The sequence below is a fragment of the Moritella sp. genome, assembly GCF_013215705.1.
In the GTDB taxonomy this organism is placed as follows: domain Bacteria; phylum Pseudomonadota; class Gammaproteobacteria; order Enterobacterales; family Moritellaceae; genus Moritella.
In genome coordinates this window covers 1-57,671 of sequence record NZ_JABSQR010000020.1, presented here as the reverse complement: position 1 = coordinate 57,671, position 57,671 = coordinate 1, and the positions used below count along the sequence as shown (strand labels likewise).

38 protein-coding genes and 1 tRNA gene (1 of these 39 running past the window's edge) are annotated in these 57,671 nt (G+C 41.7%); 20 read left to right on the top strand and 19 right to left on the bottom strand.

From position 1 onward, the window contains the following. The 10 genes from rtxA to nudF all read right to left on the bottom strand — a co-directional run. Nucleotides 1–2,162, bottom strand: the 5' portion of a protein-coding gene (gene rtxA / locus HRT96_RS14130) for an MARTX multifunctional-autoprocessing repeats-in-toxin holotoxin RtxA (RefSeq protein WP_293157896.1). 9,817 nt of this gene lie to the left of the window's left edge; only the first 2,162 of its 11,979 coding nucleotides appear in the window; its start codon is at nt 2,160–2,162; the stop codon falls past the left edge of the window. 23 nt (nt 2,163–2,185) lie between these two features. Beyond that, the gene (gene rtxC / locus HRT96_RS14125; protein ID WP_293157893.1) at nt 2,186–2,647 is read right to left on the bottom strand and encodes an RTX toxin-activating lysine-acyltransferase RtxC; all 462 of its coding nucleotides are present in this window, start codon (nt 2,645–2,647) and stop codon (nt 2,186–2,188) included. A 17-nt stretch (nt 2,648–2,664) separates the two neighbouring features. Then, nucleotides 2,665–3,009 carry a peptide chain release factor 1 gene (locus HRT96_RS14120; protein ID WP_293157890.1) on the bottom strand — a complete coding sequence of 115 codons (345 nt, stop codon included), beginning with the start codon at nt 3,007–3,009 and terminating at the stop codon, nt 2,665–2,667. Nucleotides 3,010–3,094: 85 nt separating this feature from the next. Then, nucleotides 3,095–5,248 carry a type I secretion system permease/ATPase gene (locus HRT96_RS14115; RefSeq protein ID WP_293157887.1) on the bottom strand — a complete coding sequence of 718 codons (2,154 nt, stop codon included), beginning with the start codon at nt 5,246–5,248 and terminating at the stop codon, nt 3,095–3,097. Beyond that, nucleotides 5,248–6,633 (bottom strand): HlyD family type I secretion periplasmic adaptor subunit, encoded by a 1,386-nt coding sequence (locus tag HRT96_RS14110; RefSeq protein WP_293157884.1) that lies wholly within the window; start codon nt 6,631–6,633, stop codon nt 5,248–5,250. The genes HRT96_RS14115 and HRT96_RS14110 overlap by 1 nt, the downstream gene beginning before the upstream one ends. After that, a complete protein-coding gene (locus tag HRT96_RS14105; protein WP_293157881.1) occupies nt 6,633–8,768 on the bottom strand; it encodes a type I secretion system permease/ATPase in 2,136 nt (711 codons plus the stop codon). The genes HRT96_RS14110 and HRT96_RS14105 overlap by 1 nt, the downstream gene beginning before the upstream one ends. Before the next feature lie 462 nt (nt 8,769–9,230). After that, nucleotides 9,231–11,120 carry a DNA topoisomerase IV subunit B gene (parE, locus tag HRT96_RS14100; RefSeq protein ID WP_293157878.1) on the bottom strand — a complete coding sequence of 630 codons (1,890 nt, stop codon included), beginning with the start codon at nt 11,118–11,120 and terminating at the stop codon, nt 9,231–9,233. 27 nt (nt 11,121–11,147) lie between these two features. Beyond that, a complete protein-coding gene (gene yqiA, locus HRT96_RS14095) occupies nt 11,148–11,729 on the bottom strand; it encodes an esterase YqiA (protein WP_293157875.1) in 582 nt (193 codons plus the stop codon). Nucleotides 11,730–11,819: 90 nt separating this feature from the next. Then, on the bottom strand, nt 11,820–12,644 hold the full coding sequence (gene cpdA, locus HRT96_RS14090) for a 3',5'-cyclic-AMP phosphodiesterase (RefSeq protein WP_293157872.1): 825 nt from the start codon (nt 12,642–12,644) through the stop codon (nt 11,820–11,822). Between the two features lie 201 nt (nt 12,645–12,845). Further along, the gene (gene nudF / locus HRT96_RS14085) at nt 12,846–13,481 is read right to left on the bottom strand and encodes an ADP-ribose diphosphatase (RefSeq protein WP_293157869.1); all 636 of its coding nucleotides are present in this window, start codon (nt 13,479–13,481) and stop codon (nt 12,846–12,848) included. Between the two features lie 280 nt (nt 13,482–13,761). Here nudF and HRT96_RS14080 point away from each other — a divergent pair, with 280 nt between their 5' ends. Both HRT96_RS14080 and lpxL read left to right on the top strand, forming a co-directional pair. Beyond that, entirely contained in the window at nt 13,762–15,105 is a 1,344-nt protein-coding gene (locus tag HRT96_RS14080; RefSeq protein ID WP_293157866.1) for a TolC family outer membrane protein, read from the top strand. 154 nt (nt 15,106–15,259) lie between these two features. Next, nucleotides 15,260–16,216: an LpxL/LpxP family Kdo(2)-lipid IV(A) lauroyl/palmitoleoyl acyltransferase gene (gene lpxL, locus HRT96_RS14075; RefSeq protein WP_293157863.1), complete on the top strand. Its 957-nt coding sequence runs from the start codon at nt 15,260–15,262 to the stop codon at nt 16,214–16,216. Nucleotides 16,217–16,301: 85 nt separating this feature from the next. Here the strand turns inward: lpxL and glnE are convergent, their stop codons facing one another. Continuing rightward, nucleotides 16,302–19,166 carry a bifunctional [glutamate--ammonia ligase]-adenylyl-L-tyrosine phosphorylase/[glutamate--ammonia-ligase] adenylyltransferase gene (glnE, locus tag HRT96_RS14070; protein WP_293157860.1) on the bottom strand — a complete coding sequence of 955 codons (2,865 nt, stop codon included), beginning with the start codon at nt 19,164–19,166 and terminating at the stop codon, nt 16,302–16,304. Between the two features lie 178 nt (nt 19,167–19,344). Here glnE and HRT96_RS14065 point away from each other — a divergent pair, with 178 nt between their 5' ends. The 5 genes from HRT96_RS14065 (at nt 19,345) to HRT96_RS14045 (ending at nt 22,685) form a co-directional block, all read left to right on the top strand. Further along, the gene (locus tag HRT96_RS14065) at nt 19,345–20,241 is read left to right on the top strand and encodes a DUF350 domain-containing protein (protein WP_293157857.1); all 897 of its coding nucleotides are present in this window, start codon (nt 19,345–19,347) and stop codon (nt 20,239–20,241) included. A 193-nt stretch (nt 20,242–20,434) separates the two neighbouring features. After that, a complete protein-coding gene (locus HRT96_RS14060; protein WP_293157855.1) occupies nt 20,435–20,848 on the top strand; it encodes a DUF2170 family protein in 414 nt (137 codons plus the stop codon). A 23-nt stretch (nt 20,849–20,871) separates the two neighbouring features. Continuing rightward, entirely contained in the window at nt 20,872–21,564 is a 693-nt protein-coding gene (locus HRT96_RS14055) for a PspA/IM30 family protein (protein WP_006030200.1), read from the top strand. Nucleotides 21,565–21,699: 135 nt separating this feature from the next. Beyond that, nucleotides 21,700–22,341 (top strand): hypothetical protein, encoded by a 642-nt coding sequence (locus tag HRT96_RS14050; protein WP_293157852.1) that lies wholly within the window; start codon nt 21,700–21,702, stop codon nt 22,339–22,341. A 23-nt stretch (nt 22,342–22,364) separates the two neighbouring features. Then, complete coding sequence (locus HRT96_RS14045) at nt 22,365–22,685, top strand: hypothetical protein (protein WP_006030202.1); 321 nt, start codon at nt 22,365–22,367, stop codon at nt 22,683–22,685. A gap of 120 nt (nt 22,686–22,805) precedes the next feature. Here the strand turns inward: HRT96_RS14045 and HRT96_RS14040 are convergent, their stop codons facing one another. Further along, a complete protein-coding gene (locus HRT96_RS14040; RefSeq protein ID WP_293157849.1) occupies nt 22,806–24,299 on the bottom strand; it encodes a CYTH and CHAD domain-containing protein in 1,494 nt (497 codons plus the stop codon). Nucleotides 24,300–24,576: 277 nt separating this feature from the next. Between HRT96_RS14040 and HRT96_RS14035 the strand changes: the two genes are divergently transcribed. The 3 genes from HRT96_RS14035 to HRT96_RS14025 all read left to right on the top strand — a co-directional run bounded on the left by HRT96_RS14035 (nt 24,577) and on the right by HRT96_RS14025 (nt 27,363). Next, nucleotides 24,577–25,257: a TIGR00153 family protein gene (locus HRT96_RS14035; RefSeq protein ID WP_293157846.1), complete on the top strand. Its 681-nt coding sequence runs from the start codon at nt 24,577–24,579 to the stop codon at nt 25,255–25,257. Nucleotides 25,258–25,279: 22 nt separating this feature from the next. Beyond that, the gene (locus HRT96_RS14030; RefSeq protein WP_293157843.1) at nt 25,280–26,554 is read left to right on the top strand and encodes an inorganic phosphate transporter; all 1,275 of its coding nucleotides are present in this window, start codon (nt 25,280–25,282) and stop codon (nt 26,552–26,554) included. Nucleotides 26,555–26,715: 161 nt separating this feature from the next. Then, complete coding sequence (locus HRT96_RS14025) at nt 26,716–27,363, top strand: TIGR04211 family SH3 domain-containing protein (protein ID WP_293157840.1); 648 nt, start codon at nt 26,716–26,718, stop codon at nt 27,361–27,363. Between the two features lie 347 nt (nt 27,364–27,710). On the opposite strand, the gene HRT96_RS14020 is transcribed toward HRT96_RS14025, so the two are convergent. The 4 genes from HRT96_RS14020 to HRT96_RS14005 form a co-directional block, all read right to left on the bottom strand. After that, nucleotides 27,711–44,435 carry a LamG-like jellyroll fold domain-containing protein gene (locus HRT96_RS14020; protein ID WP_293157837.1) on the bottom strand — a complete coding sequence of 5,575 codons (16,725 nt, stop codon included), beginning with the start codon at nt 44,433–44,435 and terminating at the stop codon, nt 27,711–27,713. A gap of 366 nt (nt 44,436–44,801) precedes the next feature. Beyond that, nucleotides 44,802–45,578, bottom strand: coding sequence for a peroxide stress protein YaaA (yaaA, locus tag HRT96_RS14015; protein ID WP_293157834.1), 777 nt, complete (start codon nt 45,576–45,578; stop codon nt 44,802–44,804). A 36-nt stretch (nt 45,579–45,614) separates the two neighbouring features. After that, nucleotides 45,615–46,730, bottom strand: a complete 1,116-nt coding sequence (locus HRT96_RS14010) for a PilT/PilU family type 4a pilus ATPase (RefSeq protein ID WP_293157831.1) — start codon at nt 46,728–46,730, stop codon at nt 45,615–45,617. 11 nt (nt 46,731–46,741) lie between these two features. Then, nucleotides 46,742–47,776 (bottom strand): type IV pilus twitching motility protein PilT, encoded by a 1,035-nt coding sequence (locus HRT96_RS14005; RefSeq protein ID WP_293157828.1) that lies wholly within the window; start codon nt 47,774–47,776, stop codon nt 46,742–46,744. A gap of 31 nt (nt 47,777–47,807) precedes the next feature. Between HRT96_RS14005 and HRT96_RS14000 the strand changes: the two genes are divergently transcribed. The 6 genes from HRT96_RS14000 (at nt 47,808) to hemW (ending at nt 52,448) form a co-directional block, all read left to right on the top strand. After that, nucleotides 47,808–48,503: a YggS family pyridoxal phosphate-dependent enzyme gene (locus tag HRT96_RS14000; RefSeq protein ID WP_293157825.1), complete on the top strand. Its 696-nt coding sequence runs from the start codon at nt 47,808–47,810 to the stop codon at nt 48,501–48,503. A 56-nt stretch (nt 48,504–48,559) separates the two neighbouring features. After that, nucleotides 48,560–49,387, top strand: a complete 828-nt coding sequence (gene proC / locus HRT96_RS13995; protein ID WP_293157822.1) for a pyrroline-5-carboxylate reductase — start codon at nt 48,560–48,562, stop codon at nt 49,385–49,387. Between the two features lie 52 nt (nt 49,388–49,439). Then, nucleotides 49,440–49,985 (top strand): YggT family protein, encoded by a 546-nt coding sequence (locus tag HRT96_RS13990; RefSeq protein WP_293157819.1) that lies wholly within the window; start codon nt 49,440–49,442, stop codon nt 49,983–49,985. 119 nt (nt 49,986–50,104) lie between these two features. After that, a complete protein-coding gene (locus HRT96_RS13985) occupies nt 50,105–50,533 on the top strand; it encodes a DUF4426 domain-containing protein (protein WP_293157816.1) in 429 nt (142 codons plus the stop codon). A gap of 98 nt (nt 50,534–50,631) precedes the next feature. Next, entirely contained in the window at nt 50,632–51,246 is a 615-nt protein-coding gene (locus tag HRT96_RS13980; protein WP_293157813.1) for an XTP/dITP diphosphatase, read from the top strand. A 65-nt stretch (nt 51,247–51,311) separates the two neighbouring features. After that, complete coding sequence (gene hemW, locus HRT96_RS13975; protein ID WP_293129419.1) at nt 51,312–52,448, top strand: radical SAM family heme chaperone HemW; 1,137 nt, start codon at nt 51,312–51,314, stop codon at nt 52,446–52,448. 152 nt (nt 52,449–52,600) lie between these two features. On the opposite strand, the gene glsB is transcribed toward hemW, so the two are convergent. From glsB to trmB, 3 genes are all read right to left on the bottom strand, one after another. Beyond that, nucleotides 52,601–53,518 (bottom strand): glutaminase B, encoded by a 918-nt coding sequence (glsB, locus tag HRT96_RS13970; RefSeq protein ID WP_293157810.1) that lies wholly within the window; start codon nt 53,516–53,518, stop codon nt 52,601–52,603. A 159-nt stretch (nt 53,519–53,677) separates the two neighbouring features. Further along, entirely contained in the window at nt 53,678–54,016 is a 339-nt protein-coding gene (locus HRT96_RS13965; protein ID WP_293147435.1) for a 50S ribosome-binding protein YggL, read from the bottom strand. Between the two features lie 12 nt (nt 54,017–54,028). Continuing rightward, complete coding sequence (trmB, locus tag HRT96_RS13960; protein ID WP_293147433.1) at nt 54,029–54,754, bottom strand: tRNA (guanosine(46)-N7)-methyltransferase TrmB; 726 nt, start codon at nt 54,752–54,754, stop codon at nt 54,029–54,031. 151 nt (nt 54,755–54,905) lie between these two features. Between trmB and mutY the strand changes: the two genes are divergently transcribed. The 4 genes from mutY (at nt 54,906) to HRT96_RS13940 (ending at nt 57,669) form a co-directional block, all read left to right on the top strand. Further along, nucleotides 54,906–55,979 carry an A/G-specific adenine glycosylase gene (mutY, locus tag HRT96_RS13955; protein WP_293157807.1) on the top strand — a complete coding sequence of 358 codons (1,074 nt, stop codon included), beginning with the start codon at nt 54,906–54,908 and terminating at the stop codon, nt 55,977–55,979. A 1-nt stretch (nt 55,980) separates the two neighbouring features. Then, nucleotides 55,981–56,250: an oxidative damage protection protein gene (locus HRT96_RS13950; protein WP_293129415.1), complete on the top strand. Its 270-nt coding sequence runs from the start codon at nt 55,981–55,983 to the stop codon at nt 56,248–56,250. 123 nt (nt 56,251–56,373) lie between these two features. Further along, nucleotides 56,374–57,471, top strand: coding sequence for a murein transglycosylase domain-containing protein (locus tag HRT96_RS13945; protein WP_293157804.1), 1,098 nt, complete (start codon nt 56,374–56,376; stop codon nt 57,469–57,471). A gap of 125 nt (nt 57,472–57,596) precedes the next feature. Continuing rightward, a tRNA-Phe gene (locus HRT96_RS13940) sits at nt 57,597–57,669 on the top strand. The last annotated feature ends 2 nt before the right edge of the window (nt 57,670–57,671 follow it).

The following is a 57,671-nucleotide window of genomic DNA, read 5'->3' as shown; positions in this document are numbered from 1 at the left end:
ACATTAAAACCACCAGCAGCAACCCAGGTCCCGTTACCGTTACCGATTTGCGTATGCGTATTATAACCGCCAAACATAACGACTCGGCTTGCACCGTTGCCCTTATGTACTGATATATTCCCGTACGCTAATAGATGCGCCAAATACTGGCCATCACCAATGCGTACTAATACGTTGACGGCACCACCGGCGTAAACATCCATTTTACCTTGCTTACTTTGGTGAACGAGTACGTTAGCAAGACCTACGCCACGGAACGTTAAATCCCCTTCCAAACCACTTTTAACAATTACGTTCGCTGCACCAGCACCATTAAATTCGGTATTACCGAACTTAGAGCTGTGCAAAATTACGTTGCCAATGCCAACGCCGTTGAAGTACACATTACCGTGCGTCACATTGGACTTAATTACATTACCGCCACCAACGCCATTAAAACGCACATCACCCGAACTTTCGCCAAAGTTAGTAAAAGGTTTAATAAGTGCTTGTTCACTGTATTCATCGAGATCAGCAACCTGATCAGAGCTAATACGTACAGAATCAACACTGTAATGCAGATCGCTAAGCGAATAGCCGGCATGCCGGTAGCCATTACCAGCAGAGATATCTTCGTTCGCAAGATTAGTTCTATAATCGCCTGTTTTATACCAAGGTGTTGCTCGGTATTTCAGCTCTCCGCTTTTCGGGTCATTAGCGAGCTCTACCACCACGATCTTGGTGTATTTCCCCTGTAATGAAGCATAAATATAAGTGTTCGGTTTGCTGTTGGACTTAACAGCCTGTACATCGATCATTGTACCGATAGTCGAAATAGAGGGGCCGCCCATTTTAGCATCTGACAGACTAACATCACTGGCATCAATGTTAGTACCGTCCCCATAGGTAATCCATTCGTACTCTGTCAGGTTTTCTTCGACTGCGTGAATCGTTACTGGTTGCTGATGTTCGATCTTCAGCTTAGAAAGCGTATAAGCACCGTCTCTATTAATATTAACAAAACCGTTCTCAGATAAAATCTGTTGTTCAGCTAAATTTGCTAGGTGGTTTCCTTCTTTATACCAAGACGTAGCGTAGTAACCCAACTTGCCGGTAACCGGATCGTTATACAATCGAACTTTACTGATTTTGGTATACGTTTGATCCGCAAAAGCAAAAAGATAGGTATTAGCTTCTGTCGTTGATTTTACTCCACTTACAGCTTGGCTTTCTTGAATCCAGCTACCGCCAAGGCTTGCACTCGTTAGTACAATTTCGTCAGCATTAGCATTTTCTAGGCCTTCTCCTGCAAAATCATTATCAGCTCCCTTACGAGTGATCTTATTATAAGCACCACCTCCTGAGAAATTGATATTACCGTGCGCAACATCAGAATAGATACTGTTGTAACCACCGATCCCTTCGAACCGGATATCACCTCGTGTTTCACTGTAGATATCTTCAGCCTGACGGATACGCTCGATACGGTTCGAGGCACCTGCACCCTGAAAAGTAATATTACCTTCCTTGCCCTTACGGACAATATGGTTATCAACACCAGCACCTTTAAAGGAAATATTACCAGTTTCGACCCGAGAGCTAATGCTATTTGCAGCTCCGACGCCATCAAATGTTACGTCACCGCGAGATCCCTGGTAGCGGTTGAACCATGTGCGATCTAGCTTGTTACCAGCTCCGGCGCCAGCAAAATAAAGATTACCTTGATTCGTTTCATGCCAGATACGGTTATACCCTCCGGCGCCCTTAAATGTCACATTACCAGTCAGGCCTTTACGAATTAAGTTATTAGAAACAGCAGCCCCAGCATACTTCACATCACCGTGATTACCCGAATGGTCAATCGTCACCCCTCCAGCGAGGCCAGCGAATGAAACATTTCCATCTTCACGTTTGTTTATCTCAGCGTAGCCTGCGGCGCCTTTTACACTTAAATTACCACTGGTATCCTCGATTTTCAGATAAGCAGCGCCCCCTTGTACCGTGTCGTTTCCACTACCGGTATACACGATGGCCCCGATGGAACCTACAGTGATATTATCATCGCCACCTTTGGCATGTATTTCTCCGCCAAACCCAATGGCAACAATGTTATTATTACCATCATCGGCATCATAATTTCCGGTAAAGAAGTACTCTACACTTCTCCAAAATGGTTTACCCATAAAGTAACCCTCTTAATATTAATTTAAATCGAAAACCACTGCACACTTCGAATACATTGGTTAGTTTGTGTATTTAACTTGCCGCGGACAGTACACACTTTTTGTCCTTTCCATGGCAAGAACACCCGACGACGAAGATCGTTGACAATCTGACGCCCATGCCCAAACGGGGCAATCATTTCGGGGATATAGATATGCTCGCCAGAACGCCAATCGGAGGGCAAAAGCTCTCTTGTTCCAGAAAGTAGCTCATCTCTATTTTGCTCAGATAAAAACGCCCAATTACAAAAAGCAATTGGGCGGCCTTGATCATCTTCGTAATAGCAAAACTGATTCAACTCAAAAGCAGGCATAATACGTTGTTGCCATTCAGCAACAACATAATGCCGATGCAGAGGAGAGTGCTGGCTAAGCAGCATAACCCCACCAATCATTGCTTGTACTTTTGAATCATCAAGCTTTTCTGGTTGATAGTTAATCTTCATATATCAACCTCTTAATGTTATTTTTTGCTGCGCGGAGTCTTCTTTTTCGGTGCTGCAGACACAATTTCAGGCTCAGCTCCAGATTCTTCCTGTGCAGGATCTGTTGGTAAAAAACCAGCCGCAACTAACTTGTCAAATTCTGCAGCCATACGCGGATCTTCTAGCATGTTTTTAACCATAGAAACCATATGCATAAACCCAGAAGCTGGCATATGTACAACTTGCTTCAATTCCAGATCAGCATCATTTTCAGCCATCACACCATTAGACATATTTTGTTGATTTTGGCCAACAAAATACAATGAAAAAATGCCTTTATTATAGTTAACACTTGATACTGTCTGTACAAAATTCTCAGTCATAAATTTACTCTCTTTTTAAAGTTAAAAATTACCCTCGACTACTTTTTCAAGTCAGTCGTAGGGCATACTTGCAGCCTATAAAAGGCTACGATGCTACCTGCAACCTCCACAAGTTAGCGTAGATTCCGTCCAGCTCCAGCAGCTGCTGGTGCGTTCCTTGTTCCACTATCTCTCCCTTATCGAGTACAAGTATTCGATCCGCATAGCGCAGGGTATTAAGACGGTGGGCAATACTGATCACTGTACGTCCCTGAGAAATCGTATCCATATTCGCCATCACGGCCGCTTCAGACTCGTAATCCAAGGCACTGGTCGCTTCATCAAGCAGTAAAATTCTCGGGTTAGTAATCAGTGCTCTAGCCAGCGCAATCCGCTGGCGTTGGCCCCCTGATAAGCGCCCGCCCTTTTCGCCGACCTGCGCGTTATAACCTTCCGCCTGCTCGCGGATAAACTCATCGGCACCTGCGAGTGATGCAGCCTGCATGACTTCTGCATCACTCGCCAGTGGACTGCAAAGACGGATATTTTCGGCAATCGTCCCAGAAAAAAGTAGACTTTCTTGCAGTACAACACTCATATTCCGGCGCAGAGCCACGGGATCGGCAATAGCTAAATCAATACCATCAACCAACACCTGCCCATGCTGAGGAATATAGAGACGCTGTAGCAGTCGTGTCAGCGTAGACTTACCAGAGCCCGACGGTCCGGTAATCCCGATAAATTCGCCGGGTTTAATATCAATATTAAGGTTACGCAGAACTTCTTGACCATCGGAATGGTAACGAAACCGCACACCGCTAAAGCTCACCCCACCAGCCAGTTTAGGCACTGATGCCAAACCGCCACTGCCCTGCTCCGTATCTTCATCGAGAATATCGCCGATGCGACGCAGTGAAATCAAGGTATGCTGAAAGTCCTGCCAGATCTGCGCAAGACGCAGAATAGGCTGTGTAACATTGCCCGCCAACATATTGAATGCTACTAGCTCTCCCGGAGTTAATAAGCCCTCAATCACTAAAGTAACGCCCCACCACAGCACTAATGCAGAGGTCAATTTTTGAATCAATCCGATCCCTTGCCCGGCCAGTATGCCGACCACTTTGGCGCGAAAAGAAGCCCGCACAAAACTGGCCAACTGGCGCTCCCATTGGCGTAAAAAAGAGAGCTCAGTCGCAGTGGTTTTAATCGTTTCAATACCAGTAATCGATTCAATCAAAAAGGCAGTATTATCAGCCCCTAACTCATATTCTCTTGTAACCCTCGCGCGAAGAGCTGGCCCGACCAACAACCAAAAAATAAAGTACAGCACCAAAGACCCGATCACGAGTAAAGTGAGCTTGGCGGCATAAGTGAACATGACAGCCAAAAACAATCCAACAAAGGCGAGATCCAACACCATGCTCAACGCAGAACCAGTTAAAAACTGACGAATTTGGCTCATTTCCCGCACCCGCGCAATAATTTCACCAGTCTGACGTTGCTGAAAATAAGTGAGCGGTAGAGTAATCAGATGCTGATAAAGGCGGCTGGATAACTCAGAATTCGTTTTGCTGGCAAGATTGGCAAACAGCCAAGAACGAAGAAAACCGTAAATAGGCTCAAATACAGCCAGCGCAAGCATCGCAATACCGAGAACCTGCAAACTAGAAAGGCTACGGCTGACCAGCACTTTATCGATAACATTTTGAAACAGTAGTGGCGTAACCAATGCAATTAATTGCAGCATTAAAGACACTAGCAGCACATAACGGAACTGCGAGGCATGCTTACGAATTGACGGCACAAACCAAGCCAAACCAAATTTTGTTTTTTTAGGAATATCTAACGCTTCAGCAAGCAGTATTAACTCTCCCTGCCAGAACTCACTGAACTCCTGCCGCGAATACTCGCAGCTGTCAGCTTGATCCGGCATAAATACAGTCAGCCTGTCACCGTCAACCTTTTCTAATACCATCCAGCCCTGCGCTGTCAGCATTAATGCAGGTAAAGGTAACGCTGATAGTCTGTCTATGGTGCTGTAGTTTTGGCGGGCCCGTAGTCCAATCCAAAGTGCACAACGACATAAATCTATACTGTCAGCGAGCCCTTTGCTGCGTCCGAGCTGATGAGCTAATTGCCCGACATCCACTGATAATTTAAATTGTGCAGCGGCTCTACTAAGAGCAACCAGACCGGGATCTTCAGCAGAGCCATTAGCGGGCATATTTTGTTCTGATGTCAATGTTTCGATAGCAGCCATTAGCGCTCCTTCATCGCTTCAGACTGATACTGCTGCAAAGGGCTGAGCAGGTAATCGATCACTCGCCGATCACCAGTGCGGATCTCGACATTGACACTCATACCAGCCTGCAGCGGCACCTCTTTATCTTCAACCAGAATAGTGCGCTGCGCTATCCTCACGCGAGCGAGGAAAACTAAGCCGAGTCTCTCATCCTCAACTGAATCTCTAGACACATAAGCCACCTTGCCAGGGATCGTTCCGTAACGTGTATAAGGAAAAGAATCGATCTTAATTTCAACATCCTGACCGCTATGTACAAAACCAACATCCTTATTGAGGATCTTTACTTCAATTTCTAATACTGCATCGTCAGGTACAATAATCATCAGCGGCTTAGCAGCTTCTACAGCCCCACCAAGGGTGTGCACATCCAGTTGCTGTACAACACCACTGACTGGTGCGCGCAGACTCTGCAGGCGGTATTTTTCCAGTAATTTAATCAGCTGCTGTTCCATTACCGCAATTGAAGCCTGCACTTCGTTAAGCTTGTCATAATATTCACGGCGGACTTTTGCCAAATAGCCGCGGCGCTGTTCCTGCTTACTTTTATATTCAGCCTGTAGCACATCAATCCTTGTGTATTGCTGTGATAAGGATCTGTCCATTTCTAATTTTTCTCTTTCCTGTTCCAGCAATACCATCCGCGGGATCAGATTATTTTTTGCTAAGGTACGCTGTGCATCTAGCCGGTTCTTAATATTCGCCGCCAGTTCACCTAGGCCTGTAATTTCCTTTCTACGCGCTTGCTGATTAGCTAAATTAACGCCCATTTCGCCGTTAATACTCTCTATATTAGCCTTAACTTCAGACCATTCACTACGCAGGTGGGCGCGTGCAATTTTAACCTGTAATGGGCTCACTCCTGTAGGGACAATAAAACTGCTTAGCGGCTCATCACTCAACAGTGCCTGCAAACGGGCTAGCTCTAATTTTTTAAAATTTAACCGCTCCTGTATCTCCTGAATCTCCGCTTTAATACCAATAGGATTGAGTTCAATCAGCACATCCCCTTTTTTTACCCACTGGCCATCGCGGACATTAATAGCAGCCACTTCACCGGATTCAATTGACTGAATTACTTTAGAATTGCTGGAGACTAATAAACGCCCGGCGGCACTAGCATGGATATCCAGCCTGCCAATCACCGACCAGAGCAGTGTCAGCAAAAGTAGCAGTGTCAATGCCAATGCCGTACGTCGTGTCCAAGGCGCAGGTGGACGCTCTACAATTTCTAAGTAGCCAGGTTGAAACTCATATTCATCACGAGAACGCTTAATATCAGCAGGCTCGTTGCGTTGCGATTTTAGCGCCTGACGAATGACTCTTAAGTATTTGATAGACATTAGTCTGTTTCCTTACGTAATTCCTGCTGCATTTGCCATAAACGGGCGTAACATCCCTTCAGCGCTAATAATTGTTGATGACTGCCAGACTCAGTAATATGGCCTTTTTCTAAGGTTATAATACGGTCGCAATGACGTACTGTAGATAACCGATGAGCAACAATAATAACGGTACGACAGCGGGATATTTCTTGCATATTCTTCTGAATAATCGCCTGCGATTCATCATCAAGTGCACTTGTTGCCTCATCGAAAATAAGAATTTTAGGCTTGGCCATTAGCGCTCGAGCAATAGCGACCCGTTGCCGCTGCCCACCTGATAATGAGCTGCCCGCTTCCGCTAAAATAGTGTCGTAACCAAGCGGAAGTTGTAAAATAAAATCATGCGCCCCTGCTAACTTAGCCATCGCTACCACATCTTCTAAACAGGCACTGGGATCTTTTATCGCAATGTTGTTACGAACACTGCGGTTGAATAAGTAGTTATCCTGTAACACTACGCCTATCTGGCTTCGCAGGTAATCAGGAGCTAAGCTATGCAGCGGTATACCATCGATTAAAATACTGCCGCTTTGCGGGGTATAAAGCTTCTGCAACAGGCGCGTCAGCGTCGACTTGCCAGAGCCAGAGGGACCAACAATACCCAGACTTTCACCAGCCTTGATATGTAAATTGATATCACACAGTACGGGGGCTAGATTAGGTTGATATTGAAAGGACACGTTCTGCATCCGTAATTCTCCGCAAAGTACAGAAGTAGGAACTTCATTTCCCTGATCTTGCTCCATCGGCAGGTTCAGCATTTCCCCCAGTTTATCGACAGCAACGCGGGTCTGTATAAATTGCTGCCAAAGCTCAACAAGCTTGGCAATCGGTTGACTAACATGTGAGGTCATCATATTAAATGCGATCAACTGACCGATCGTTAGTTCTAATGACATCACCAGGTTCGCTCCGACCCATATAACAGCCACCCCGGTTACTTTCTGCAGCAGTGTTACTACATGGCTGATCACGCCATTTAATGTCTGCGTCTGAAAACCAGCTTCCACCATTTCCTGAGTCTGCGATTCCCAGCGTCTCTGCATGCTCGGTTCTACCGCTAAGCTCTTAATGGTTTCAACACCACTCACCGACTCATTCAAAAATGAAGTATTCATCGCCGAGGTCTGAAACTGACGTTCAATACGCTCCTGCAGAGGACGAGTGCTAAGCCAGGCCAACACAAAGTAAAAAGGCAGACTTGCTAATACAATGCAGGTCAACAGCGGCGACAACCAGGCCATCACACCGAAAAAAACAAAAGTAAACATAACATCAACGCAAAGGGTGAGCATCGAGCCAGTCAGGAAGTCTCGAATACTATCAAGTTCCTGAACACGGGTAATGATCGCTCCGACTTGACGCTCTTTGAAATAAAGGAGCGGCAGACCCAGCAAATGATGAAACAGTTTAATGCCAAGTTCGATATCAATACGGTTGGAGGTATGCGCAAACAGGTATTCTCGCATCCCTTTTAACACCACTTCAAAAATACCAATAATGACCAGTATCATCACTAACACATCAAGGGTAGACAAAGCGTTATGAACCAAAACCTTATCCATAACTACTTGAAAGAAAAGCGGGGTGGCTAAAGCGAGCAACTGTAACATCAATGAAAATAGCAGCACTTCAGCAAATAATTTACGGTGGCGAACAAACTCAGGAATAAACCAGGATATATCGAAACGCAGAGCGGCACCTTGCAAAAGTATCACTTGTCCTCCCCACTGTGTTTGCAACTCATCGATACTCAGCAGCGTCGGACCTGAAGCCTCAGGAGACTGGATCAAAGCCTGATCTGAAGATATTTTAGCCAACACAACAAACAAACCTGCACGGTTTTTAAAGGATAGCGGTAAGATTTCAGGAGAAATTTTGGTCAGAGTTAATTTAGAAAGCACTAAGTTAACACTGTTGGTTCTAGCAAACTGCTTAATAGCCTTTTTAAGAGATAAGCTGTCATCGAATTTTTCGCAGGGCTTTTCCTTAGTTCCCGATAACTTCAAAAGTAATGCTGAGCATGCCAATGCTGAAGATATGCTCTTGTATTCTGAAGACAAATTGGAGTCGCTGTAGGTAAAACTTTTCATAACGTAAATAATCTTCGCCTAATAAATTACTGCAAGCCACAAAATGTAACTAAGAATTATTACTACTACCATTACTATTTATGACAAGGTTACTGTGACAACAAGTCATATCTAATGAATATACCTTCATATTTAGTAACGTACTGTAACAAATCGTTACATATAGTAAGGCCCGGGTTACACCTGCGTATTACAGCTTCAAATATAACAAGTGGTCACATTTATAATGGGCATCACATTAAAATTTATAAATAGTTCAAATAGCGTTCAAAAATGAAACTCTATTTTTTAATTACTTTTAATTAGGTTTTTCAATTGATAGAGGCACTTAATATTAGGTAGGTCAAGACGTCGATATATCGTAAAAGAAGATTGTTTAAACTTATTTTGGTGGGAATATGATCCTCAGGACTAAGTTGCAGTTCTGAGGATCATAAGTGTTAACTTATACTTTATTCAACACTAGCTATCGCTGAGCATGTTACCTTTATCTTCTAACCAAGCTCGGCGATCTGCAGAGCGTTTTTTGGCAAGTAGCATATCCATCATGGCGAATGTTTCGTCTGCATCATCAATCGTTAAACGGACTAAACGGCGGGTATTAGGATCCATGGTGGTTTCCCGCAATTGTAACGGATTCATTTCACCCAGTCCTTTAAAACGTTGCACGTTGATCTTACCGCGTTTTTTCTCGGACTCGATACGATCGATAATGCCATTTTTCTCGGCTTCATCTAGTGCATAAAAGACCTCTTTACCAATATCGATACGATATAACGGCGGCATTGCGACAAACGCATGCCCGGCTTCAACCATGGCTCTAAAATGTTTATAAAATAATGCACATAGCAAGGTCGCAATATGCAGACCGTCGGAATCGGCATCCGCTAAAATACAGATTTTGCCATAACGTAACCCGGAAATATCATCCGAGTCAGGGTCAATACCCAGCGCCACAGAAATATTATGAACTTCTTCTGAAGCCAGTACTTGGGCAGAGTCAACTTCCCAGGTATTTAAGATCTTACCGCGCAATGGCATGACCGCTTGAAACTCACGATCACGGGCTTGTTTCGCCGAACCACCAGCAGAGTCACCTTCCACCAAGAACAGTTCTGAACGCATTGGGTCTTGACCCGAACAATCGGTTAATTTACCCGGCAATGCAGGGCCACTAGTCACCCGCTTACGCGCCACTTTCTTACTGGCTTTTAAGCGTTTCTGGGCGTTGTTAATACACACTTCAGCCAGCAGTTCAGCCAGATCGGTATTGGAATTTAACCATAATGAAAACGAATCTTTAACCACACCAGAAACAAACGCAGCACACTGACGTGATGACAAACGTTCTTTGGTTTGTCCGGCAAATTGTGGATCTTGCATTTTAACCGACAAGATATAAGAGCAACGATCCCAAATATCATCCGGCGTTAACTTCACGCCACGTGGCAATAAGCTACGGAATTCACAGAACTCACGCATGGCATCGAGCAGCCCTTGACGTAAACCATTAACATGGGTACCACCGAGCACTGTCGGGATCAAGTTAACATAACTTTCCGTCACCGACTCACCGCCTTCAGGCAACCAGATCACCGCCCAATCAGCCGCTTCATTGTTGGCTGAAAAACTGCCCACAAACGGCGTTTCAGGTATTGTCGGCCACTTATCTAGTGACTCCATCAAATAATCTTCTAGGCCTTTTTCAAAGCACCAGGCATGTTTTTCTTTATTAACTTTGTCGTCAAACTTAATGTTTAAACCAGGACACAATACCGCTTTAGCGCGTAAGTTATGCACCAAGCGTTTAGCGGAGAAGTTACCCGAATCAAAATAGCTCGGATCCGGCCAGAAATGGACCTTGGTACCCGTGGTACGAATGCCAATGGTACCAATCACTTCTAATTCAGACACCTTTTCGCCATGTTCAAAGGCGATTTGATAGATTTGGCCACCTCGGCGAATGGTGATTTCAACTCGTTTAGATAATGCGTTTACAACCGAAATACCTACCCCGTGTAGACCACCGGAGAATTGATAACTATCGTTCGAGAATTTACCACCCGCATGTAACTTAGATAAAATCAGCTCAACACCACTCACCCCTTCCACAGGATGAATATCCACCGGCATACCACGACCATCATCGCTCACTTCTAGCGATTGGTCTGCATGTAAGGTAACGGTAATGCTCTGAGCATGACCAGCTAACGCTTCATCGACACTGTTATCGATAACTTCTTGGCCAAGGTGATTAGGGCGTACTGTGTCGGTATACATACCGGGTCTACGACGTACTGGTTCGAGACCATTTAGGACTTCAATCGAGCCCGCGTTATATTCTTGAGTCATGAGTTTCTTTTATGCTGTTCGTTACATCTACTTGAATGCAAGAAAGGTTAAAATATCGCTAAGATAACGTTCAAATCCGATAAAAGCATGATCACCGCCCTGCTCTACCGTTAATTTTGCCGCATTATATTTTGCTGTTGCTTGGCTATAGTCTAACACTTCATCATCGGTCTGTAATAGTGCCCAAATCGTTTCAGGGTGAACTAATACCGGACAATCCAATGCACGTAGTTCATCTATGTGCTGTTCGGTAAGGATAAATACGTTGTCAGTATACTGATTGGTGTTCTCACCTAAATAATCCACCAGCAACTCGTAAGGTTTGACTGCCGGATTAACAATGACCGCAGGACGATTAAATACCTGATTCACTTTCGTCGCATAATAACCGCCGAGTGAACTGCCCACCACGCCTAACTGATAACCAGGATAACGGGCCACAATCGCTTCTATCTGTAACCACGCTTGTTGCGGATAAGGCGATAGATTCGGAATTTCAATGGTTATCTCTGGGTGGTATAAGCCAAGATAATCGGCCATTTGTTGTGCTTTAATCGACTTTGGCGAACTATTAAAACCGTGTAAATAGAGCAGAAGCATGGGAGCCATGTATTCATTTACCTCAGCGTAATGGGTGAGTATCGAGGCGTGTCATTACCTCGATAACGTTGTTAGATCAGGACAAGGCTAGCCAGAATATTAGTAACCTGTGGACTCTAGGTCGGGATTAAAATCGTTGTTCGACAAACGCCAAACTTGACTGTTAATCGAACCATCACTGTGCAGCTGCAAATAACGCCAACCCGGCGCACGGGCATCAAGCGTAAATTCATCACAATGCGGTTTAAATTGGAAGCACGTCGATGGTGATGCCATAAAGTGAATACCAGCATAGGTTTTATCCAATTGCTGATGAACATGGCCAAATAACACATGATTGGCTTGCGAGTGTTTCGCAAGTATCGCTAAGAATGCATCCGCATTACGTAAGAGATGTTGGTCTAGCCATTTACACCCGACAGGATAAACATTGTGATGTAATACCACTAATGCGTATTTATCTGGGTGCGCGCTAAGTTGTTCGTCAAGCAGAAGCAGTTGTTCGGGCGCAAGATAACCAGCTGGAGAGCCCGTTAACTGTGAATCGAGTAAAATAATCTGCCAGTCACCCACAATTTTATATTTATCCGCCAGAACCCCTTCGGCTCTTAAAGCATCGGCCATCAATGGAATATTGTCGTGATTACCCGGCAACCAATAACACGGCTTATTTAGACGTTTAATATGTTGAGCAAAGTATTGATAAGACGCAGGCGTATTGTCTTGAGAAATGTCACCCGTAGCAAGCACAGCATCAAACGGTTGTTGATTCTGGAGAATGGCATCAATGACATGGCGATAACTCGATTGCGTTTGCACCCCGAGCAGATCTTTCTCAGCGGTGGCAAACAAATGAGTATCTGTCACTTGTAATAAATTAATCACATTATGCTTTACAGTTAACTTAGAAATGTCCGCACCCACAATAATCTTTAACCCTTATCCTTATATGTTGTCTAATAATGACGAATACTGCCAATCGACACACTGATTACAAGATTACTTAGCTATTAGCATACCCTAATACAGGCTAATAAATCTGTTGTCCAGCACACATTTCCACAATTCTAATCATCATAGATTCAAATGACTTAGCGACAGATAAGCCGATTCACCATTGTAGCGCTACAGCCAAGACTTTTGCAATGTTTGAAAATTCAATTGTAACCACTGGATACCAATAATAGTCGAGGCGTTATTTATTCGCCCTGTTTGTACCATATTATAAGCAGTTTCGCGACTCACCACATGTACGCGTATATCTTCACCTTCACTTGCTAAACCATGAACGCCTTCCGCGGTGCTGCTATCGACCTCACCCACGTATAAATCGATAACTTCACTGCTGCCACCGGGACTAACAAGAAACTGCATAATGAAATCACAACGGCCAATCGTCACACCGGCTTCTTCTAATGCTTCACGTTTCACGACTTCGGCAGAATCTTCACCTTGTTTATCTATCATGCCTGCCACTAATTCCAGTAACCAAGGTTGTGAGCTTGATTCTATAGCCGGAATTCTTATCTGCTCTATCAGAACCACTTCATCACGACCCGCATCATAAGGGATCACTGCCGCCGCATTACCACGTTCAAATACTTCTCGGCTTATTTCACCACTCCAACCACCAGCAAACAGCCTATGTTTAAAGGTATAAGTGTTAATCTTAAAGAAACCATTAAAAACCTGTTGTTTGTTTATGATCTCAATATCAGCAATATCATACTCAGATTGTATTTCTAACTTTCGACTTTTCATTTACATCTCCTAAAATATACTGATAATAAAGGGTTGCGGTGAATACCATGTGGACAGCTAGCGGTTAAGGATTATTCCTAGTAGATATACTAATAATTCCATATCGACATTAATTCAACGTTTAAAACTCGAGCGTTGAGATAACACCTAGTATAAGATGGAAATCATCCTATTAATCTAACTATCTCTTTTGGATAATTATTAATTTGACTAAGCAGTATCATTATTTATTGTTATGCGAATTCATAACTGCCACTATTTACACTTAAGGTAACCACCAATGAAGTTTAATAAAATTCTTCTAGCCTGCGGTCTGGCATTTTTTGCTCACTCAGCCAGTGCTGATAATCTACAGCAAATATTTCAACAAGCCTTGACCAAAGATCCTCTTTACTTAGAAGCACAAGCAAACCGTGATGCCGCACTAGAGAAAATTACTGAACAAGAAGCAGCTAACTTACCACAAATTGGGCTAAGTGCTGATCTGGGTTACGGCATTACGAGTGATTATACTACCGCAAATACAACCTCTAACGGTAATGCATTAACAGGCTCAGTTGGCATTGGTTTAACCCAATCATTATATGAAGAAAGTAATTTCATTAATGTTAGCCAAGCTGCTAAGCAAGCAGAACAAAGTGAACTTGCTGTGCAAGCTGAACTGCAAAATCTGATTTTACGCGTAGCAAATGCGTACTTCAGCGTATTGAGCGCTAACGATACCTTAGAATTCTCTAACCGTAATAAAGAAGCGGTAGAGCGTCAACTTGAGCAAACAACGCAACGTTATAATGTCGGTCTAACGGATAAAACAGACGTTTTAGAAGCGCAATCTAGCTTTGATTTATCGGTGGCAGAGGTCATTAATGCTGAAAATACCTTAGCCAATAGTTACGAATCATTAACTGAAATTACCGGTTTAATCCATATTGACATTGCAACGTTAAATACCTCACGCTTTAGCCCTACAGAACCAGACGGTCACCGTGATAGCTGGTTAGCCACCGCTAACAACCAAAACTTAGCCATTCAGATCCAACGTATTGCCAAGCAAATTGCCGAAGGTAATGTTGATCTAGCCAGCTCTACCGATAACATGTCATTGAACTTAGTGGCAAATGCAGGCGCTAAATACAGCGATTACGGCGATAAAAATAGCAGTAACAATGCGGGTCTAGAAAGCACAGTTTCTTCTGCTAATGTCGGCATCGAATTTAGCATGCCGCTATACACAGGTGGCGCGGTAACGTCGGCAGAGAAACAAGCCGCTTACCAAGTCACAGCAAGTCAAGAGCAATTAACCAGAGCGAGTCGTGAAGTACAAACTAAAATTCGTACTTTTTACAATAACGTAACCGCCGGATTAAGCTCTATTAAAGCTTACGAGCAAACGGTTAAGTCCTCTCAAAGTGCTTTAGAAGCAACGCAGGCTGGCTTTGGTGTTGGTACCCGTACCATCATTGATGTATTAGATGCGACAAAAACGTTATATCAATCGAAGCAATCATTATCCGCATCGCGTTATAAGTACATCATTAGTATGTTACAGTTGAAACAAGCCGCTGGTACGTTGAACGCTGAAGATATTGATTTAGTCAATGCTGGGTTAGAAACGAGCAACTAAGTAAAACGTAACACTGAATATCCAGGCGACCATGTGTGTCGCCTTTTTTATAACTAAAATCTTCTGTAACAGCCAAACACAAACCAATTAAACGTATAAATATAAGTTACTTGCTTGTATTTATAATATTAACTCGCGCGAATGAGATGTTTCCATGACAGACAAGAATAAAACCAACACCCCCATGGTAAGTAAAGAAAATACCAAGTTTGAAGGACGATTTCTGCATCCTAAACACTGGCCATTACTGTTAGCTGCCACTGTTTTGTGGTTTATCTCCTTATTACCGAACAATATTCAAAATGTTCTGGGTCGTGCGTTAGGCCGATTGGTCGCGAAAATTGTACCCAAGCGTCTAAAAACAGCGCAACAAAACCTAGCACTGAGTTTTCCGGATAAATCTGTTGACGAAATTACGGCATTAGCAAAAGAAAATTTTGAATACACAGGTTTAGCCGTTATTGATACTGCCAATGCCTGGTTCTGGCCTGATTGGCGTATTAAGCAAAATATGGTTATCGAAGGACAAGAACATATCGACCAAGCCAAAGCGGATGGTAACGGTATGCTGATCTTGGGATCGCATTTTTTATCGCTGGAAATATCAGCGCGTATCTTTGGTCTATTACGACCAGCCTATGCAATCTATCGTCCGAACAAAAATCCATTGATGGAATATTTACAATGCCGTGGTCGCACCCTGTCAAATAAAGCCTTAATCAATCGCCGAGATATCAAAGGCATGTTACGCGTACTCGATGAAGGTGAACCACTATGGTATGCCCCAGACCATGATTATGGTCCTCGTCGCAGCGTATTTGTGCCCTTCTTTGCGGTTGATAAAGCCTGTACCATTACCGGTACCACACTGTTTGCCTCGGGTAAAAATACGAAAACCTACCCTGCATCGTCTTGTCGTCTGCCGGATGGCCGTTACAAGTTAACGATCCGTGCACCACTGGAAAATTTCCCAACTGGGAACGAAGTGGAAGATGCCACTATCTGTAATAAAGAATGTGAAAAATCTATTTTAGAGCAGGTGCCGCAATACATGTGGTTGCATCGCCGCTTTAAAACCCGTCCAGAAGGTGAGCCGAGCTTGTATAAGTAATCGGTTACATAAACATAGACCAATAAATAAAAATCCTATTGATGAAACACGGTAATGTGCACATCAATAGGATTTTTTCGTTTAACTACAGCGCAAATAACTGCTGCCAATAGTCGGTCACGACTTTTCGCTGCACCGTAAATTCACTATTGGCAACAATCCCTTTCTTACCTAATAAATTAAGTCGGTGGATCTCATCACGCATTTGGCAGTAACTTGCGGTTAAATCCTCCCCCAATGTTTGGCTAATTAAACCTTCCGCCACACAACGGCTAATAATACGGACATTATCAGGCCACAGCTGCAGCTTGGGTATCTGCGCTGCATGATTTAACACAATATACTGCATCATAAATTCAATATCGGTAATGCCGCCAGATGATTGCTTAATATCAAATTGTTCGGCATTGGCGGTGAGTAAATGGTTACGCATTTTCAAGCGCATTTCCACCACTTGTTTTTGCAATTCGGCGGTATCTCGCGGTTTGGCAAGAATACTGCGTTTCACCTCGTTAAACCGTTTTTGAATCAACTTATCACCATAAACAATACGCGTACGCACTAATGATTGATGCTCCCAGGTCCATGCTTCGTTACTCTGATAATCCAAGAAACGTGATACCGGACAAGCCAGTACCCCAGAGTTACCCGATGGACGCAAACGCATATCCACTTCATACAAAATACCAGTGCTGGTGCGGGTACTAAAAATATGAATAATACGTTGCGCAAGACGTAGGTAGAACTGACGACTATCAATCTCTTTGGCGCCGTTGGTCATACCTGCAGTTTCACAATTATGAATGAACACCAGATCCAGATCCGAACCATAACCCAGTTCAATACCACCCAGCTTACCGTAAGCGACAACGGCAAAACCTTTCTCACCAGTTTCCACGACATTGTGCGGTATACCGTGTTTCTCTTCTAACTGTTGCCATGCTAGGTTGACCACGTTATCAATCACAGCTTCCGCTAACCAAGTCAGGTGATCACTCACTTTCATTAACGCTAGCTCACCGGCAATATCGGCGGCAGCAATACGCAGTAATTGGGTTTGTTTAAATTGACGTAATGCTTCGAGCTGCTGTTCCTGATCTTCTTCAGGGATACGTAACATAAACTGACGTAATTCACTGCGATATTCATGTAATGGCGTGGGGTGATACAAATGCGATGGCACCAACAGCTCATCTAATAAAATCGGGTGACTCGACAGCTGCTTCGCCACCATAGGACTCGCACCACATAAACGTAATAACTGGGTTAATGCTAAGTCATTTTCGACTAACAATTCTAAATACGCAGTGCGATTTAAGATCTTTAATAACAACGCAATAATACGCGGTAACAACGCCACAGGGTCATCCGCTTTCAGGATCGAAAATAGCAGCTTAGGCAATAATTTCTCTATCGTTTGTCGACCTCGAGGGCCCACGGTTTTACGGGCATAGTCGCTCTTAAAATGATTTAAGTCGTGCGCAAAAGTTTGTGCATCTTGCTGTGTTAAACCATATTCAGCCAATAAAGTGACCACTTCATCCGTTGATAGCTCCAAATGCCATAAATCTAATGCTGGTTGTGACTCTTCATTATCCTCATCATCCCCACCAATCACCTGACTAAACTCGCGATGGATCGCCGCCATCACTTGATAAACATGCACATAAAAACTATCCCAATCAGCGTAACCTAATATACTAATTAACCGACTGCGATCTAACGCTGACTGCGGTAAGGTTTGTGTCTGCGTATCATTTATTTGCTGGAGAATATTCTCGACTTGGCGCAAGTAACAATAGCTGTCGGTAAGTACGGTATAACTCTCTGCAGAGATCTCACCAAGCGACTGCAATACTTTCAACGTTGCTAACAAGGATTTAATTTGTAGTACCGGTTCACGCCCACCCCGAATAAGCTGAAAGGTTTGTGCCACAAATTCAACTTCTCGAATACCACCACTACCCAGCTTAATATTATCTTTCAATCCCTTACGACGTACATCTGCTTTAATCATGGCCTTCATATTACGCAGCGCATCAATGGCACTAAAATCCACATAACGGCGATAGATAAACGGACGGAGCATTTTTTCGAGTTCAACTCTGGTTTCTGCATTACCACCCAAAGCACGGGCTTTCACCATGGCATAGCGTTCCCAGTCTCGACCTTGGTTCTGGTAATATTCTTCAAACGCATTAAAACTCATGACTAAGGGGCCAGAATCGCCAAACGGACGCAAACGCATATCGACACGGTAAGCAAAACCATCGGCAGTAACTTGGTGTAATGCGGCAATTAATCGCTGGCCTAAGCGCTGGAAGAATTTTTGATTCGTCACCGTACGGCCAGCGCCGACAGTCTCGCCGGATTCTGGATAAGTAAAAATAAGATCAATGTCAGATGAGAAATTCAGTTCGCCCCCCCCTAACTTGCCCATTGCTAAAATAACCAACTGCTGCTTTACGCCTTCGGGGTTAACAGGTGTGCCCTGCTCTTGACATTGCAGTTGATATAACCAGTCCAATGCACCTTCAATTAAACGGTCAGCAAGGTGAGAGGTGTGGGTAAAACTTTCCGTTAGCTGGGCTAATTGTAATAGCTCTCGCCAAGCGATAATGCACATATGGAAACGGCGAAATTTTCGTATCGTACGTAATAATGCCGGTTCAGAATCACAAGCCGTTAACTGCTCATTTAAGTGTGCTTCGACGTGTGAAGTTCGGGATACTTGTGAGAGTAGACCAGACTGCCAAATATCGTTAAGTAAACCAGTATTGTTAATACAGCTTTCCGCAATAAAATCACTTAACGAAAACACCCGTTGGCTCTGCGCAATTTGTTCTGCAGACAATAAGGCTAAGTCACGCTCATTGCGCTCACACCAACGCTGCCAATACATACTTCCTGTATCCGCTAATACATCAACAATTTGACATTCTGTACTCATAAACGACATCCATATAATTAAGGCTTGAGATCCAATTAATTCAACAATTTAAACCGGCTGTTTATATCAACAATGCACAGATAGACATGCTATGCCTTACATGCTATTACTTAGCGATATTAATTTATCATTAGTAAACGATTATGGCAGCTAAAATCGTAAAAGAAGGTAACCTTTAATGTCTGTGTTTGAAACTCTCTTGTCGTCGGATCTGTTGCTGTTTTTACTTGCCGACCTCATCATCGCCTTAGCATTTTTATTCGCAATGCGCTTTTTCACCGGCACTGTCGACAACATAGATACCATAGACGAACTGGCCAAGCGTGACAATTTTGCTTTTGGTATTAGTTTAGCGGGTGCCATTTTTGGTTTAGGCATCGTGCTTTCTGGGGCTATTTCAGGTGAAAAAGCCGCCACGCTACCCATCGAAATATTAGGGATGAGCCTGTATGGGCTCGCCGGATTAGTACTGATCAAACTGGGGCGCTGGATCCATGATCGCGTCTCTCTCAATCGACTCGATAAAAATGCCGAAATTGCCCGACGTAACGTCGCCGTGGCGATTGTCGATGCCTGTGCCGCGATTTCCACCGCCATCATTATTCGTTCGACACTGGTTTGGGCTGAAGGCTTAGAACTCATCACCTTCATCGCGATCTTCTGTGGTTTCCTTATTTATCAAACTATTATGTTACTCATGACCCGTTACCGTGAACACCGTTATTCACGCGGCAATCTCGGTACTTCTATGCAACAGGCTTTTAAAGATAATAATATTGCAGCGGCACTGCGGCATGGCGGCTATCTTATTGGGGTGGCCATTGCGGTAACGATAGCCAGCAACTATATCTATTATGATACCGCCAATCTGTTGACCACATTAGGCTCGTGGATGCTGTTTAGCTTGGTGATGCTAACCACCTTTACTCTCCTTGCCATCATCGCCAAAAAAATAATTCTCAATGGCGTGAATATTAATAAAGAAGTGGATTTACAAAATAACATTGGCATCGCCGCGATGGATATGGCCATCAATTTATCCATCGCTGTCATCCTTATGGCATTATTAATTTAATGTTTCGACGTGCGATATAGCAGCTAGTTTATGAATACAATGAACTTTTATATCAGTTTCCGGACCAAACAAAGTAATCGTTACATATATAAATGCTATAAATAGTATAAATTAAGCGCAAGTCGCTTGACATATTATGTCTTGGGGCTTAAAGTTAAACTTACTTAGACATAATATGTCAAAAAGGAACCAGATGAACATACATAAAATTGCAAATTATCTTAATGATCTTGGCGACAAGTCTGACACCGGTTATAAGTTTGACTGTACCCCCATTTCTGGTGATGTTGATGTACTACGAGTCGACGTTGAAGGTCGTGAAGAAATTCCCATTTTTGTTTCTGTCACTGATGAGCAAATTCTTTGTATTGCTTATTTATGGGGCGAAAACGAAGTTAAAGCAGAAAAACGAGTCGACATGCTAGAAGCGATGTTAGAACTTAACATCCCAATGCCGCTATCATCATTCGCTAAAATCGGCGATATGTATGTGGTTTATGGTGCACTGTCAGTACAGTCCACCATCGCCGATATCGAGCATGAATTAGTTGTATTAAGTGATAACAGTCTCGAAGTTATTACTGAATTATCAGATTATTTAGTTTAATCCCTACTTCGAAGGAGAAGTTTATGAGCATTTTTAAGAAAATTATGACCGCGATCCGTGGTGGCGCCCGTGAAGTAGGTGAAGGTATTGTTGATGCAAACTCAATGCGTATCTTCGAACAAGAAATTCGCGATGCCCAAACGCATTTAACCAATGCTAAACGTAATTTAACGGACGTGATGGCAAAGCAAATGCAATCAAGCCGTGAGCTTGATCGGGTTAAAGCTAACCTAACAGAGCACGAAGGTTATGCGGTACAAGCATTAAATGCCGGTAACGAAGCGTTAGCGCTAGAAGTTGCTGAAAAAATTGCGCAACTAGAGCAAGAAGTTATCGAACAGCAACAAAATCTAGATAGCTTTACCAGCAGCGCAACGAAACTAAAAGACTTAGTGAAGAGAAGTGAACGTCAATTGTCTGAGCATCAACGCCAACTAACGATGGTGAAAACCACTGATAGCGTACAAAAAGCCACATCCGCTATCACTGACAATTTTAGCGCCAGCAATTCAAAACTGCTCAGTGCCAAAGATTCACTCGAGCGCATCAAGCAAAAACAGCAAGATTTTGATGATCGTATGCTTGCCGCTGATGAATTACAAGCAGAAGGCAGCGACCAATCATTAAAAGCGAAACTAGCTGAAGCAGGTATTGGCCAGCAGCAAAGCAGCGCTAACTCGGTACTAGAACGTTTGAAAGCAAAGCAAAATAGCTAAACTTAATAACAAAATAGACTGATCACAGCCATAACGTTAATGGCGCAGCAACAACGCCATTAATTTTTAATAGGAACAGCCGACGTGAAAACGAGCTGTTCCTTTTTGTCATTCAGCTATATGACAGGAATAATAATGAGCTTCTTCAAAAAATTATTTAAAAAATCCGCAGCAACAACCCCAACCCGCGACCTCAACCACGCCAGCAAGTTAATTATTGGTGATATTATCGAATTTAGCGACAGTTTCACTTTACCCAGTGAAGTACGTCAGCAAAAATTTGAAGTGATCGCGGTTGAAACACTGGAGTTCGAACACCAACATTACCCACGCTTTAAGCTACAAGGTGAACAGCAGACGTATGTTTGGTTATCCCTGCCTGGTCACGATCACAACAATTTCCAACTCAGTCTGGAGCTCACACGTGAAGAAGTCTCACAGTTATTCGATTTAGACTTATTTAGTGATGTGTTCGAAGAAGGTTTTACTGAGTTACCTAGCCAACTGCCCGTCTCGTTAGGTGATTGGCATGCTGAACGTTATTACCAGCAAGATATTGCTACTGTCGGTTATCACCATAGAACCGACTTTAGAACCTCAGCGCCGTCGCAATATACCGATAAAAACCCAGGCCGGGAGTTTGAGTTTTATCACTTACATGACGCTAAAGAAAACAAACTAATCGATATTATGGTACATAATAACGGTGATACAGATGTGTACTTGACCGTACAGCTTGGTAATGACAGTATTACTGGATACTGGCCAATAGCATAAACACAGTACAAGGCAGATTAAAAATGGTTAAATCACGTGAGTTACCGGAAAAATGGCTATCGTCCCAGAAGGCGATGAAAGCGGTTCAGGTAGCATTTGATATGGATGAAAAGATCCAATACAAGATCCGAAAAGCGGCGCTAGATCATAACTTAAGCCCATCAGAACAGATCCGCGACATTCTCGGTTTAACCGTGAATAAACGGCCGAAAAGACCGCGTCTGACCGTGTCGTTAAACAACCAAGATTATATTGAGTTAGCTGAAAAATATGGCTTACAACCAGAGCAGCAATTAGAAATTAAAAAATTAGTGATTGAAGATCTGGTGAAATTTTCAGAATAACCCGTCAAACGAGACTTTATCGGCTCTCATTGGTATCTCGCCCTGTGGGGTGAGAGAATGAGCTATTAACTATTAATAATCAGTGACAGTGACATCTACATGCCACTGCTCACCACTTATTTACTCTGTTAACCAATAGGGGCGCATGGTTAATGCTTGATGCCGCGTTTGCTCCATCGCATCCAGTAATGAATGCTGACGACGGTCTAACAGCTTATTAATTTGCAACGCAATCGCTTCCGGTTGTTGCCGAACCACGATCATCAACATATCTAATACCGCTAAATCCTCAATGCCTTGCAAAATATCTTGCCAAGGTAACCGAAATTTATCACGACATTCAGATGCATAATGGTGGCTAAAACAGTGCCCAGTTAACAAGTTTTGTTTTAATTTTGTCTGCAGCTGTAAATAACCAGCAGCATCCAATTGCGCTTCTGATAAAGGCGAATCAAGTACATTTTGCCAACTTGCTTGTAAATGACTATTTGAAAATGACAGAATATTACCACTATCAAGCTTGACACTGCTTAAACCTTGGCTTAATAACTGACTGACCGCCAGCATAATGCGGGCATATCTTGCGCTATTAAACAGTGTGTCAATGTCGGTAAAATCAATATAACTGCTTTGTAGTGCTTGTAACTCTTTACTAATGCGCTTATGTTCTGGGAATTTACGAATCAATTGGCCATTATGGATCAGCACATGCTGTAATTGTGTCGCACAATCAACATTTGACAACTGCTGTTGCAACCAATTTAATTCCGTCTGCTTAAGGGCAATCTCAGGCAAGATATTAATATACGTTTGCATGGTCTGTTGGATCAAGGTTACCCCAACTAATACTTCTCCGAGTGCAGCGATATCCTGAGTATCCAAATACAACTGTTCATGATGCTGCCAATGCGCATAACTTTGAGTCAGTGTCGTTAAAAATATATCGGCTAAGGTTTCTGCTTCGCGTTTCGGTATCGTTAGCACCAGGGGCTTAACTTTAGGATGATATAAACCCGCGAGTTGATAACCTCGTTTTGCTTTACTGACATTACCCAAACGCACGTTATCTAATTGGGTGATCTGCTGGGCTAGTGTAAAGAGATCAGCAATAGTACCGCGCACCAATTCTAATTCAATTTCACAGATCGGGTAGCTATTGTCACCACTGCGCGCCATACCTTGATCAAATACCACTTCAATCTCAGCACTGTTAGACAACTGTATATGCCACATAGTCCGTTCAAAATCTGTGGTGAATAAATCGACAAGATCTGCCTGTAATTGGGCTACATTGGTCTCTGGCGGCCATATTCCCGCGGGAAAATCCACCAATGTTGGTACGTCACCAACTAAGGGTAAATTATATTCTGGGCGCTGATGTAACCCGCCACGCACAATGCCGGCGGTTTTAATCGTTTGCTCGGCAAAATTTAAACTTTTACGCGTGCGTAAACCAAAGTCGAATTGACGAAATTGGGATGTCGTTGTATCAAAATAGGTATTAGATAAAGGCTTAACAGCCTGCTCAATTATCACATAATTAGCTAATAGTTTTTCTAATTGTGACTTAACCTGTGGTTTAACAACAAATTTTATTTCAACTTCCGTGCTCATCCGGCCTCGCTAGACTCATAAACGATAAAATAATGCCAAGATAAAACAGCGTATCCCGCACTTAAAGTATAAAACTTACCAATTATTTTAAAAGCTGTCTAAGGTTAAATACCTAATTAGTGAATATTATTAGCAGTTAAAAAAAGAAATATATTGATATTGGTCTAATTCAATCGCTAATTAAGCAATTTTTATATTGCAAACTCGTGAGAGTGGTTTAACATTCCCGACATCTTTAAAAGTGTACATATTATTGTCACATACATGGATTATGGCTATGCCAGTAAATACGATTTTAGGACTTTTTGCTAAGTCGCCGATTACCCCATTACAAGAACACATCACGAAAGTGCATGAGACTTGTGAATTGTTAGTTCCATTCTTTATTGCAACAGCACAACAAGACTGGGATAAAGCGGAAATAATCCGCCAGCAAATTTCTCAATGTGAGCGAGATGCTGACGTATTGAAACGTGAAATTCGTTTGAAGTTACCACGTGGTATCTTTATGCCTGTCGATCGTACTGATATGTTAGACCTGCTTACTCAGCAAGATAAGATCGCCAATCGTGCGAAAGATATTGCCGGTCGTGTTATCGGTCGCAACTTGCAACTTCCGACCGAAATTTCGGATGATTTCACGCTGTACCTAAAACGTTGCATTGATGCAACCGCGCAGGCTAAAAAAGCCATTAATGAATTAGATGAGCTACTTGAAACTGGCTTTAGAGGCCGTGAAGTAGATCTTGTTGAAAACATGATCAACGAACTTGATTGTATCGAAGATGATACCGATGCAATGCAGATCGTATTACGTCAGAAACTACGTAAAATTGAAAATAACTACAATCCAATTGATGTTATGTTCCTTTACAAAATCTTAGAGTGGGTTGGCGGCTTAGCCGATCAAGCCGAAACTGTTGGCGCACGCCTCGAACTAATGCTAGCGCGTAATTAAGATCACTATAGGTATATAAATAATGGAAATCATTCAAGCATACGGTCCTTATCTACTGTTTCTTGCGGCTGTCTTCGGTCTTTATATGGCATGGGGCATTGGTGCCAATGACGTAGCAAATGCGATGGGGACCTCTGTAGGTACCAAATCACTAACCGTAAAACAAGCGATCTTTATCGCCATCATCTTTGAATTTGCTGGCGCTTATTTAGCCGGTGGTGAAGTAACCGATACCGTGCGTAAAGGTATCGTTGACCTTGCCGTATTTAAAGAACAAGGCCGCCCTGATGCATTAGCATTTGGTATGATCGCTTCGCTACTTGCGGCGGGTACTTGGTTAATGATCGCATCAATTTTTGGCTGGCCAGTATCAACGACACACTCAATTATCGGGGCCATCATAGGTTTTGCGGTTGTCAGTGTTGGTCCAGAAGCCGTACAGTGGGATAAAGCCGGTGGTATTGTTGGCAGTTGGGTGCTCACCCCCGTACTCTCCGGTGTCATCGCTTATTTCACCTTTATGAGTATTCAAAAACTCATTTTTGATACTAAAGATCCGCTGGCTAACGCCAAACGTTACGTGCCTTTCTACATGGCTCTAACGACATTTGTTATTGCAATGGTCACGATTAAAAAAGGCCTAAAACATGTCGGTTTACATTTAACCACAGGTGAAGCTTTAGTTGCTTCGGCAGTGATCAGTCTACTGGTTGCTATTGTTGGTGCTATTTATATCAGCAAACAGAACTACAACCCAAGTAATGACAAAGACATGCACTTCTCTAATGTAGAGAAAGTATTTGGTATCTTAATGATCATTACCGCTTGTGCTATGGCATTTGCGCACGGCTCTAACGATGTTGCCAATGCGATTGGTCCATTAGCAGCGGTGGTCTCTATTGTTCAACACGGTGGCGAAATTGCCGAAAAAGCCGAGCTAGCATGGTGGATCTTACCACTGGGTGGTTTCGGTATCGTGGTTGGTCTAGCGACTATGGGTCATAAAGTAATGTCAACTATCGGCACTGGTATCACCGAACTAACCCCAAGCCGTGGCTTTGCAGCACAGCTAGCGACGGCGACAACGGTTGTTATTGCCTCAGGTTCAGGTTTACCTATTTCTACCACACAAACGCTCGTAGGGGCTGTGTTAGGTGTAGGTATGGCGCGTGGTATTGCGGCACTGAATCTCAACGTTGTCAGAACGATCGTGGTTTCTTGGGTCGTAACACTACCTGCTGGTGCAGTGCTCTCAATTATTTTCTACAAGATCTTAGAAGCTGTCTTTGTAGTGTAATTGGTTACATTGTGATGAAAAGGCCATCAGAAAATTGATGGCCTTTTTTGTAAATCCACTCAATTTATATTTTTGTGACGGTAAATTAGCATCTGAGGCTTGTCGAAATTCGATTTTATACTTATGATGCTTATCATAATACTTCGTCTACGGGACATTTTGTGAAGATTAAACAACTCATTATCGCAACACTGCTAACACTCGTTAGCGTATCTAGCTTTGCGAAAGAAACACGTTATATCAGTGATGATGTGGCGATTTATATGCATTCAGGTCCAGGGACCCAATATCGGATTATTGGTACGGTCAAAGCCGGTGAAGCGGTCACCTATTTACAAACGAATGCAGGCTCTAACTTTACGCAGATCATCACTAGCAAAGACAAAACCGCGTGGATTGACGGTAAATCACTGTCACGACAAGTGAGTTTGAAAGTACGAACACCTAAGCTACAAGCTGAACTGGTAAAAACCAAAGCAGCATTAGCGAAAATCAGCAGTAAAAACACCGCGGCTATCGCAACGTTAACGGATGCTAACCGTGATGTACTCGCAGAAAAAGAAGCTGGCATCGCTGCACAAGCGAATAATATTGCTTCTTTAACGGCAGAGAACAGCGCATTAACTGAAGAAGCAGTGCGTTTACGTGAAGAAAATGAGCAATTATCTACCCGCCTAGATACCAAAGAAGAAGATGAACAACATCGCTTCATGATCCTCGGTGCGCTCATTCTTGCTGCCGGTTTAATTGCTGGATTAATCATTCCATCAATTCGCTTCCGTCGCAAGAAAAATAACGGCTGGGATTAATGATTTATTCACAATTCTAAGTAACTAAACACCCTATCCCTGAATCTGTATAAACCGCCTATCCTTAATTATAGTAAGGATAGGCGGTTTGCTACAGTCTGTATCTTCACGGCATTACGATGCTGAAATGGTCAACCCATCTGCTTTTGTATTACTTACCTTATTCGATTTTCTGTTCGCACTTGGTTATCGTTACGAACAAGAAAAGTATAGATACAAGGTGAAAATTTCCGGTTTAATTGCTACAAAATTACGAACCCTAATAATATCAGGATTCGTAATTCAATTTACAGTTAACTTCTTAGATTAGAACTTAACAATGTCTTTAATGATTCAATAAAGCATTATTAATGCATACGCTGTCGCAACACATTGAGTGCATTTTTCTGTGCTGCAATCACCTGGTTCATGAGTGAATGATTACTCCGCATAACATTTCCAGCCGTATTATAGTCCATTAGATTAAGCTCATCCGGTAGTGAGAACTCATTAATCACTCGATCGTGAGCCTCCTCCAAACTTAACCCTCTCGCCATATGTTGCGTCATCAATGTAGTCAGCGGCGTGATGACTCTAGATTGAGGAACTGTTGTGAGCATGACTAGCTGCGCCTCACCAGTTCTAGTATCTACACCATTAATAAGCTTAATCAAACCATCACGCTCATCAATCAAACCATCGGCATTCTTATCAAAATACTGATAAGGAATATTAAACGTTGAACGCCCCTGACTATCAGTGAAACTAATCGGTTCATTGGTATCCCATAGATTATTACCATTAGCATCAAAGAATACGGTCCCCCCAACAATACTAGCCTGCTCCATCACTGCCGTATTACCAGCCCATTTAACACCCTCGAGTGTAAAATCATAAAGTCGGAAAATACCCAAGGTTTCTTCCCACACCCTTATTTTCAAAGCTTCAACATACGCTTTAAGTTCAACATATAAAGTAAAACCAAGTTCAAACGCATCCTTAGGATCCGTTATCAACTGCATAGCAAGGTCATAAGCACGTAATTTACCATCATACTGACCACCAGCGGTAAATCGACCATTTTTAAGTGGTTCACAAGCATTCGGTGTTGTTGCTTCACAAATATCAACCAAATCAACACCTCCAGCTAGACCGGGTCCCCCTTGGAAGAAGGAACCAAATACAATGAGATCAAGACCTGCACCAAGATAAACCTTTGCATCTCCTGAAAGTTCATATTTGTCCCACACATTTTTATCCGATAATTCCCGCTCGTAGCCACCCCACCAATCTTGATCGGTACTATCGTCACCACCAGCATAATAACTTTGCTCAGACCAATCCTTAATATAAATGCTATTTAACAAACGTAATGACCGATCTCCAGCTGAAAGTTCTCCTTGGCAATCCCAAATTCGTTCTGGTGTATTACTACCACAAATACTTTGTAATAACCCCCCAGTATCTACACCTACTTTAATATCAGTCGCTATTTTCATACTACCGCCAATATATCCAACAAAGATAGGGATAGGCGTAGGACGGAACTTCTGATCAATTTCAAAACTAAGATCCACATCAGGCACATCAATCAAAATTAGTTCTGCTGGATCACCAAATATAAATTTAAGTATGTCCAACGGTGAACTTAAAATTGGGAATGAAATAATTCCGCGACTACGTAATTCGTTAAAGCGCCCTTTTACTTTACTCTTGTTTTTATTTGGTTTTATATTAGCTCGTGGGGGCTCAGGACGCTCGGGTGAACTCTGCTTAACTTTACTTGGTCCAACCTTACCCGTTGCCGTTTTGGTGAATTCAAAATTCTTATCACTACCAATAATGATATGCCCTTGTTGATTAACATAAGGAACCAAAGATGTATCAACACCAGGTAAATTTGATGTATCACGATAAGGTGTCACACGAATATCTTTAGGCGAGACCAAGAAACCATCTGATGATACGATCCTTGCCTCCAGCGCTTTTGCACCAGATAATTCATCACCTAAGTCAGCAGCGATTTCAATCAACTGAAAAATATCCGCTGTAAACTCAAGAAAACGGTTCGCATTCTTAAGCATATTCGCATATTTCTTTGCTTTGGCAGAACCCTGCGATTTCAAAAATGGCGTGGGTATTTCCAGTACTGTTACCTTACCATCATTATTTGAATCAAATACATGTTGAAGGCTAAGCTTTGAAAACAACTTCATATCTGCAGTTAACGCATTCGCAATCGGTCGTATTGGTGCCATTTCAGTCGCCACATGCGAGAGTGGTTCCACTAATTGATCCGATAATAAAGAACCAAGATCAAGGCCTAGATTATAAATTCCAAAGATAAACTCACCGCCTCGGCTCGATACATTAGAAAATAGACCTGTGCCAGAATAACGTGCTGTTAATCCTAAATTGGCAATAACAGAAGGTAAAGGAAAATCAATATCCCCCCCAACTCTATCCCCATTATTATTACCCATTGCGGTATCTATTTGCGCATAGAGCGCCGCATCACCACCCAGTGTGAATTTGACAACACTCTGTTTTTCCTTGCGGATTTCAGTCCAATAAAGTATCCCATTGGTACTTTCAAGAGCCCACTCAGCAAATAAGTTTGCTTTTGCCATCGGCTGAATCAATCCTGGACCTGCTTTTATCATCGCGCCGATACCAGGTTCTAAAGTTGATAAATTATCACCCGTCCAACCATTCACACCATCATTGAAACTACCGATATATGTCATTTCTAGCTTATCATCGAAACTGACCATAAGTTTATTTTGACCCCGAATCATTAAACTCAATTTACGGAAAGTAAGGTCGTTTTGAGTCGAAATAAAGAAGTCATCTTGCAGTTGAGTTATACCATAAGTCGTATCTTCAGTCGTATCTTCAGTCGATCTCGCAATAATTCGATTATAAAATTCATTCAATGTTGATTTATTTGACAAGTTTGACGAGGTTTCCCAGTTCGGTATCCCCTCTCCCATAATATCAATTGCATTTTCTAATGACGCTACACCTTTGAGCTTAAGATCATCTTCTGTCGTTTTCGTCATCAGAATATTAGGGCTATGTACTTTACAATCTTGCCCTTCACTTACTTTTTCTTCGTCCGTACAATAAATTTTATATCCTTGAAACAGGGCTTTAATTTTATATTTATACTGATCTTCTTTTTGTTCTTCCTCCGTCATTGAAATAAATTCACTTTTCACTAAATCTTTACACAGTACTTTATCTGCTGCCTCTTGCTCTGTTGTTGGCGGCTTAACTTCCCAATCACGACAATTCAAGATATAGCTAGACTCAGAAACATCACGTTTTAAATAATAGTTATAATCACCCTGTTTAGTTAGAGATAAGACCCCGTATTGACCAACAATATAAGCGGCTAAATTGACGTCTACATTAGCATCAGTGATTTCAGCAACTTGATCACGGTCCTCATAGTTACCAACCAGTGTTTTAAATACTTTAGCAGGAGATGTCTGCCCTGTATCACTCACATTTGCCGGTTGCATTGGCGCCTGACTAATACTTACACTCGCAATAAATAACTGCATATCACCGCTAAAATCGAGCGCCGAAGATAAACTAAGAGATAATTTACTTACCGTATCAACGCTAGGCGTATCTGTATTTTCTGATTTAAAAAACATCATTCTATACTTAGAAAGCGTGTACTGAACGATTGTCCACTGAGTGTCGCCGGCACCTTTTAATTGAATATCATCAATGTTTTTTAATTTATCTTTACCCTTAAAGGCCACATTTTCAGCCGAAAGTGATGAAAACTCCCATGTCCATTCAATATGATAGTCATTGCCTGTTTTCTTTAAGGTACCTATCACTTTCAGATCACCATCCTCAAGTTTCAGCGTATCAGACCAGACTGATTTCTTCTTGAATACATTCATATCACTCGGGACCGATTTAGTCGTACCTGTCAGTGCATTCAACCAAGGTGCTTTAATGTTTAATTTTTCAGGTTTACAGCGATTATCCGCTGTTTTTTTACAACTTGTTTTCAAAATGACACTTGGGTCTTTATGCGTAGTTGACAGCATGACTAAGGTTCTATCAGTCTTGAGCTCTACTGCAGGTTTTATCTCACTAACGATAATATCTGCGGTAAATGTGCTATTCCTTGGTCCAAATAATGTTGAATCAATGGCTTCAATAACATTAATATTAAAATTAAAATTCAGTGCTTGAGAGCCTCGATTGTTATCCTTATCATTAAAATCGGTCGCTTTAATGGACCGTTTTTTAAACTGCAATCCGTCCTTAAGCGTCGACAAATAATCCAATACCGCTACAATATTTTGCCTTTCCTGATTAGTCGAAGCCTTATTGATATTATGATCCGGATCCACTTCATTACTAATAATAATAGCTACATTCTTATTCGGTCCTATTGACTCAGGTTGCTTGAGTGATATTTCAATAAAGGGCGCATCATGACTGTCTTTACCATATATCACATCTTCCTCACTCAATAATGTTTTTACTATGCCCTCTATAACACTAAAATCATATATCGGCTTATCTTGATAAGGATCGCTGTGTCTTGGATTAACCCGTTTCCATTGCCAATAAACCTCAATCTTCTTCTTCTTCAGATCAGCATTAATAGAAGCCATATTTTCAGGTTTTGCTGGTTTACTGTTTATACCTGGAATATTTCCCTGCTGATTAATAAAAATAATACCATTAGAGGCAATCGATATTCCTTCCCAAGTTTGTAATGAATAAAGCTCAACAGGTTCAGATACCGGACTACCAAGCAACCTATCCAGCGCAGCACGGTCTGTTACAATAAATATGCTAGGCCTTGCTGCTTTCTGATCACCTGTATCTTTTTTATTACGATCGAACTTAATGCCAAACACCAGATCCGACGTAAATTTAAATGTGCCTCTTGCGGCTCCAGTAAAGTGTCCCATTCCCGGCATTCCCCAGTCTGTCACAAATTCATCTGTCTGAGCACTAAACCCGGCAGTAAAGGAAAGTTTTAGCATGAGTTTTTCATTATCAAACTTTAAGATCTGCACTGGAATATGATAATAACCAAAAGTGGCTTGTAATGCTTTAGTGAATATCTTCTGTATCTCTGTCGTCGTTAAATGTGGTTGTTTGAGTAATTCACTCACTACAATATCTTGGATTCGCTCAGAAAAGCTCGGTATATTCGCATGACTAGCATCACCAGATGTAAGTCCTGTTGGACCTCCCCCTAATCGCCCGAGTAAAGGCACGCTGGTATCATACAAACGCTCCTGAAGGAATCCTAAAACTTCCGATATTCCTTGAGCAATTTCGATAGGATCTAACGCGGCCTCCTGTAAATAAACACTGCTAGTCGCCTGCCCGGCTCGAACGAGTTTAATGCTGCTGTCTTTATCCAAAAGCTTACCACTGAACTGCAGTTTTTTACCTTCAACAGAAGATAACAGCTCACTATCAACCTGCACCTGCACCTGACTAGCACCACCAGACTGCTTATAGGTGACAGTCAGTGCCAGTACATTGTCAGAATGATTATTGAGTATATAATTAAAGCGTTCAGTGACGGTGCGCTCATCAATATTATCAAGCCCAGCCTTAATTAGGGTTTCATCTAGCGTATAAATATAACTCGCATCTTGACTCAGTATTAATTCACCATACTGACCAGCCAAATTAATCTCATTATCCACAGCGATTAAACTTGCTACTGAATTAAGTGGATTTGCTGTAAATAATGGATTTGTCGTGAGTAATCCCTTTCCAACCCAGAGATCCTTATCATCCAGATCACGTAATGACATATTGGTTACTTTAGGTAGCACATATGTTCGGCCATACTGGCTTACGTCGATTCGAATATTTTCTTCTAATTCTGAACCTGTATCTAGCGTCGAAGATATTATCTGCCCGGTAATATATGGTGCTCCTTCACCATCAATACAAACAGTTAAATTATTTTCACTATCACAAACGCCTGGACTATAACCATTCACCTGTGCCGATAATGTTTTTCCTGCAGACGTAGCCGTATGCTTAGTTAAATCAACATTAAATGCGAAGTTCTCAACGATCTCACCTTCACTATCATTATTGCCTAAGCTGTAAATAAATGAGTCAGAAAAAGTCCAATGTGATTGCGTGTAATCACTACTATCAGTGTTTAATGTATATCTATAACTATTTTTAGCTAAATCAAATGTTAATGTACCATTATCTCCATCGGGAAAAATGATTGTTGCTGTAGATGAAGGGACTGAAGTAAGTACAGCTTGATTTACGGCACTAATCTCAACAGCTAATTTTTGTGTTAGCGTATCGTTTTTATTTCGAGCGATCTGATACTCGAATACATCATAAATCTTACCAATAGAAGCTTTTGCAATAGCGGTAAGTATGGCCTGTTGAGAATCTGAACTGCCAAATTTCCCATCAGAAATACGATAAATAAAATCACCTAAATAATCTTTACTGCCCTTTATTGTCGTTAATGAAACTGTTCCATAATCTCCTTTGGCAGAGGTCGCACCAGAAAAACTGACTGCGCCTTCGATGACGAGTGCGTCTTTGCCTTCAACGTCTGTCGGACTGGTTAAATTCAGCGCCCCCTTCATGGTATTGTAAAAAGGTTCACACTCAGAAGGATTGGCATAATCCTGCTGACAGGCATTACTTTCATCAAGCAATGTGAAATAAATATTGCTATAACGTGGCGCTAACGCATCATCATTACTGATCAAATTATTAAACAAGTGAATATCTACCGTCTGCCACTGATTCCAATTATTTGTACTAAATACAATCGGTTCAATATTCATAAAGGTACGATCACGCTGATTTTGATAACGGACATCCTCGTAGTAAAATGCTAATTTCACGTCAGTCTGTGGCTGAGATTTTAAGCCAACCCTAAATCCGTTATATCGCCCTTCTTCTACAGTTAGACCGCCTTCTGGCATGACAATTTTCAGACCGATATCTTCATTATCTAAAATACGAACAGCAGCTTTATGTGTCTCTGGATGTACCAAATCTAAGCGATATTGATCAGCATGCTCAGGATTATCTTCATTCGATACTGGTGGATTAATCACGACGACTACTTTCTCATAGCGTGCAGCTAAAGACTCTTCCGGTGTTAGATCATCAATCGGAAAAATAGGGAAACTAACCCGTTTTTTATCTTCCGGTATATAAAGAGTACCTGACATTAACGTATCATAACCTTGAAAATCAGGGCCGGGATCGGCCAATACATCGCTGCCTTTTGGTGGCTTAGATTCTGCTGTTGCGCCATGTGAGTCCGAAGAGTTATACCCATAAAGTGTATAGTTAACCGGCAAACCACCCGGGTAGCCTACATTTTCCAGTACACTGAAAGTAAAATAACCGGGATGAGTGTTTTCACCCGCATTAAGATCCACACCCGCACGCACAATCGGTTTATCATTATCTTCAATATTCACGACCAATGGTAGCGTCGTTGTCATTTGATAGACCGGGTCCAATAAATCACTGCTCATGCCAGATAGTCGCCCACCCGTGGTGCCTGTAAACGTTTGCTCTTTGACATTATCAAGACTCTTGAAACAATCGCGATCTGACTTATAATTTTCACGATCTATACAAGAATGAACAGCTATATCGACACCACTTTCATTAACTGTGCTAACGATTGCTATATCCAATGTGTGAGATTGTTTGTTATCAATTTGGGTAAAATAAAGCCGTTGTTCCTGATAGACACTCTCAGACAGGTCCCTAGACAAACGATACTGATAACTACCATCACTATTCCACTTTATCTGACCATAATTCCCCTGAATCATTTGCTGAGGATCTGTCAGTAATAGTTCAATATGTCGAATATGATTATATTCCACAATATCATCATCAACAGCAGCCACCGCAACAGTTCGAGTTAAATCCCAATTTTCTGGAGTAAATATTAAATCAATTGACTGCCCAGCTAACGAATTAGCATTAAAAAATAAATTACCACTTTTACTTAATATAACAGGATCATTCTGCTGCTTATCTTCAGTATTCATCAATGTAATACTGAGACTATCACTTGATAAACGACCATAACCATTATCAATCACATAAGAGAAATTCTCATTAGCTTGCCCCTCTTCAACGACGGTTTCTTGCTGATAGGTATAATCGCCATTCGACTTCCAACATAAGGTTCCATAAACTCCTTTTGTGTCAGTACATGCCTTATCGCTACGAGCCATGATAGTTTTGACCTGACGACTCACAGCATCAACATCAACCATTTTTATAATACGTCGTTGCGGAAAGAAGGTTAACTGGTTATCTTCTGGCACCAGTGACACCTTCACGGCCTGAGTCGGTTTACTCGTTAAACGAACCTCAACAGCGTTAATTTCTCCTTCTGTAGCATGTATGCTACCCGGTGCTATCGCAGCCGTTGGTAAACTTGAAAAACGGACATTTATCGCAGCGTGATCATTATTCTCAATTCCTGTTGCTGGTAGCACATTTGCCAAATTATCATAATTTATATCTTCACTCTTAGTAATAAACAAATAACTAAAGAGTGTAGATTCATCGTCAACTAAGTCATCAACACCTTTAACCCAAAATAACTGATCGGTGTTCCAATTATCGCCTTCAGGATTAAACTTAAAGGAAATTGTATCTTTAAAGCCTTCTCCTTCGACTTTACTCACTAATCCACCGAGCTCAGGAGCCGTCGTCGCAATTTTGACTTTCACGACATTATTTGGCTGGCTCGCTAAATGGACCTTATAAAGCTTAGATCGAGTCTCTGTCTCAGATACTTCAATACGCACATTTGGATCATTAAGTGTGAGAACCGAATTATTTCCCCGCTTCACGACCAGACCCACTTGGTCATTATCTTTAATATCAATACGAACTAAGTCACTGCCCGTTTTAGTATAATAATCAGCTTGATTGACATTACCTTCGACAATTTGTAGTTGAATAAATTCAAGAGGCTCTGCGCGTTGATCATCTTTAAGCTTAATGAGGATATTCGCTTCCGAATTTCCCTCGTCAATGGTGACAAAAGAAAAGCCCTGTGTTTCCTTCAAACTAATCACACCCTGATGATTACTTTGGAACAAATCATCATCGCCATCTCCGTCCCAATCAAAAAATTGATAGAGCTCAACTTGGTCATAAGCATGCTGCATCGTTATGTTATCACCACCTATATCTGTATCAAGATGTCTCAGATAATTGGCAATATTACTGTGGGGAGCCGCTACATAATAAGGCTGTTCCGCATTTCCGTAATTTTCAAAATACTTCAGTCCCCCTGGTAACTGCCCCGGTTTATTACCGATATAATCAATGACTGCATCTTTATCACCATCATTATCCAAATCAACAAATTGAATAAAATAGCCTTGTTCCATCTGTGTCAACTTAGGTAAATTGAGAAGACTTGTATGACTACGAGTCAATACGCTATACCCTTTTCCCTCAGCGTTTGCTAAACCTTTCTCAATAGAAAAATGGACTGTTTTCCCTTCATTACTTATTACAACGAGTTCTAATTTACCATCATTATTCAAATCAACGAGCGTTGGAGACAACATACTCGTTAGCTCTGGCTGACTACCTTTTTGATAAAGGCTATGAGCCTGTAAAAATTTCGGTTGTTTCAAATCGCCCGTATTTGTTAGCTGATATAAGAGACCATCACTAGTACCTAAAATCAGATCGACGTCCCCATCTTGATCTACATCGCCAGCCGTCATTGATACCGTATTTTTCAATATTAAATTAAGTGGTTTTATCTGGAATTGAGGGTTCTGATTAATTTTTTTATTTAAATTAAGATGTAAATAAAGCTGACCTGAATCATCCATAATCACTGCATCAGGTAAGTTGTCACCATTAAAATCAGCAATGGTGAACAGCCGGCCTCGGCTAACAGTTTCAAGATTAAATAAATTGCTTGAACGAGTGACAAAACCCGTAAGCATTTCATAGTCATCCCCTTCCTGTGCACTTTGTTTAACCAACCAAACCTCTTGTTTTACAACCGGATCTTCGAGATCTAATTCGTCTCCCTGGCTATTTACCAATGTCGATTGAGTATTTTCATTACCTATATTAGCTAAACTCAATTGGTTAAAATGCCACAAACCACTTAATGATGGATAATCGTCATTCAAACCAGCAGTAGGTAATGTAATTGAATAACTGCTGCGGATCTGCATATCAGTTCGAGGTTGAGTCCAAATACGGACTTCATCTATTTCCCCTGAAAAATACTCAGTTTTATTTTTAGCCCGACCAATCGCGCGTAAATGAGTCGGAATAGAGGCAATAACATTGGCATTGTTTGTTGCAACTTTCTCTCCATTTACATACCACACTTCACCTAGAGCTGAAGACGTATAAGCGATATGAAACCACTGTTTTTTTATCACACTATCAGGTAAATCAAAGGTGAAACCATTGAATGAGGTCAAAACCTTATTCTTTATCGTCAATAAATTACTTTCTTCATTATTGTTGTCACCAACGAATAACCCTTGCTGGCTATTACTTATTTTTGGATATAGCCACATTTCTAAAGTTATGCCTGCACTGTCTTCCCCCCTTAATAGCACACTTTCATCCGCCACTTCGAGCGCATAACCTTTAGTTTTATCTTTCAGTTTTAGCGCTATATTTGATGGCTCATTTGAACTTGCCGTATTTATATTAAAATAAACGCGGGTCGCTTGCGTAGCAGGTTCTGAAAGTCTTGCCGTTATTGCAATTTTACCACTGTCTTCAGTAAAGCTATTATCCGAAATTGACAAAGTAGCAAGCGGTTTACTCGGATCACTTAACGCGACATAACTGGTAATAATCCTTGGCTGCTTATTAATATCAACTAAGCTGATCGTTTTTTCCGTGACATTTTCAGCATTCGAGATATTAAAGCTGATCAAATCGGCTTGTGGACGAGGATTGGCTTCAAAAGACCAAGCAGCATATCCATTTTGATTCAATACGGTTAATGAACCAAACTCAGTTAATAATATTTCACCCACATTCGCTATTATATTATCTTCGACACTTGATGATAAGGCATGATAAGAGAAAGTCTTAGGTTGCTTTAAGTCAGGATCTTCATCTGTAATATGACTGAGAATAACAATCTTTGGTAGACCATTTGTTAACATTAAACTCACGTCAGCACTCACCGTTGTTCGCTCGCCTTTAGCCTCTAATCGGATCCCTGCAATATGGAGATTCCCTTGCCATTTAGGTTCTTGCTTGAACAATGCCGAAGTCACTACCGCTTGAGCCGTTAAGGTTATAGGATCAACACCCGCGTTAATACCAGCATCAATACTACCCGCTTCCTCTGTAGAATAAGGTAATAATGTTAACAATTCAGCGCCATTTTTTGATGCCACAAGTTGCTTATCTTTAAATACCCATGTCCACCCTTCAACCTCTGCGCCTGTATTATCCGTTACAATTATATTGCCAACACTCGATGAAGAAAAACGTATCTCATTAATTTTTTCTTCATTCGATTTAACAAAATAGATCCGGTGCGTGTTTAAACTACCTGGAAATATCTGTATTTTTATCGAGTCCTGAATATAAATAGGACTATCCCGGAGACTATTATTTTGTTTGGCGGTCAAATTAATATAAGATAAATTCGGTGAATAATTGCCTTGCTGATCCGTACCTACAGACTTAGCTATTACGTTAACAAACTGAGGTTGATCCCAATCTTCTGCGGTAAAGTTAAACTTGGAGCAGTCGTCACTGGAGACATGATCACAAGATAAACTAATCGCAGCACTATTATTTTCATCACTACCGACACCACTCTGCTCTAATATTATGGTTACTTTCGCATTAGGTAATGGTTGCGATTTTAATCTAAAGCCTAATCGTTGCTGTTGACCAACAGTTAAATTCATTTCATCAGCGTCACTAACCTGGTCGCGTAAAATCAAATTAACAGGTGTCGCAGCCTCAGTAAGAACAACATCCTGACTCACAGATCCACTAAATCCAGAATTAAATTGCATAAAGGTCGACGCAGATAGCGTACCATCTAAATTAGTAGCGCCCTTTAACGTAATACTTTTTACTATATACTCTTGTCCCAACAAAAATACGGATTTACCAGAAAGCTTAAGGGATACCGACACAGAATCTGGTGTTGTTGCTAATGCCGATTTGTTTATATTTGATGTAGTCGCTAACAATTCAATGGGTAGCAACACCTGAGGAAGAGAGAGACTATCTGCACTCAGTAACACCAAACCAGTATCGGATGGTTTCTGCCAAGCAACAGATAAGTGTTGCGCCTCTAAGCTGTTGATCTGCAATACTTCTAGCGTATATTGCTGACCTTTAATTAGGTGGACCCCTAGAGAACGCTGTTGGGAATTTTTCTGCCCCTCTGTTTGAGTTTCAGTTTCAATTGCTGCATCCCACCACCAATCATGCTCTTTAGGATAATCAGCTGGGTCATCCAGATCATGACCATCAACAATAAACTTAACGTAATCATCCGCAGTTACATTTTTTATGTTTTCCTGGAAAATAAACGTGATACTTTTACCGTCATAGTTAGGATATAGACCATCATTTGGATTGTCTTTACAGGTATCTGGCTTCGAATAAGTAGGAGGACGCCCTATATATAATTCATTATTTAATACCGGTTTATCAGCCTGTCCATACCAAGTAAGAGTATCTGAATTAATAAAAAAATATTCACTACAAATCGTGGTAACACCTGTCAAGTCTGGTAATAGTGACAGTTTTTTATTATTGCCGAGTGGTAATGTGCCTTTATTCTCACCCATGGTATATTCTACCGTCCAAGGGTCTTCCGCTGTAATCGCATGATTAAATCGTGACAATTCAAATTGAACTCGAGTGTATTTAGTATGACTTTCAACCTTCACCTCATATTTACCATACTTCTCATTACCATCAATATAAGCAAGGATACGAGGTTCAAGTTCTTCCCCTTGTAGTGCTAGCTGAGCATCACCATCTGATGCTAAAGCAAATATATATTCACCGGTTTCCGGCGCGGTTAATATCGTTCTAATGCGGCGGCCAATTTTATCTTCATCATTTAATGGGATATCTAAAGCACGAGTTAACATTTTGCTGTTATCCGGTGATTTATTCAGATATGACTGGCTAGCTGTAAATTCAGCAATAGAATCAACAGCGATATCCTGCCAAGTTTCGACCATAAATCCACTCGTCAGTGTACCTGGGATCAAATTATCTTTGGATATAGTCACTAACTCAAAAAAAGGACCTTCTGATACATCACTAAATTGCCAGCTAACAGAAAACTCACCAACTGGTTGCGTCGAGGCGTTTTGATACAATGCTTCTATATAATAACTCTGTTCCATATCAAGTAGATAGCTGATTTCCTTATCATCTTTCACACCCAATACCGGCGCTTTATTTAAAGACGCAATTAATCCTTTATTCTGTCTATCTCCACCAACAGGGTTAAGCCATAATTCAGCCAATGCAGTTGCCGGTCCCGCTAAATTAAAACGATAATATCCTGTTTGAGTTACTTTTAATTGACCTCGATAACGAACAACGGTATTTCCGACTAGATCGTTACGTGTAAAAGGTGCTTCATTACGAGTAAATTCAGCTTCTAAAGGTAGTATAGGAAAATAAATGGAGGGGCTATCTGATTGTTCATTCGGTGCTATTTCTTGCAATAAACCATGTCGGGCTACAACTGATGAAGCAAGCTTACCTGCACCTTTTTTCTCAATAACGATGTCTTTTATCAATGGGTCATAGTGTTGAATCATCAAATCGCCATTGTCTTTAAAACCGATAACAGCCACTTCTGGTGATAAGATGACCTTATCGCCGACGGTTGGTTTTTCTGTCTGATGCTGGCTAATTAAAATGGTTGCAATATCATCATCTTGGATAGTAAAACTCGCAATATCACCACCCTGAGAGTAAGAAACACCCGCCAATGGTTCATCGCTAAGATTGGTTATTCCCGTCAATTTAATATTGATTTTACGGATACCATTTATTATATCATCATCAATAATGAGATAAGGTACCGCGATACTAGAGTCGTATGCCGTCAGAAGAATACTTTCAGGTTCACCGTCATCAATTTTATATAGTACCTTGATCCCATAAGGTAGCGCTTGTCCAAGGCTAATAACAAATTCAGGCTGATCTTTACTTCCTTCCGTATACTCTGCAAGACCAGGAAGCACTTGAATACTCACATCACGTTGTGTTACATCCGGTATTTTACCTTCCGTTATTTTTAATTTTTTTGCATCAGTTTCTGGATATATCGCAAGCGTAAAATCATTATAAAATTGGTCGCTACTAACAGTGCTAACATTTATCACATCCCCCCATGAACTAATGTTAACCTTTTGATAAGTAAACCAGTTATCTGCAGAGAAAGTTAATTTTACATCCCCCTTAAGGTCGACATCAGCACTGGGTTGGCTACTTAATTTAACCCAAAATATTGCACGTCCATCTTCCGCTAATAATAACGGATTATCCGTTGTGTTTACCTGTTCGCCATTAATATTATCGGAAATAATAATACCAGGAGAAAACTCACCACTATCAAGTAACGTAAATATAGCGTTTTTTGCTGTACTTTTAGGCTGATAAAACTGATATTCTCCGGCAGGCGTATTAGCTAAGATCGCATTTAGTTGTGTGCTATCATAGCTAGGATCGGTAAATTTCTGGAGTGTTAACGTATAGTTCTGACTTTCTTCTTTGATAGCATCAGGTAAAGCCGAAAAATAAATACGCGCCGCCCCAGCAGGAAGTTCACTCTCTGTATTTTCACTCTCTGTATCTGAGACCGGGATAATGACAGCATTAAATATTTGAGCTCCTGCTAAGTCATCAAGCTTTCCATCAGTAATTTGTTCATATCGATCATTATTATAATTTATCTGATTAGACAAGAACTGAACCCCAGCTCCTGACTCTGTAATATTATAATGCACTGGCAATCCACCCGCTAATGCATTATTAAAAAATGCCCCCTGGACAGCTGTTGAGTACTGACTGACATTCGAATCCCAATTTTCAGGCAAGTGGCCATCTTTTGATGTTCGTTGAACGTTAATAGGTCGCTTGGCTTGCAAGGTTACGTAGCCCAAACTTTTAATATCATCAAGATTAATTTTATTACGAGCTGTTGATGACGTAACTTGTTCACAAGGAGAATCAGAAGAGGCTAAACCATCAGCAAGATCACAAATAGTCGTGCGAGATAGGTCTGATAATATTTCGACTTGAAAGTTTACATCTTCTATTATTACTTGCTGTGAGAAATTGTCCACATCAATGGCATAACCATCACTTGCTAATAAATTGACGGTAAAAGACTCATCACCTTCTAAACGCTTGTCTAAATAAGTTTGAATCCCAGTATAAGCACCTAATTCATCACCAACATGGCGTCTAGGAATATTAAGATAAATATCGCCTGCAGTTCCAGCAGATACGGCCACAGAGTAGATAAATTGTGATCCCCAAGCAAAATCAGCTTTAGTTTGCTGGCCAATATCCGCCGGATCATCACTATTACCTGGATTTGCATAAGCATCAGGATCACTAAGATAAAAATATAATCTAGTCTGAGTAGCAAAAGGCTGAGAGAGATTAATTTTTAGATTAGCGCGTTCACCTTCATAGATCCTATCGGTAAGGTCGTTATTAAGGTTAACTAAACTCAAGCCGACGGTAGGAACTGATTCTGATGCGGGATAATCAGAGAGGTTATCACCATAATTCAGATCTTGCTCACGCTGATCTTTTGCTACGAATAACGCAGATCCTTTGGCTTGTGCTAAATGCCCACTTCCTGATACACCGTTATTTACAGTATTATTATTAAAATTACTTGATCGCATTGTAAGCTGAGCATTATTATCTTCTCTTATAAAGATTGCACCGCCTAAGCCAGCACCACCACCGCCGAATTTAGCATCACCACCGGTAAAATAACCCTTAATACCATCATTCGCTTCCCCACCGTAACCGGAATTAGTCTTATCGACACTATATCCACCAGAACCACCATCACCTGGTTCGGGGTTGCCTTCACCAAATTGATAATCATCTCCACCACCAGAACCACCTGCACCACCACCAGCGCCAAATCCACCATCAGCACCTGCTCCACCAGTACGACCACCATCTTGACTAGAATGTTCTCGGCAATCGCCACCGCCACCGCCACCAGAGCCCCCTCCAGTACCCCAGCTCCCCTTAGTTCCATTCTGTTTAGGTTGAGCAGTGCAACTCTTGCCTGAATTATTGCAGGGGTCTCCTTTATCACCACCTACACCGGAATTTGTTTGCTGGAATTTAGCATTGATATTAAATCCACCACCAGAGCCACCAGAATGTGCAGTAGAGCTATTAACATTACAGCTATCAGTATGATTTCCACCTTTACCGCCAGGTTCAGTACTCTTACCACCTTGTGCTTTATTCTGACTAAAACTTGTTTGCTCAAGAACGACTTTTCCTTTATTAATAAAAATAGCACCACCAGCACCGAGTCCACCACCACCAGCATTTGTTCCCTCCTGTCCCTTTGCAAGACCATTAATAAACTTAATCCCAAAAAAAGAAATAAATCCGGTATTTGTGTCACTATTAATCGATATTATTTGATGTTTACCCTGTCCATTAATGACTGCTGGTTTCTTAGGTTCACCAATTACCCATATAGGATGAGACAAATTAGTAACCGTATCTAACGACTTATCTAACATAATATCGTGATCTAATATTCTTAAATCTACGATACAGCCCTCGGAACATTCCGATGCACTGCCTGCTAATTTAATGGCGTCACTTAGAACCGAGCCTAATGGCGAAATAACGCGGATGATGCCCTTGTCAATGTCAGTACAATCAAGACCCGTAGCGCAGGAACTATTATTATTCACTGATGAAGATGAAGGCCTGTCTATTAACCCATATAAAACCGAGATAGAAAGAAGCAGCAGGACGGTAACTAAGATCATTGATTTGTTTATTTTAAGCATATTGATAATCCCTTCCATAAAATAAATAATATCAACTAGCTAACCCATAATTTATATACATAATCATTAAAAATGAATAGGTATATAAGTTATGGGTCTCACCAGTCTTCCTTGACTAGGGCTAACACACCGCCCGATACCCCATAATGGGTATTTGGAGTTACAATTGAAACTAAAAAATAACAAATTTAGTATCACGTGATATTCATGTGATCCATAACCATTTAAATATATTTTTTAGTGATGCACATCACGTTGTAAACTTCGTTTTAGTTTCAACTTAACGAATAATTCAGAGTAAAAAAAAAGATATTCAAATATGAATATCTTTTTTTTATCACTACAATTTAAAATTTAAGTTAGTTATTAAAAACGCTCGTCACGCTTAAACACCAATTCAATGTCCGTTGATTCCGCTTCACAATAGTAATAACCATCACTATCAAACGCCTTCAACTGCTCGATATCTGTTAACTGGTTAGCAATAATGTACCGCGCCATAAGACCTCGTGCTTTCTTGGCATAAAAACTAATGATCTTAAATTTACCCGCTTTACAGTCTTTAAATACTGGCGTGATCACTTGTCCATGCAGACGCTTCTTTTGCACCGCTTTAAAGTATTCATTAGACGCTAAGTTAATTAACACTTTATCGCCTTGTGCGATAAGTGTTTCGTTAACTTTATCGGTAATGATATCCCCCCAGAATTGATACAAGTTAGTACCACGTCCATTAGCAAGCTTCGTGCCCATTTCTAAACGGTAAGCTTTAATCAGATCCAGCGGTCGTAACAAACCATATAAACCAGATAATATACGGAAATGTTGCTGCGCAAACACCATATCGTCAGCACTAAAGCTTTCAACATCTAAACCCGTATAAACATCACCTTTAAACGCAAACACGGCTTGTTTGGCATTCTCAGGGGTAAAGTCACTCGACCACTCGGTAAAACGAGCGGTGTTTAATCCCGCTAATTTATCACTGATTTTCATCAACGAAGATAAATCCATTGGCGTTAATTGACGACAAACATCAATCAGCTCTGCCGAATCAACCATCAAGTCAGCTTGGCTATACTGCTCTATTACAGACGGCGTTTCAAAATCGAGGGTTTTAGCCGGTGATACCACTATTAACATAATTATTCCTTACTTATTTTTAACTGACGTTGGCTATTACAAGGCTTCAATCGTTACCCCATCCAACATCCCATCACTGCTCCCTTGACCTTGATTTAACTTAATCATTAAGCGTAAATCATTGGCTGAATCAGCGTGATGTAGGGCTTCTGTATAACTGATCATGCTACTGTTATAAAGCGCTAATAACGCTTGGTCAAAGGTCTGCATACCCAACTCTACCGATTTCGCCATGACATCTTTAATTTTATGCAGCTCATTTTTGCGGATCAGTTCACTGACCAATGGCGTATTCAATAAGATCTCAAATGCACCTCGTCGGCTTGTACCACCCTGCACGGGAATTAATTGCTGCGCAACAATCGCTTTTAAATTTAACGACAAATCATATAACAATTGCGCATGTTTTTCTTTTGGTACTAAGTGCAAAATACGATCGATGGCTTGGTTAGCATTGGTGGCATGTAACGTCGCCATACATAAGTGACCCGTTTCTGCAAACGCCAAGGCAAATTCCATGGTTTCTTGCGAGCGGATCTCACCAATAAGAATAACATCAGGCGCTTGGCGCAAGGAACTCTTTAACGCATCTTCAAACGACTCGGTATCAATACCTACTTCACGCTGGGTGATAATACAACTGCCATGTTCATGCACAAACTCAATCGGATCTTCAATGGTTAAGATATGTCCCGATGAGTTTTGATTACGATAACCCACCATCGCGGCTTGGGTGGTCGATTTACCCGAACCAGTCGCACCAACCACCAATATTAAACCACGCTTTTCGAGTGCCGTGTGTTTTAATATTGGTGGTAGGTGTAAGTCATCCATGGCTGGAATTTCGGTTTCAATTCGACGAATAACCATGCCAGCTTTTTCTAATTGCCAAAATGCACTGACACGGAAACGACCAATATCTGGCATGAAAATACCAAAATTAGATTCTTTGGTGCGACAAAAAGAAGCATACTCATCCTCTGACATGGCTTCTTTGACTAAGGCTAACGATTGCTCTGCGGTTAATTTATGTTCCGAGATTGCACGTAATGAACCATGTACTTTGATTGTCGGCGCAATACCCGCAGAAATATACATATCAGAGCCTGCCAGCTTTTTCATTGCACTAAAGAGTTGCGGTAGCATCCCCATGTTATCCATCCTTAAAAATTTTGTTGATCAACGGCTCTAATGCGCGCTTCTTCGCTGGTGACAATGCCCATATTAACCAATTCTCGTAACGATTGATCTAAGGTTTGCATACCGTGCATCATACCGGTTTGGATCACCGAATACATCTGTGCGACCTTATCTTCACGGATCAAATTACGAATAGCAGGTGTACCTAGCATGATCTCATGTGCTGCAACACGGCCACCACCAGTACGTTTTAATAGGGTTTGCGAAATGACTGCTCGCAATGATTCGGACAGCATAGAACGCACCATGTCTTTTTCTTGTCCTGGAAATACATCCACAATACGGTCAATGGTTTTCGCTGCGGAAGTGGTATGCAAGGTACCAAATACCAAGTGTCCCGTTTCAGCGGCGGTTAATGCCAGACGAATAGTTTCTAAATCGCGCATTTCTCCCACTAAGATGATGTCGGGATCTTCACGTAACGCCGAACGTAATGCCGCATTAAAACTTTTAGTATCGCGATACACTTCACGCTGATTAATTAAGCTTTTTTTATTTTGGTGAACAAATTCAATTGGATCTTCAATGGTCAAAATGTGCTTATGCTGGTGCTCATTAATATGGTCTATCATCGCAGCCAATGTGGTTGATTTACCTGAACCAGTCGGCCCGGTCACCAATACTAAACCACGTGGCAAGTTGACCAGATCATGCAAAATATCTGGCACACTTAATTCGGCCATGGTTTTTATGTCACTGGGAATAGTACGAAAGGTTGCTGCTGGACCTCGGTGTTGATTGAATGCATTAACACGAAAACGGGCAACGTTATTAATTTCAAAAGAAAAATCGACTTCCAAATGTTCTTCATAGTCTTTGCGTTGTTTATCATCCATAATGTCATAAATCAGCGCATGTACTTGTTTAGCGTCAAAAGCCGGTAAGTTTATTTTACGTACATCTCCATCCACGCGGATCATCGGAGACACACCCGAAGAAAGGTGTAGATCTGATGCGTTATGCTTTACACTAAATGTAAGTAACTCTGTAACATCCATATTCTTTTTAACCTCATTTGCAAGTAACATCATGAATAGTATATCAGCACGATTACAACAGGTTCTGACTCAAATTGAAAACGCGGCAAGCACATCTTGCAAAAAAAGGTGTGAAATTAACCTGCTTGCAGTAAGTAAAACCAAGCCCGTCGAACAAGTGATGGCAGTTTACGCACTCGGACAGCGTAAATTTGGTGAAAACTACCTGCAAGAGGCGGTAGAAAAAATTACTCACCTGCAGCAAGACGGCAACTACGACGATATAGAGTGGCATTTTATTGGTCCTATCCAGTCGAATAAAACCCGTCCAATTGCCGAACATTTTGATTGGGTGCAGAGTATCGACCGTTTGAAAGTGGCGCAACGGCTCAATAATCAACGTCCAGCAGATATGCCTAAATTAAACGTGTGTATTCAGATTAATATCAGTGCCGAAGACAGCAAGTCTGGCGCTGACGTGCAACAAGCACGCCTGTTAGCTGAACAAGTGGCTAATTTACCTAACTTGGTGTTACGTGGGATCATGGCGGTCCCAGAAAAAACAGCTGATATCGACAAGCTTAAATCACAATTTAGCCAGCTTGAATCGTTGTATTTATCACTTCAGCACCAATATAACCAAATAGACACTTTATCGATGGGCATGACCAACGATATGGAACTTGCGATTGCCCAAGGCAGCAACATGGTACGTGTTGGCACTGCCATTTTTGGCGCACGCGACTGATCACTTCGTTTTATGGAATTAAACAGTAATGATCACGTATAAGGAATTAAACAGTAATGATCACGAATAAAAAAATCGCCTTTATTGGTGCAGGAAATATGGCAAGCAGCCTTATCACAGGCATGATCACAGATGGTTACCCTGCAGAATTAATTTATGCAGCCAGTCCGACACGTACTCGCTTAGATGTATTAGCAGAAAAATTTGCCATTCATACCACCCAAGACAATCACGCTGCTGTGGCGGCGGCAGATATCATTATTCTGGCAGTAAAGCCGCAATTGATGGCAGAGGTTTGCTCCCACCTTGCAGAGCAAAGTAACAATTACCGTGGTAAGTTATTTGTGTCTGTTGCCGCTGGCGTAACCGTTGAACGTTTGCAGAGTTTACTGGCTGATAATCAACCTATCGTACGGTCGATGCCAAATACCCCAGCGTTAGTACAAAAAGGCATGACGGGTTTATTCCCATCACCAGAAGTGTCTGATAACGATATCAAAACCATTGATCAGATCATGATGGCGGTTGGTAAGACATGCTGGGTAGATAACGAAGCTGATTTAAATACCATTATTGCCGCAACGGGCAGTTCACCGGCTTATTTCTTCCTCTTCATGGAAGCAATGCAAGAAAGCATTATCGGCATGGGATTCAGCCAGCAACAAGCAAGAGAGTTAGTCCAGCAAGCGGCGGCTGGTTCAGCCGAATTAGTGATCCAAAATCCACACATTGATTTAGCCACATTACGCCAAAATGTCACCTCAAAAGGTGGCACAACCGCTGAAGCAATTCGTACTTTTGAGGAACAAAATCTACGCGGTACTGTCAATACCGCAATGCAAGCAGCGGTGTCCCGCGCTGAAGAAATGCAAAAACTATTTTAACGATTAACCAACGAACAATTAACTCACAACCAATTAACTTGAAGGGTAATTTATGAACGCGGCTAACTTTTTGGTCAGTATCTTATTTGAAACATACATCCTCATCATACTACTACGCGTATGGTTACAACTGGCCCGTGCCGATTTTTATAATCCAATGAGCCAATTTATTGTCAAAGCAACCCAACCAGTTGTCAGACCATTACGTCGCGTGATCCCAAGCCTAGGCGGCCTCGACCTCGCGTCAGTGATATTTGCTTATGCAGTAGCCTGCGTGATGATTTATACCTTATACGGTCTGCAAACAGGTGCGGTAGCACCTATTCAAGATGTATTAATCTTAGCTGCGATCAAACTGGTTAAGCAATGCTTTAGCTTAGTATTCTACGTATTGATCTTACGTGCAATTTTAAGCTGGGTTAGCCAAGGCAACAGCCCAGTTGAAAACGTACTATCACAACTAAGTGAGCCAATTTTAACGCCTATCCGTCGTATCATTCCTGCTATTGGTGGTCTTGATCTATCAATGTTAGTGGCGATTTTAGGTCTGCAGTTTTTACAAATGTTAATTGGCGATCTGACCGGTCTACCATTCTAATAAAGCAGTATCAATGCCGGGGAAACCTTGCATTGATATTCTTCCAATTCAAGTTAGCTATACTATTTATATCCTAACTATATATATCCTATTTGCTCAAATTTAATTTCGGAGCCAACATGCCAACATTATTCAAATCTTTATTACTCGCTATTACCTTACTCGTTTCAGCAGCAGCCAATGCAGAACAAATGCAAAAGCTGGGTGATTGGGATGTGCATTACATTGCTTTTCCAAGCACATTCTTAACCTCTGACATCGCCTCGGATTATGATATCAACCGTAGTAAATACCTCGGTATTATCAACATTTCTGTGCTTGATAGCGAAACCTTAAAAGCGCAAGCGGTGACAATGACAGTGACAGCACGTAATTTACTCGGCAATATCCGCGAATTAGACGTGCGTGAAATTCGCGAACAGAATGCTATTTACTACATTGCTGAAGTGCCACACCGTAACGAAGAAACTTACCGTATCAAGGTCACGATAAGCAGCGGTAATCAAACCCAAGAACTAAAATTCCAACAGAAATTTTATGTTGATTAGGCTTTATCAGTAATCGCAGATCCTGTATAACCTGACCCGTAGATGAGTGGTATAGCTCATCTCATTTAACTTTTTTTAATAAATAATAAAGGCGCACCATGTCTAAAGTTGTTCTCGCTACTGGTAATCCAGGCAAAGTTCGTGAAATGTCAGCACTGCTTGCTGAGTTTGGTCTGGAAGTACTGCCACAAAGCAACTTCAATATTGTCGAAGCGGATGAAACTGGCACCACCTTTATTGAAAATGCCATCATCAAAGCGAAACATACGGCAGCATTAACGGGTCTGCCTGCTATTGCTGATGATTCAGGCTTAGCAGTTGATGCGCTGCAAGGTGTACCCGGTATCTACTCTGCACGTTACGCCGGTGTGGATGCTAGTGACCGTGATAACCTACTTAAGTTATTAGACGCACTTAAAGGTGTTCCAACGGCGCAACGTACCGCACGTTTTCATTGTGTATTGGTCTACATGACCCATGCAGAAGATCCAACACCGTTAGTCTGTCACGGCAGCTGGGATGGCGTTATAACCGAGCAGCCAAGTGGTGAAGATGGCTTTGGTTACGATCCTATTTTCTTTGTGGAGTCGGAAGGCTGCACATCCGCAGAACTAACTAAACAACGTAAAAGTGAACTCAGTCACCGTGGCCAAGCGTTAACCAAATTGTTAGCGGCAATGCATGAACAACAAACTCGATTAGCTGCAAAATAATGACCGATACCATGATGACGACAATCGATACAGTAACAACTGTAGATCAGATTACAAATATGCCAATGCGACTACCACCATTGAGCTTATATGTGCATATTCCATGGTGCGTGCAAAAATGTCCGTACTGTGATTTCAACTCGCATACGCAGAAGGGTAAGATCCCGGAAGACGAATACATTGCCGATCTATTGGCTGACTTACGCAGTGAATTACCACGCGTATTCCAACGTTCATTGTATTCGATCTTTATTGGCGGCGGTACACCAAGTTTGATCAGCGCTGCAGGTATCGGCAAAATACTTGATGGTATTGAAGCCATGATCCCGTTTAGTGACAATATCGAGATCACCATGGAAGCGAACCCTGGGACCGTCGAAGCCGATCGTTTTCACGGTTATGTCTCAGCCGGTGTTAACCGCATCTCGATTGGTGTGCAAAGTTTACAAGCCGAAAAGCTTAATTTATTAGGCCGTATCCACGATCCTGATGAAGCGATCCGCGCGGCCAACATTGCTAGTGAATCAGCGTTAAACTCGTTCAATTTAGATCTGATGCATGGCCTGCCACATCAAGACCTGAAGGATGCCTTATATGATTTGAATAAAGCGGTAGAATTAGCGCCTAATCATCTGTCTTGGTATCAATTAACCATTGAGCAGAACACCCAATTTCACTCTAAACCGCCCACCTTGCCGGATGAAGATATCCTTTGGGATATTTTTGAACAAGGCCATGCACTATTGAGTGAAGCCGGTTATGAGCAATATGAGATATCAGGTTACGCTAAAGCCGGTAAACAATGTCAGCACAATTTAAACTATTGGCGTTTTGGTGACTATATCGGTATTGGCTGTGGCGCGCACGGTAAGCTCACCGACCCAGAAACGGGCAAGATATATCGCCGTAGTAAGGTAAAGCATCCACGCGGTTATATGGACGCTGATAAAGCCTTTTTAGACAATGAACATGTAGTCGTCCAAGATGAACTGCCATTTGAATTCTTCATGAATCGTTTTCGGTTAACCGAAGCAACACCAAAGCAGGATTTTTGTGACTTTACCGGATTGCCATTGGCCACGGTTAGTGAGCAGATTAACGCTGCGATAAAAAAAGGCTTACTCACTGAAACCGAAACCCATTGGCAAGTGACCAAACTGGGCCATCGCTATCTAAATAGCTTATTCGATCTGTTTATTTAATTGGCTATTAACCTTTGCGGTAATCATAGCGGCAGTAGCAATCACCTGTAGAACATAAAAAGGGGCGCAATAATTAATTATTCCGCCCCTTTACTATTTTATTCCATCACTGAATGCAATAAATAACAGCCACTCACGAGCAGCCGTTATCGTTAGAAAATTGAATGGCCAAAACGCTCACTAAACAGCTCTAACAATGCAGTGCCCGCTAACGAATTACCAGAATCATTCAATTCTGGCGACCACACACAAACCGTTAGTTCGCCAGGGATCACGGCAGCAATACCGCCGCCAACCCCACTTTTTGCCGGCATACCGACACGGAAAGCAAAGTCACCGGATTCATCATATAAACCACACGTCGCCAACAACGCATTTAAGCGGCGCGTACAACGCTCACTAACCAGGCTCTTGTGACGATGACAAGGTATCCCTTTTTTCGCTAAAAAAGAGAAGGCAGTTGCCAATTCCACACAATTCATATTAATCGCACAATAGCTAAAATAGCTCTGTAATACCGTTTCGACGCTATTATTAAAGTTACCGTGTGATTTCATCAAATAAGCGATAGCCGCATTACGCGCCATGTGTTCAAATTCTGAATCAGCTACGTTGTGATCAATATAGATATCGGTCGAGTTAGCCAGTTTGCGCAGTAATTCCAACATCCGTTGTTTCGGTGCAGACAGGCGACTTTGCAACATATCTGCCACCACCAATGCGCCCGCATTAATAAACGGATTACGCGGTTTGCCTTTTTCAAACTCTAATTGAATAAGGGAATTATAGGCTTGGCCAGAAGGTTCTCGCCCCACCCTTGTCCATAGTTCATCTTCAGAAAAACGGGTTAACGCCGCAGTCAATGCAAAGACTTTGGAAATACTTTGGATTGAAAAACGGGTATCTGCATCACCCGCCGTAAACACATCACCGTTTGCCATACATACAGCAATGCCCAGCTGATTCGGATCTACATTTGCCAATGCAGGAATGTAATCGGCAACATTACCTTTGCCAATGAGTGGGCGTATTTCGGCGAGCAGTTCTTCTAGAGATGCGTTAGATAGCATAAATAACCTATTTAAAATGCGATGTTCGATGAGCTGTAGAAAGCGGGAACAAAAATGGAAAAATAGCAGCTGTCGAACGTAGGCATAAGACAACAAATAACCGACCGTTTAAGGAGATGCTCTTGAAAAACAGTCGGTTTTAGTGATTAGTGAAAAAACTTATTCGCCTTCTTCACCGTACCACAAATCAAATAATGGACTAACAATTAGGTTTTGAACACCTTTTGCTTCTAACCAAATTTTCACTTGTTCACGTTGCTCTTCAGTACATTTACCGTGGGTCTCAGTACAAATCATACCATCCCATTGCAAGTTACCGTCAGCAGCAAAAGCCAGTTTGTTCGGATCGATAACTTCAGCAATGAAACCATCTAAAATAGCGTCAATTTGCGCTTCAGTTGTCCCTTCCGCGAAGTCCCAAGAAAGATCAAAACCCAATTCTTTAAATTCATCAACACGAAGTTTTTTACGTAGACGACGATTACGATTTTTAGCCATTATTACCTCTAATTACTTAGTACGTTTATAAATAATATCCCAAACGCCGTGCCCTAAACGGTGGCCACGTTGTTCGAATTTAGTTAATGGACGCCAGTCTGGACGTGGCACAAAATTCCCTTCTGTTGCGGTATTTTCATAACCGGGTGCAACAGCCATTATTTCAATCATATGCTCGGCATAGTGTTCCCAGTCCGTCGCCATATGGAAGATACCACCTAAACGAAGTTTTTGGCGAATACTTTCTGCAAATTCTGCTTGTACAATACGACGTTTGTGATGACGCTTCTTATGCCAAGGATCAGGGAAGAATAACTGCATGCCACCTAAGCTAGTATCAGGAATACAATCCGCTAATACTTCAACGGCATCATGGCAAAATACGCGCAAGTTGGTAATGCCCTGTTCACCCGCAGCCATCAGACATGCACCAACACCCGGTGAATGCACTTCGATACCGATAAAGTTTTTCTCTGGTGAGCCCGCAGCCATCTCGACTAACGATGCGCCCATACCAAAGCCAATTTCTAATGTTACTGGGTTATCGTTACCAAAAACTTCAGCAAAATCGAGCATGCCCATGTCATGATCTAGACCCATAGTCGGCCAAAAATCTTTCATCGCGGCTTCCTGGCCTTTGGTTAAACGCCCTTCACGTAATACAAAACTTCTAATTTTACGGATGCGTTTACCGTCTTCTGTTAATTCAGGTTCAGCAATTCTTTTATGTTCAGTCATCTTTTATCCAGTCGCCGTTATGACAGTTTAATCGCCATAAACATTATAAATTTATCGGTTAATTTGGGCATTATCCAAAGATAGCTGAATTTGGCAAGTTTTGTGTGGCATAATTTCCCCCTAAATTCCCCATATTTGCTAAAAACACCCGATGACATCGCTATTAGAGAATAATAAAGACACATTTGCCCCGCGGGTACTCGCTTGGTTTAAAGACTTTGGCCGTAAGAATTTACCTTGGCAACAATATCACGAACCTTATCCTACATGGCTAAGTGAAGTAATGTTACAACAAACCCAAGTCAGCACAGTGATCCCTTATTTCACCACTTTTATGCAAAAATTCCCTACCGTAACCGATTTGGCCAATGCGCACATCGATGAGGTTTTACACTTATGGACAGGACTGGGTTATTACGCACGCGGCCGTAATTTACATAAAGCTGCGCAGTTGATCCGCGATGAATATCAAGGCCAGTTCCCAACCGAGTTTGAACAAGTATTAGCGTTACCCGGTGTAGGCCGCTCAACCGCGGGTGCAATCTTGTCATTATCGTTAAATCAACCACACCCAATTTTAGATGGCAACGTCAAACGCGTATTAACGCGTTGGGGCGCAATTGAAGGCTGGTATGGTAAGAAGGCGGTTGAAAATACCCTGTGGGCGTTATCTGAAGCACTGACACCGCAACAACAAACGGCTAATTATAATCAGGTGATGATGGATATTGGCGCAACGGTGTGTACCCGCAGTCGGCCTGACTGTGATATTTGTCCGGTGAATGAAGATTGTAAAGCACATGCTATGGGCACGCCAACGGCATTCCCAACCCCGAAACCGAAAAAAACAATCCCAGTAAGAACCGTGCAAATGTTATTACTAAAGCAAGGTTCTACACTGTGTTTACAGCAGCGTCCACCGGCAGGGATTTGGGGGGGATTATGGTGTTTCCCTGAACGCGATGACAATTTATCGCTGGAAGAACAGCTAGCACAATTTGGTATTAGTGAGTTTACCACCCTAGAGTTACCTGGATTTAGACACACTTTTAGTCACTTCCATCTTGATATCAGCCCATTGTTAGTGAAAATAAATGCCACAACAAGTACGCAAATAATGGAACCTCAAGGGACTCTTTGGTATAACATAGAGCAACCGGCAACTGTGGGATTAGCAGCTGCAACTAAAAAATTATTAACATCTCAAGCATTGAGAGAGGCATAACATGGCTAGAATGGTTTTCTGCACACGCTTACAAAAAGAAGCGGAAGGTTTACGTTTTCAACTTTATCCTGGTGAAGTAGGTAAACGTATTTTTGATCATATTTCCCAAGAGGCATGGTCTGAATGGCAGCAAAAACAAACTATGCTGCTGAACGAAAAAAAATTAAACATGATGGATGAAAATGACCGCATATTTCTTGAACAAGAAATGGTCAAATACCTGTTTGAAGGTCAAGACGTGATCATTGACGGCTTTACCCCAAAAGCTTAATCCGATTGCCTAGCGTGATACTCTAGCGCTAGGCAAGTTTAACCCTGAGAACCCATCAGTCCCATGGCAATATTCCGTACACTATTAATCGCTGTCAGTTGCAGTGTCTTAAGCGCCTGCTCGATGAGTGATTATCAGCATTCAGTCGAACTCGCGAGTCTCAATAATACCACTCAAGCACTAGAACGACTTTCTTATCAGCAGTCAAATTACCGCGCCAAAACCGAAAAATCCGACGACAAAGACAATACAGCTCTTAACACCTTACAAGACAATTTCCGCAGCCAAGTAACCAGCCTTTGGGGTGATACTGAACAGTCGTTTTCAACCAATTATCGCTATATCAAATATACCAACGATTACCGCAGTCGCTCAATTATCGACTTTCAACAAGGTAACGTCCGTGTCGAGACACTCGCACAACCAAATAGTCAGCAGTACCTTAAGCAGGCGATAGAGTACACTCTACTTGCCCCTGAGCAACCTGCATACACAGATTTCTACACCAGTTACAGCTCTGAAATTAAAGGGAAGCCATTTCTTTATCTACAAGTTCAAGATAATGATGGCAAAGCCATAAAATGGCATTGGCGCGCCTCTCGTTATGCTAACTATCTTATTAAGCACCAGCGTAAGCAAATAACGATAAATGGTCGTTCGGTAGACGCAGTAACGTTTAAGTTAACCGCGAACCATACCAAAGTGCGCATGCAGCGTTATCAAACCCAGATTAAACAATCCGCACAACACTATGGCATTGATAGCAACATCGTCACCGCCATGATCCAAGTCGATAGCTTGTTTAACCCCTACGCATTAAATCGTAATGGCCGCATTGGCCTAATGCAGATATCAGACTCGATTGGCAGAGATGTATTTCATCAACAAAAGAAATATCCTTTTAAGCCACAACCAAACTGGCTATTTAATAACAATAACAATCTAGATATCGGTATTAGTTATTTAAATTTGTTAGACAAACAGTACCTTAAAAATATTAGCAATCCAAAATCTCGCTACTATGCCACCCTAGCAAGTTATATTGCAGGCCCTCAAAATATGCTGCAAACCTTCTCAAAGAACAAAAATGAAGCACTAAGCATAATAAATGGCTTATCTTCTTATGAGGTCTACCAAAGTTTCACTAATGCGCAATCTCGAGCTGATATAAAAAACTATGTGTATGAGGTAAACCGTCATTTTCGTCAACAGAGCAGTTAAACGTCAACAAAATACACGTATTGATGATTAATCAGGCAGCGCATAGGGTTAACCCATATTATTTTCACTAAACAGGGTGAAACAGTTGACGGATCGGCCTAAATTCTATTTAATGACGCTCCATTGCCCGAATAGCTCAGTCGGTAGAGCAGAGGATTGAAAATCCTCGTGTCCCTGGTTCAATTCCGGGTTCGGGCACC

Excerpts from the sequence above, each read along its gene's own strand:
- HRT96_RS14020 (WP_293157837.1), bottom strand. The coding sequence starts at position 44,435 with ATGCTTAAAATAAACAAATCAATGATCTTAGTTACCGTCCTGCTGCTT.
- HRT96_RS13990 (WP_293157819.1), top strand. The coding sequence starts at position 49,440 with ATGAACGCGGCTAACTTTTTGGTCAGTATCTTATTTGAAACATACATC.
- HRT96_RS14000 (WP_293157825.1), top strand. The coding sequence starts at position 47,808 with ATGAATAGTATATCAGCACGATTACAACAGGTTCTGACTCAAATTGAA.
- HRT96_RS14050 (WP_293157852.1), top strand. The coding sequence starts at position 21,700 with ATGAGCTTCTTCAAAAAATTATTTAAAAAATCCGCAGCAACAACCCCA.
- HRT96_RS14045 (WP_006030202.1), top strand. The coding sequence starts at position 22,365 with ATGGTTAAATCACGTGAGTTACCGGAAAAATGGCTATCGTCCCAGAAG.
- HRT96_RS14035 (WP_293157846.1), top strand. The coding sequence starts at position 24,577 with ATGCCAGTAAATACGATTTTAGGACTTTTTGCTAAGTCGCCGATTACC.
- HRT96_RS14055 (WP_006030200.1), top strand. The coding sequence starts at position 20,872 with ATGAGCATTTTTAAGAAAATTATGACCGCGATCCGTGGTGGCGCCCGT.
- yaaA (WP_293157834.1), bottom strand. The coding sequence starts at position 45,578 with ATGTTAATAGTGGTATCACCGGCTAAAACCCTCGATTTTGAAACGCCG.
- glnE (WP_293157860.1), bottom strand. The coding sequence starts at position 19,166 with ATGAGTACAGAATGTCAAATTGTTGATGTATTAGCGGATACAGGAAGT.
- HRT96_RS14110 (WP_293157884.1), bottom strand. The coding sequence starts at position 6,633 with ATGTCTATCAAATACTTAAGAGTCATTCGTCAGGCGCTAAAATCGCAA.
- HRT96_RS14060 (WP_293157855.1), top strand. The coding sequence starts at position 20,435 with ATGAACATACATAAAATTGCAAATTATCTTAATGATCTTGGCGACAAG.
- lpxL (WP_293157863.1), top strand. The coding sequence starts at position 15,260 with ATGACAGACAAGAATAAAACCAACACCCCCATGGTAAGTAAAGAAAAT.
- HRT96_RS13965 (WP_293147435.1), bottom strand. The coding sequence starts at position 54,016 with ATGGCTAAAAATCGTAATCGTCGTCTACGTAAAAAACTTCGTGTTGAT.
- HRT96_RS14005 (WP_293157828.1), bottom strand. The coding sequence starts at position 47,776 with ATGGATGTTACAGAGTTACTTACATTTAGTGTAAAGCATAACGCATCA.
- yqiA (WP_293157875.1), bottom strand. The coding sequence starts at position 11,729 with ATGGCTCCCATGCTTCTGCTCTATTTACACGGTTTTAATAGTTCGCCA.
- rtxC (WP_293157893.1), bottom strand. The coding sequence starts at position 2,647 with ATGAAGATTAACTATCAACCAGAAAAGCTTGATGATTCAAAAGTACAA.
- HRT96_RS13980 (WP_293157813.1), top strand. The coding sequence starts at position 50,632 with ATGTCTAAAGTTGTTCTCGCTACTGGTAATCCAGGCAAAGTTCGTGAA.
- trmB (WP_293147433.1), bottom strand. The coding sequence starts at position 54,754 with ATGACTGAACATAAAAGAATTGCTGAACCTGAATTAACAGAAGACGGT.
- HRT96_RS13950 (WP_293129415.1), top strand. The coding sequence starts at position 55,981 with ATGGCTAGAATGGTTTTCTGCACACGCTTACAAAAAGAAGCGGAAGGT.
- proC (WP_293157822.1), top strand. The coding sequence starts at position 48,560 with ATGATCACGAATAAAAAAATCGCCTTTATTGGTGCAGGAAATATGGCA.
- HRT96_RS14105 (WP_293157881.1), bottom strand. The coding sequence starts at position 8,768 with ATGAAAAGTTTTACCTACAGCGACTCCAATTTGTCTTCAGAATACAAG.
- HRT96_RS14080 (WP_293157866.1), top strand. The coding sequence starts at position 13,762 with ATGAAGTTTAATAAAATTCTTCTAGCCTGCGGTCTGGCATTTTTTGCT.
- hemW (WP_293129419.1), top strand. The coding sequence starts at position 51,312 with ATGCGACTACCACCATTGAGCTTATATGTGCATATTCCATGGTGCGTG.
- nudF (WP_293157869.1), bottom strand. The coding sequence starts at position 13,481 with ATGAAAAGTCGAAAGTTAGAAATACAATCTGAGTATGATATTGCTGAT.
- HRT96_RS14030 (WP_293157843.1), top strand. The coding sequence starts at position 25,280 with ATGGAAATCATTCAAGCATACGGTCCTTATCTACTGTTTCTTGCGGCT.
- HRT96_RS14065 (WP_293157857.1), top strand. The coding sequence starts at position 19,345 with ATGTCTGTGTTTGAAACTCTCTTGTCGTCGGATCTGTTGCTGTTTTTA.
- mutY (WP_293157807.1), top strand. The coding sequence starts at position 54,906 with ATGACATCGCTATTAGAGAATAATAAAGACACATTTGCCCCGCGGGTA.
- parE (WP_293157878.1), bottom strand. The coding sequence starts at position 11,120 with ATGACTCAAGAATATAACGCGGGCTCGATTGAAGTCCTAAATGGTCTC.
- HRT96_RS14010 (WP_293157831.1), bottom strand. The coding sequence starts at position 46,730 with ATGGGGATGCTACCGCAACTCTTTAGTGCAATGAAAAAGCTGGCAGGC.
- HRT96_RS14040 (WP_293157849.1), bottom strand. The coding sequence starts at position 24,299 with ATGAGCACGGAAGTTGAAATAAAATTTGTTGTTAAACCACAGGTTAAG.
- HRT96_RS13945 (WP_293157804.1), top strand. The coding sequence starts at position 56,374 with ATGAGTGATTATCAGCATTCAGTCGAACTCGCGAGTCTCAATAATACC.
- HRT96_RS13985 (WP_293157816.1), top strand. The coding sequence starts at position 50,105 with ATGCCAACATTATTCAAATCTTTATTACTCGCTATTACCTTACTCGTT.
- glsB (WP_293157810.1), bottom strand. The coding sequence starts at position 53,518 with ATGCTATCTAACGCATCTCTAGAAGAACTGCTCGCCGAAATACGCCCA.
- HRT96_RS14115 (WP_293157887.1), bottom strand. The coding sequence starts at position 5,248 with ATGGCTGCTATCGAAACATTGACATCAGAACAAAATATGCCCGCTAAT.
- HRT96_RS14120 (WP_293157890.1), bottom strand. The coding sequence starts at position 3,009 with ATGACTGAGAATTTTGTACAGACAGTATCAAGTGTTAACTATAATAAA.